At 66.2% G+C, this 46,962-nt stretch carries 45 protein-coding genes (1 of these 45 cut by a window edge); 10 read left to right on the top strand and 35 right to left on the bottom strand.

The genetic code is table 11. From position 1 onward, the window contains the following. Positions 1-7: 7 nt before the first annotated feature. From F3J14_RS00690 to F3J14_RS00665, 6 genes are all read right to left on the bottom strand, one after another. The gene (locus F3J14_RS00690; RefSeq protein ID WP_166721322.1) at positions 8-1,099 is read right to left on the bottom strand and encodes a ChuX/HutX family heme-like substrate-binding protein; all 1,092 of its coding nucleotides are present in this window, start codon (positions 1,097-1,099) and stop codon (positions 8-10) included. Between the two features lie 49 nt (positions 1,100-1,148). Continuing rightward, the gene (locus F3J14_RS00685; RefSeq protein WP_166721321.1) at positions 1,149-3,422 is read right to left on the bottom strand and encodes a TonB-dependent hemoglobin/transferrin/lactoferrin family receptor; all 2,274 of its coding nucleotides are present in this window, start codon (positions 3,420-3,422) and stop codon (positions 1,149-1,151) included. Between the two features lie 234 nt (positions 3,423-3,656). Next, entirely contained in the window at positions 3,657-3,884 is a 228-nt protein-coding gene (locus tag F3J14_RS00680; RefSeq protein WP_006754285.1) for a hypothetical protein, read from the bottom strand. Positions 3,885-3,955: 71 nt separating this feature from the next. Further along, positions 3,956-4,339: a DUF6232 family protein gene (locus F3J14_RS00675; RefSeq protein ID WP_166721320.1), complete on the bottom strand. Its 384-nt coding sequence runs from the start codon at positions 4,337-4,339 to the stop codon at positions 3,956-3,958. 112 nt (positions 4,340-4,451) lie between these two features. Continuing rightward, positions 4,452-4,712, bottom strand: coding sequence for a DUF2866 domain-containing protein (locus tag F3J14_RS00670; RefSeq protein ID WP_006754283.1), 261 nt, complete (start codon positions 4,710-4,712; stop codon positions 4,452-4,454). 208 nt (positions 4,713-4,920) lie between these two features. Next, on the bottom strand, positions 4,921-6,081 hold the full coding sequence (locus F3J14_RS00665; RefSeq protein ID WP_166721319.1) for a porin: 1,161 nt from the start codon (positions 6,079-6,081) through the stop codon (positions 4,921-4,923). Positions 6,082-6,388: 307 nt separating this feature from the next. On the opposite strand from F3J14_RS00665, the gene F3J14_RS00660 reads away from it, so the two are divergent. Next, positions 6,389-7,195 (top strand): MetQ/NlpA family lipoprotein, encoded by an 807-nt coding sequence (locus F3J14_RS00660; protein ID WP_011659720.1) that lies wholly within the window; start codon positions 6,389-6,391, stop codon positions 7,193-7,195. Positions 7,196-7,343: 148 nt separating this feature from the next. Here F3J14_RS00660 and F3J14_RS00655 read toward each other — a convergent pair whose 3' ends face one another. The 4 genes from F3J14_RS00655 to F3J14_RS00640 form a co-directional block, all read right to left on the bottom strand. Continuing rightward, entirely contained in the window at positions 7,344-8,459 is a 1,116-nt protein-coding gene (locus tag F3J14_RS00655) for a succinylglutamate desuccinylase/aspartoacylase family protein (RefSeq protein WP_006754280.1), read from the bottom strand. Between the two features lie 258 nt (positions 8,460-8,717). Then, positions 8,718-9,500, bottom strand: a complete 783-nt coding sequence (locus F3J14_RS00650; RefSeq protein WP_138849625.1) for an ABC transporter substrate-binding protein — start codon at positions 9,498-9,500, stop codon at positions 8,718-8,720. Positions 9,501-9,726: 226 nt separating this feature from the next. Beyond that, positions 9,727-10,647, bottom strand: coding sequence for a LysR substrate-binding domain-containing protein (locus tag F3J14_RS00645; protein WP_166721318.1), 921 nt, complete (start codon positions 10,645-10,647; stop codon positions 9,727-9,729). A gap of 57 nt (positions 10,648-10,704) precedes the next feature. After that, positions 10,705-11,652: a helix-turn-helix domain-containing protein gene (locus F3J14_RS00640; RefSeq protein WP_166721317.1), complete on the bottom strand. Its 948-nt coding sequence runs from the start codon at positions 11,650-11,652 to the stop codon at positions 10,705-10,707. Between the two features lie 108 nt (positions 11,653-11,760). Here F3J14_RS00640 and F3J14_RS00635 point away from each other — a divergent pair, with 108 nt between their 5' ends. Both F3J14_RS00635 and F3J14_RS00630 read left to right on the top strand, forming a co-directional pair. Beyond that, entirely contained in the window at positions 11,761-12,069 is a 309-nt protein-coding gene (locus F3J14_RS00635) for a DUF3817 domain-containing protein (protein ID WP_166721316.1), read from the top strand. Beyond that, complete coding sequence (locus tag F3J14_RS00630) at positions 12,066-12,467, top strand: CopD family protein (protein WP_166721315.1); 402 nt, start codon at positions 12,066-12,068, stop codon at positions 12,465-12,467. The genes F3J14_RS00635 and F3J14_RS00630 overlap by 4 nt, the downstream gene beginning before the upstream one ends. Positions 12,468-12,477: 10 nt before the next feature. Here the strand turns inward: F3J14_RS00630 and F3J14_RS00625 are convergent, their stop codons facing one another. Continuing rightward, the gene (locus tag F3J14_RS00625) at positions 12,478-13,071 is read right to left on the bottom strand and encodes a hypothetical protein (RefSeq protein WP_166721327.1); all 594 of its coding nucleotides are present in this window, start codon (positions 13,069-13,071) and stop codon (positions 12,478-12,480) included. A gap of 119 nt (positions 13,072-13,190) precedes the next feature. On the opposite strand from F3J14_RS00625, the gene F3J14_RS00620 reads away from it, so the two are divergent. Then, the gene (locus tag F3J14_RS00620; protein ID WP_166721314.1) at positions 13,191-14,243 is read left to right on the top strand and encodes an RNA-guided endonuclease TnpB family protein; all 1,053 of its coding nucleotides are present in this window, start codon (positions 13,191-13,193) and stop codon (positions 14,241-14,243) included. A 255-nt stretch (positions 14,244-14,498) separates the two neighbouring features. Here the strand turns inward: F3J14_RS00620 and F3J14_RS00615 are convergent, their stop codons facing one another. After that, complete coding sequence (locus tag F3J14_RS00615; RefSeq protein WP_166721313.1) at positions 14,499-15,887, bottom strand: NCS2 family permease; 1,389 nt, start codon at positions 15,885-15,887, stop codon at positions 14,499-14,501. Between the two features lie 539 nt (positions 15,888-16,426). Further along, the gene (locus tag F3J14_RS00610; RefSeq protein ID WP_166721312.1) at positions 16,427-17,104 is read right to left on the bottom strand and encodes a TetR family transcriptional regulator; all 678 of its coding nucleotides are present in this window, start codon (positions 17,102-17,104) and stop codon (positions 16,427-16,429) included. A 48-nt stretch (positions 17,105-17,152) separates the two neighbouring features. Here F3J14_RS00610 and F3J14_RS00605 point away from each other — a divergent pair, with 48 nt between their 5' ends. Then, positions 17,153-17,818 carry an O-methyltransferase gene (locus F3J14_RS00605; RefSeq protein ID WP_166721311.1) on the top strand — a complete coding sequence of 222 codons (666 nt, stop codon included), beginning with the start codon at positions 17,153-17,155 and terminating at the stop codon, positions 17,816-17,818. Positions 17,819-17,924: 106 nt separating this feature from the next. Here F3J14_RS00605 and F3J14_RS00600 read toward each other — a convergent pair whose 3' ends face one another. From F3J14_RS00600 to F3J14_RS00570, 7 genes are all read right to left on the bottom strand, one after another. After that, the gene (locus F3J14_RS00600) at positions 17,925-18,461 is read right to left on the bottom strand and encodes a DUF3455 domain-containing protein (protein WP_166721310.1); all 537 of its coding nucleotides are present in this window, start codon (positions 18,459-18,461) and stop codon (positions 17,925-17,927) included. A 169-nt stretch (positions 18,462-18,630) separates the two neighbouring features. Continuing rightward, positions 18,631-19,635, bottom strand: coding sequence for an aldo/keto reductase (locus F3J14_RS00595; protein ID WP_166721309.1), 1,005 nt, complete (start codon positions 19,633-19,635; stop codon positions 18,631-18,633). A 31-nt stretch (positions 19,636-19,666) separates the two neighbouring features. Further along, complete coding sequence (locus F3J14_RS00590; protein ID WP_166721308.1) at positions 19,667-20,782, bottom strand: alkene reductase; 1,116 nt, start codon at positions 20,780-20,782, stop codon at positions 19,667-19,669. A gap of 64 nt (positions 20,783-20,846) precedes the next feature. After that, positions 20,847-21,653 carry a 2,5-didehydrogluconate reductase DkgB gene (gene dkgB / locus F3J14_RS00585; RefSeq protein WP_166721307.1) on the bottom strand — a complete coding sequence of 269 codons (807 nt, stop codon included), beginning with the start codon at positions 21,651-21,653 and terminating at the stop codon, positions 20,847-20,849. Positions 21,654-21,805: 152 nt separating this feature from the next. Continuing rightward, positions 21,806-22,756 carry a TIGR03571 family LLM class oxidoreductase gene (locus tag F3J14_RS00580; RefSeq protein ID WP_166721306.1) on the bottom strand — a complete coding sequence of 317 codons (951 nt, stop codon included), beginning with the start codon at positions 22,754-22,756 and terminating at the stop codon, positions 21,806-21,808. A gap of 16 nt (positions 22,757-22,772) precedes the next feature. After that, positions 22,773-23,096: an adenylate cyclase gene (locus F3J14_RS00575; RefSeq protein ID WP_166721305.1), complete on the bottom strand. Its 324-nt coding sequence runs from the start codon at positions 23,094-23,096 to the stop codon at positions 22,773-22,775. A gap of 29 nt (positions 23,097-23,125) precedes the next feature. After that, positions 23,126-24,328 (bottom strand): MFS transporter, encoded by a 1,203-nt coding sequence (locus F3J14_RS00570; protein ID WP_166721304.1) that lies wholly within the window; start codon positions 24,326-24,328, stop codon positions 23,126-23,128. Positions 24,329-24,438: 110 nt separating this feature from the next. Between F3J14_RS00570 and F3J14_RS00565 the strand changes: the two genes are divergently transcribed. Beyond that, complete coding sequence (locus F3J14_RS00565; protein ID WP_166721303.1) at positions 24,439-25,383, top strand: LysR family transcriptional regulator; 945 nt, start codon at positions 24,439-24,441, stop codon at positions 25,381-25,383. Positions 25,384-25,505: 122 nt separating this feature from the next. On the opposite strand, the gene zwf is transcribed toward F3J14_RS00565, so the two are convergent. Next, a complete protein-coding gene (zwf, locus tag F3J14_RS00560) occupies positions 25,506-26,981 on the bottom strand; it encodes a glucose-6-phosphate dehydrogenase (RefSeq protein WP_166721302.1) in 1,476 nt (491 codons plus the stop codon). 204 nt (positions 26,982-27,185) lie between these two features. On the opposite strand from zwf, the gene F3J14_RS00555 reads away from it, so the two are divergent. Further along, positions 27,186-27,764, top strand: a complete 579-nt coding sequence (locus tag F3J14_RS00555) for a TetR/AcrR family transcriptional regulator (protein WP_128845598.1) — start codon at positions 27,186-27,188, stop codon at positions 27,762-27,764. 174 nt (positions 27,765-27,938) lie between these two features. Continuing rightward, a complete protein-coding gene (locus F3J14_RS00550; protein ID WP_166721301.1) occupies positions 27,939-28,820 on the top strand; it encodes an SDR family NAD(P)-dependent oxidoreductase in 882 nt (293 codons plus the stop codon). A gap of 124 nt (positions 28,821-28,944) precedes the next feature. Here the strand turns inward: F3J14_RS00550 and F3J14_RS00545 are convergent, their stop codons facing one another. The 6 genes from F3J14_RS00545 to F3J14_RS00520 form a co-directional block, all read right to left on the bottom strand. Beyond that, positions 28,945-29,523 (bottom strand): peroxidase-related enzyme, encoded by a 579-nt coding sequence (locus F3J14_RS00545; RefSeq protein ID WP_166721300.1) that lies wholly within the window; start codon positions 29,521-29,523, stop codon positions 28,945-28,947. Between the two features lie 85 nt (positions 29,524-29,608). After that, entirely contained in the window at positions 29,609-30,592 is a 984-nt protein-coding gene (locus F3J14_RS00540; RefSeq protein ID WP_166721299.1) for an MDR family oxidoreductase, read from the bottom strand. 45 nt (positions 30,593-30,637) lie between these two features. Further along, a complete protein-coding gene (locus tag F3J14_RS00535) occupies positions 30,638-31,276 on the bottom strand; it encodes a TetR/AcrR family transcriptional regulator (protein ID WP_166721298.1) in 639 nt (212 codons plus the stop codon). Between the two features lie 238 nt (positions 31,277-31,514). After that, entirely contained in the window at positions 31,515-32,351 is an 837-nt protein-coding gene (locus tag F3J14_RS00530) for an alpha/beta hydrolase (RefSeq protein WP_166721297.1), read from the bottom strand. A gap of 362 nt (positions 32,352-32,713) precedes the next feature. Further along, positions 32,714-33,796 (bottom strand): alkene reductase, encoded by a 1,083-nt coding sequence (locus F3J14_RS00525; protein ID WP_166721296.1) that lies wholly within the window; start codon positions 33,794-33,796, stop codon positions 32,714-32,716. A gap of 57 nt (positions 33,797-33,853) precedes the next feature. Then, entirely contained in the window at positions 33,854-34,591 is a 738-nt protein-coding gene (locus F3J14_RS00520) for an SDR family oxidoreductase (RefSeq protein ID WP_166721295.1), read from the bottom strand. 110 nt (positions 34,592-34,701) lie between these two features. Here F3J14_RS00520 and F3J14_RS00515 point away from each other — a divergent pair, with 110 nt between their 5' ends. Next, positions 34,702-35,622 carry a LysR family transcriptional regulator gene (locus F3J14_RS00515; protein WP_166721294.1) on the top strand — a complete coding sequence of 307 codons (921 nt, stop codon included), beginning with the start codon at positions 34,702-34,704 and terminating at the stop codon, positions 35,620-35,622. Between the two features lie 90 nt (positions 35,623-35,712). On the opposite strand, the gene F3J14_RS00510 is transcribed toward F3J14_RS00515, so the two are convergent. From F3J14_RS00510 to F3J14_RS00480, 7 genes are all read right to left on the bottom strand, one after another. After that, complete coding sequence (locus tag F3J14_RS00510; protein ID WP_166721293.1) at positions 35,713-36,582, bottom strand: 4Fe-4S dicluster domain-containing protein; 870 nt, start codon at positions 36,580-36,582, stop codon at positions 35,713-35,715. A gap of 10 nt (positions 36,583-36,592) precedes the next feature. After that, on the bottom strand, positions 36,593-39,571 hold the full coding sequence (locus F3J14_RS00505; protein ID WP_166721292.1) for a molybdopterin-dependent oxidoreductase: 2,979 nt from the start codon (positions 39,569-39,571) through the stop codon (positions 36,593-36,595). Positions 39,572-39,625: 54 nt separating this feature from the next. Beyond that, on the bottom strand, positions 39,626-40,363 hold the full coding sequence (locus F3J14_RS00500; RefSeq protein WP_166721291.1) for an OmpW family outer membrane protein: 738 nt from the start codon (positions 40,361-40,363) through the stop codon (positions 39,626-39,628). Between the two features lie 140 nt (positions 40,364-40,503). Then, positions 40,504-42,474, bottom strand: coding sequence for an acyl-CoA synthetase (locus F3J14_RS00495; protein WP_166721290.1), 1,971 nt, complete (start codon positions 42,472-42,474; stop codon positions 40,504-40,506). Continuing rightward, positions 42,471-43,427 (bottom strand): fumarylacetoacetate hydrolase family protein, encoded by a 957-nt coding sequence (locus F3J14_RS00490; protein ID WP_166721289.1) that lies wholly within the window; start codon positions 43,425-43,427, stop codon positions 42,471-42,473. Before F3J14_RS00490 ends, F3J14_RS00495 begins: the two co-directional genes overlap by 4 nt. Positions 43,428-43,463: 36 nt before the next feature. Continuing rightward, on the bottom strand, positions 43,464-44,534 hold the full coding sequence (locus F3J14_RS00485) for a VOC family protein (RefSeq protein ID WP_166721288.1): 1,071 nt from the start codon (positions 44,532-44,534) through the stop codon (positions 43,464-43,466). Between the two features lie 12 nt (positions 44,535-44,546). Then, positions 44,547-44,867 (bottom strand): hypothetical protein, encoded by a 321-nt coding sequence (locus F3J14_RS00480; RefSeq protein ID WP_348771927.1) that lies wholly within the window; start codon positions 44,865-44,867, stop codon positions 44,547-44,549. 137 nt (positions 44,868-45,004) lie between these two features. Between F3J14_RS00480 and F3J14_RS00475 the strand changes: the two genes are divergently transcribed. Next, positions 45,005-45,778 (top strand): TetR/AcrR family transcriptional regulator, encoded by a 774-nt coding sequence (locus tag F3J14_RS00475; protein ID WP_166721287.1) that lies wholly within the window; start codon positions 45,005-45,007, stop codon positions 45,776-45,778. A gap of 212 nt (positions 45,779-45,990) precedes the next feature. On the opposite strand, the gene F3J14_RS00470 is transcribed toward F3J14_RS00475, so the two are convergent. After that, on the bottom strand, positions 45,991-46,962 hold the final stretch of the coding sequence (locus tag F3J14_RS00470) for an FUSC family protein (protein WP_166721286.1). Its footprint extends 1,059 nt past the window's final position; only the last 972 of its 2,031 coding nucleotides appear in the window; the start codon falls outside the window, past its right edge; it ends in the stop codon at positions 45,991-45,993.

The raw sequence follows: 46,962 nt of genomic DNA, 5'->3' as shown, positions 1-46,962 counted from the left end.
CGCGCGCTCACCGCGCGTCTCCGCGTGCCGCCGACGGCAGCGTCGCGACGAGCGTGCGCCAGTCGTCGCGTTCGACCTTGCCCGGCTTGCGCTCGCCGAACAGCAGCGCGACGTGGTCGCCCTGCCGGTCGAACAGTTCGAGCGACGTGACGATGCCGTCGCTCGTCGGCTTCTTCACGACCCATGCGGCGGCGATCAGGCGCTCGCGCACGTGCAGGTTGAAGCCCGGGTCGAGCACGTTGATCCATGCCCCGACCTCGCGCACGTTCGCGACGGGGCCCGTGTGGATCTGGATCATTCCCGCGTTGCCGACGAACACCATGATCGGCTGACCGCTCAGCGCGGCCCGTTCGAGCACGTGACGCAGCGCGCGCTCCGTTTCGACCGGATACGCGTAGTGCGGATCGGCGAGGCGCAGCGCTTGCATGCGGCTCACACCGAAGCGCTGCGTGATGCCGAAGAACTGATGCGTGTCGGTCATCGCGTCCCACGCGGCGCGAAAACCCGCGACGTCGATCTCGGTGTCGGCGCGCTCGGGCGTTTTCGGCGCGGCGGGCACGACGTCGAGCCCCGGCTCCTGCGTCGCCGCGCGCCAGCGTTCGACGAACGCGTCGTACGCCGCGTGATCGCTGTGCGCGCGCAGGTAGACCTTGTGAATCGCGTGACCTTGCGCGTCGAAGAACTGCAGGCTCTTCAGCGGACCGTGCGCGGTCTGGTCGCGCACCGCGAACGCCGACGCCCAGTGACGGTAGAAGATGCGCAGGTCGATGTCGCCGAGCGCGAGGCCGACCGGGCCGTCGTGGCTCATCTGCGCATATTCGCCATCCTTCTCGTGGACGGCCGTGTCGTTGCGCGTGAGCGCCATCACGCGGCCGAGGCGCGGCATTTCCTCGAACATCGCCGGAAAACGCGCGTCGAGCCGCACCACGTGCTCGCCGACGAACGCGGCGAGCGCCTCGCCTTCGCTGACGCCGAGCGCCTGTGCGACGTCGCGGTTGCGCAGCTGGCGCTCGGTCTTGAGCTTGACGAACGCGTCGCGCAATGCGGCGACCGCGCGGGCCGGCGCGGCCGGCTGACCGGGAAGGGCGGAATGCATCATGTCGGACTCCTTCAAGTAACGGTTGGGCAGGAACGCGCGGTGGCGCGCTTCAGAAATCCACCTTCATGCTGACGGCGACGGTGCGCCCGGACGACGTGTACGCGTCGAGCACCTGCGCATCGGACGCGAGGCCGCGCACGTCCGACCAGTTCCAGTACTTGCGGTCGAACAGGTTGCGAATGCCGATGGTGGCGCTCACGTGCTTGTTGAAGCGGTAGCCGCCGCGCAGGTCGACGACGAACGACGACGGCGGCGCGAAGCACGAGGTTCTGGCCCCCGGGCACGCGCCTGCCGGGATGTCCTTGTCGCGCTTCGCGGCCTGGAACAGCAGGTCGGTCTGCACGAACCAGCGCTCGCCCGGTTCGTAGCGCACACCGAACACGGCCGAGAACGGGGTGACCGTATCGAGCGGCTGACTGGCCGCGCCGTTGTCCTGCGTCGAGCCCTTCGTGAACGCCATCGCCGTCTTCAGCGTGATGCCGTTGGGCATGACCCATTCGGCGCGGCCTTCGAGGCCGTGGATGCGCGCGTCGGCGAAGTTCACGTACTGGAACACGAACGGGTCGGCCGGCCGGCCGCTGCCCGCGATCGTCGTGCGCGAGATGAAGTTGCGGTAGCGGCCGGTGAACGCGGCCGCGCTGTAGCGCACGACGCCGTAGCCGGTGCCGGCCTTGCCGCGCAGGCCCGCTTCGAACGTGTCGCTGGTTTCGGGCTTCAGTTTCGGGTTGCCGATCGATGTGTAGCCGTACACCGGGTTCGAGAAGCTGCTGTTCACCTGGTCGGGTGTCGGTGCGCGGAAGCCGTGCGCGTATTGCGCATACGGAATCAGCGCGGGCGTGATCTCGTAGAGCACCGCGACACGCGGCGACACTTCGTTCGCGCTCGTCGACACGGCCTTGCCGGTGAACAGCGGATCGTTTTCGGTCGGGCTCAGCCGGTACGTGTCGAAGCGCAGGCCCGGCGTGACGAGCAGGCGGCCGTAACCGATCCGGTCCTGCACGAACGCGCCGAACAGCGTGTAGTCGGTGTCGGGAAATGCCTTGTTCGGGAATGCTTCGCCGACGCCCGGCACCGTGCCGTCGCGCAGGTTCGTCACGCGCGACAGGCTGCCGTCGACGCCATACAGCAGCTTGTGCGCGAACGGGCCGGTCGCGAAGCCGCTTTCGGCGAACGCGGAGCCGCCGAACGTGCGCTCCTTGTACTGGTTGTCCCGCGAACGCGAAGGCGTCCCGCCACGCGTCTCGAACGCGTACTGGTCCTGCTTCGCGTCCTGGTAGTAGAACTGCACGTGCGCGGTCTGGAACCAGCGGAACGCATCGTCGCGGAAGTCGTAGTCGACGCTGAAGCGGTTGCGCTCGAGCCGGTCGTTCGTCGTGAGGCCGAGCGTGGTCGGCGGGTTGATCGCGGACAGCACGTCGGTGCTCACGCGCCGCTGCACCGTCTCGGCGGTGAACTTGATCGTGTCGCGCGTGGTGGGCGTCAGCGTCAGCTTGCCGAGCAGCGATTCCGAATAGACGTCCTGCGGGTTCGACGTCGTGCGCAGCGTGCTCGCCGAATTGTTGCTGCCGCGCGTGTCGACTTCGTGGCCGCGCCGGCCGTCGGCGATGATCATCCCCTGCACGCGGTCGTTGCCGCCCGCGGCCGACACCGTCGCGCCGATGCTGCGGTCGGCCGAGTCGTAGCTCGGCCGGAACGAGAAGTAGGTGGGCTTGCCGTAGATCGACAGGAGGTCGCGCGGATCCTTCGTGATGAAGTTCACCGCGCCGGTCAGCCCGTCGCTGCCGTATAGCGCCGATGCCGGCCCGCGCAGGATCTCGATGCGCTTGAGCGTGTCGAGATCCGCGTAGTCGCCTCGCCCGGCTTCGAGCGGCCCGAACGAGAACGCGTTCGGCAGGCGGATGCCGTCTTCCATCAGCAGCACGCGATTGCCTTCGAGGCCGCGGATGTTGATGCTCGAATCGCCGTCGCGGCCGCCGCCGAGCGCGGCGCTGCCGGGGCGATACGCGGTGCGGCGCACCGTGACGCCCGGCTCGTAGCGCAGCGCGTCCTTGATGTTGGTGGCCTGCTGTTCCTCGAGATCGTCGTCGGTGATCACCGACACGGACGCGGCCGTGCGGCTTGCGGCGGTGGCGGTACGGGTGGCCGTGACGGTGACGGGGTCGAGCAGCGCCGCATCGCCGCGCGTGGATGCGGCGACGCGGGCGGCAGGTGGCGGGTTGGCGCCTTGCGGCGACGAATCGGCGGAAGCGGCGTAAGCGGGGGCGGCGGACAGGCCGAACAGCGCGGCACAGATCGGCCGCCGCGCCAGCGGATAGCAATGCACAGGTGGTCTCCCATTGACGATAACGAGCCCGAAGGCTGGCTGGGTGACGCGTTCACCTGGCTGGCCCGTTCGCGCGCGACAGGCGGCGAACGGAGAATTGAACGGAACGAATGATTCTGTCAGTGTAAATGAGAATCATTATCAATACAAGAACGGAAAAACGGCGGATGCGGACACGCGCCGTCGGCGCGGCTCGGGCGAGCCGCGCGGGGATAAATTCGGGAAAGACGGACGCTAGGCCAGCGCTTCGATGCGAATCAGCAGGTTGCGCGCATGCGCAATGAACGCATCGTGCGTCGCGCGATCGCCGTGGCCTTCGAAGCCGGTTTGTTCGGCGAACGCCAACTGTTCGGCGTAGAGGTCGACGAGTGCGCGGCGTGTGTCGGGCGGTAGCGTGCGAATCATCGAGACGAGCAACAACTCTTGCGCGCGCAGCATGCCGGACAGCGATTGGGGGTTCATGCCCACCTCCTCGAACGATGCGGCGGCGTGCCGCTCATTTCATAGTAGGTGGTGGGCGCGCGCAGCGGAAATCAGCCGGCGGCCGTCGCGGCGCGTGCATCGCGCACGATCTGCGCGACGCGCTCGACAAACTCGGCGTCGACGCTCGACAGCGCTTCGCGCTTGCCGTCGGGCATCTCGACCATCAACCGGTACGTGATGTCCTGCGTGGTCCAGGCGAGATAGCCGACGACGGCGAGCATCACGCCGACGACCAGCGCGCCGCTCGATCCGCCAATGCCGCCGGCGATGGCGGCGGCCACGCCGATCAGCGAGATCAGCCACGGCACGAGGCGATTCTTCGGGATCTTGACGACGTCGACGTTGCGGATGTCACGCAGCGGAAAGACTTGCCCGGCGGCCGACAGGCCGTTGCGCGTGATCGTCACGCCGCGTTCGTTGAATGCGTTTTCCATCGTGTGTTGCGTGGACGAAAACGCGCAGCGTAGCAGACTTCGTTGCCGCGTCAAACGAGACCGAGTGCCGCACGATGCGTGCGGGCCGGTTGCGCCGCGGGTTGAGGGGGAATCAGAACTGCAGCCGGCCGTCGCCGTACAGGCGGCCCGGCACGTGCGACGCGACGACCTCGGCGATCTCTTCGTCGGTCGATTCGGCTGGCACGATCTGGCGCCGCGCGGGCGCGTCGAGATGCATCGTCCATTCGACGAGCCGGTACGGGCGGCCCCACGGGCGCTGCATTTCCACCGACACGCGGCAGCTCTGGACCGGTAGCGAATGCTGGCGCGTCAGAAGCGCGTGCAGATGGCTGTAAACGGTATCTTCGATCATCTTGGCCTCCGATCCTGTCTTGTGGGCAGTTGATGGCGGTGCCGTAGCGGTTCTCAAAAAAAAAGCCGCCGATGCTCAGGCGGCCAACAGGGGGGGTGGAAGCATCCTCTCAGCCCAGAATTAAGCGAAACTTAAAAGCCCATAAAAAAGCGCCCCGCTTGGAGCGGGGCGCTTCTTGCCGTCGTGATCCGCGAGTTAAGCGGATGCTTTAGAACTTGTGACGGATACCGACGCGAGCGGCCAGCTGGTTCGACGAACCCGTGCCCGACGTGTTGAAGTAGCTCGTGCTCGAGCCGATCTGCGCTTGCACGTTGTTGCCCGACGCCTTCTGGTAGACGACCAGGCCGTACACGTCCGTACGCTTGCTGAGCGCGTAGTCCAGGCCCAGGTTGCCCTGGTTCCAGTGTGCCGAGCCGCCGTTTTGCGTGGCGTTCGTGTACGTGTAGCCCGCTGCTGCCGACAGGGCCGGCGTGAACGCATACTTCAGGCCAGCTTCGTATGCGTTGTAGAACGTGCCCGATGCGCCGGCTGCGACCGGGGTGAACTGCGTGCGCGTCCACAGGGCCCATGCCGTTGCCGGGCCGAAGATGTAGCGGCCGCCGACGCCGTACGTGCGCAGGTCGCGGATGTTACCCGTGCTGATGTTCGCGATCGTCGTCGAGAATGCCGGCGACGACTGGCTCGGGAAGCGGATGTCCGTGTAAGCCGCGCCGAGTGCGAACGGGCCGTTCGCGTAGTTCACGCCGAAGCTGTATGCACGCGACGAGCCGGCCGTCGTCGTGGTGCCCGTCGTCGTCGCCGGTGCGCCGGCGAAGTCGGTCGAGTTCGAGAAGCCGTACAACGCGCCGAACGTGAAGCCGGCGTAGTTCGCGCTCTGGAACTTCACTGCGTTGTTGATGCGGCTCGACGTGAGCTGGTCGACGTCGTTCACGTGGTACGCGTAGTTGCCCGCGACCGTGTTGCCGCCCGTCGAGTAGTTCGAACCGAGGATGTCGGTCGAGAACGAGTACTGACGGCCGAGCGTCACCGTGCCGAATTGCGACTGGCTCAGGCCAACGTAAGCCTGGCGGCCGAAGATCGCGCCACCCTGGCCGATCGTGCCGTTACCGCTGTTGAAGCCGTTTTCGAGCACGAAGATCGCCTTCAGGCCGCCACCGAGGTCTTCGGTGCCGCGCAGGCCCCAACGGCTGCCCTGGGCCACGCCGTCGTCATACTTGAACAGCTTGCCGCTGCCACCGTTTGCGGTCTTGCTGTGGTTCACATAGCTGATACCGGCGTCGATCACGCCGTACAGGGTCACGCTGCTTTGCGCGTGTGCCGTGCCGGCCGTTGCTGCGAGGATGGCGATGGTCAACAGTTTCTTGTTCAAAGGATTCTCCGAGCGAATGAATGGCGTGTCCAGTTGCGGTTCCGGCGCTCTCTGCGGGCGCTTTCACGGACCGGCGGCAACTTTATCGGCGGGCCACGTAATGAATATGACAGCGACTGTCATATGACCAATGTGTGGTGCCGATGCGACACTGGATTCTGCCCGGTTGTACAGCAGGGAGTTATACCGATTCCGCCTGAGATTCCATCGGGATCCGGAATATGCACATGAAATAAGCTTGGTTGGTGCTGTTCCGGCCCCGTGCCACGATGCGCGCTTCAACAACCACACGGGACAAGAGGACACCATGCGACGTTCGATCCTGACCGGCCTCGGCGCGCTTGCCGCGGCGCTGGCCTTTGCCGCGCCCGGCGCGCACGCCGATCCGCAGACGCTGAAGATCGGCACGATGAGCGGCCCCGACGCGCAGATCTGGACCGAGGTGACGAAAGTCGCCGCACGCGAAGGCCTTGCGATCAAGGTCATCGAATTCAACGATTACGTGCAGCCGAACGCGGCGCTCGACGCGGGCGATCTCGACGCGAACGGCTTCCAGCACCAGCCGTTTCTCGACAGCCAGATCAAGCAGCGCGGCTACCGGATCGTCAATGTCGGGCTGACCTACACGGCGCCGATGGGCTTCTATTCGAAGAAGCTCAAGTCGCTGAAGGATTTGCCGGCCGGCGCGAAGGTCGGGATCCAGAACGATCCGTCGAACGGCAACCGCGCGCTGCTGCTGCTGCAGAAATACGGGGTGATCAAGCTGAAGGCGGGCGCCGGCACGAACGGCGTGAACGCGACGCCGCTCGACGTCGCGGAGAATCCGAAGAAGATCAGGATCGTCGAGCTCGACGCCGCGCAACTGCCGCGCGCGCTGCCCGACCTCGACGCCGCGTCGATCAACACCGACTACGCGGTGAAGGCCGGGCTCACGCCGGCGAAGGATGCGATCGCGATCGAGGATCTGCGCGGGCCGTACGCGAACCTGATCGCGGTGCGCGCGCAGGACAAGGACAAGCCGTGGGTGAAGAAGCTCGTCGCGGCCTATGAGTCGGACGACGTGCGCAAGTTCATCGACCAGAAGTTCGGCGGCGCGATCGTGCCGGCCTTCTGAACGCCGACGCGAGCAAGCCGCCGCCCTGCCGCTGCGCCGGGCATCCCGCCAGGCCTCCCGCCGGGCCGAAAAGCACATCGCCCGCGCAAGCGGGCGATGTCGTTGGCGCGCGCTGTGAGGCAGCGCGCGGGCTCGCGGCCCAGGCCGTTCAGGCCGACAGCAGCGAGCCGGTGCGGATCGGCGTTGCGCCGGCGATGCGCGCGACTTCCATTCCGGCCGTCGCGAAGCGCACGATCTGGCGCGCGTACAGCACGCCCGACACGCTGCTCTTCAGCGTGATCACGCGATCGGTGAGCGGATCGACGATGTCGGCCACTTCCTGGCCGGCCTCGATCCACGCGCCGACCGGCGTGCGGAACACGATCACGCCCGACACCGGTGCCACGAGCGGATCGGTGCCCGCGAGCGGCGTGGCCGGATGCGAGAGCGGCGGCAGCGGCGCGGGCGTGCCGTCGATGACGCCGCGTTCCGTCAGGTATTCGACGATCCCCTGCGCGTCCTTCTCGGCGAACTCGTACGATACGTCGCGCTCGCTGCGCAGTTCGACAGTGACGGAAATCGCGCCGTTCGGGATCGGGAAACGATCGCCGAAACGGTTGCGCAGATCCGACCAGCAGAAGCTGTGGATCTCGTCGAACGGATTGCCGACCGAATTCAGCGCGAGCAGCGACGCCTGCGCATCCAGATAGCGCGCCAGCGGCTCGACGTCTTCCCACAGATCGGGGTTCGTGTAGAGGTGCAGCACCGCGTCGCTGTCGCAATGCAGGTCGAGCACGATGTCGGCGTCGAACGACAGCTTCTGCAGCGCGAGGCGCTGCGAGTCCAGCTCGGTGCGCGGCTTCTGCTCGTCGAGCGCCTCGCGCATCGCGGCGCGTACCGCGGCGAGGTTGCGCTGCGCGTCGTTCGTCAGGCGGCCTTCGATGCGCGGCAGCACGAGCGCCGCGAGATCGTAGAAATTGCGGTTGAAGTTCTGCATCGAGCCGAGCTCGAAGCGGCCGAGGTGATCGCCGAACACGTGCTGCGACAGGCCGATCGGGTTCGGCACCGGGACGATGACCACTTCGCCGCGCAGCTTGCCGGCCGTCTCGAGCGCGGCAATCTTGCGGCGCAGCAGCGCGGCGACCAGCATGCCGGGCAGTTCGTCCGCGTGCAGCGACGACTGGATGTAGACCTTCTTGCCGCCGCGCGGGCCGTAGTGGAAGCTCGTGATCTGGCGCTCGGTGCCGACGGCGGGGGAAATCAGCGGATGGGTCTGCGTTTGCATGATGAGGGGAGGGCGGCGCAGCCGCGAGTGATCCGTATGCGTGGAAGATCGATTGTACGTTGCCTTCCGCGAACCTATCAAACCACGCGCCCGGCGCGTCGTTTCCCTTTGCGAATCAGCGGGTTGGCGCGTAAAAAATAACGGTCCGGCGGCCCTGCGCGCACGCGTTGTCCGCAGCGTTTGGTCGCACGCGCGCAAAAAAAACGGGCTCCTTGCGGAGCCCGTCTGCGCGGATGAGAAGCGCGCTTTTACGCGGTATTACTTGCCGTACACGTCGAAATCGAAGTACTTCTTCGCGATCTTCTGGTACGTGCCGTCCTTGCGCATGCCGGTGATCGCGCTGTCGATCTTCGCCTTCAGGTCGGTGTCTTCCTTGCGCAGGCCGATGCCCGCGCCGTTGCCGAGCGTCTTCGGATCGTCGATGTCCTTGCCGGCGAAATCGAAGTTCGCGCCGCGCGGCGTCTTCAGGAAGCCGATCTCGGCCTGCACCGCATCCTGCAGCGCGCCGTCCAGACGGCCCGCGATCAGGTCGGCGTAGACCTGGTCCTGGTTCTGGTAAGGCACGACCTTCACGCCCTTCGCGGCCCAGTACGTCTTCGCATAGGTTTCCTGGATCGTGCCCTGCTCGACACCGACCGACTTGCCCTTCAGCGATTCGGCGGTCGGCATCAGGCCCGAGCCCTTCTTCGCGACGAGGCGCGTCGGCGTGTTGAACAGCTTCTCGGAGAACGCGATCTGTTCCTGGCGCGCCGGCGTCATCGACATCGACGACAGGACGCCGTCGAACTTGCGTGCCTTCAGTGCCGGGATCATCCCGTCGAAGTCGTTTTCGATCCACACGCACTTCGCGTTCATGCGGCGGCAGATCTCGTTGCCGAGATCGACGTCGAAACCGACCACCTTGCCGCTCGCGTCTTTCGATTCGAAAGGCGGGTAGCTTGCGTCGACGCCGAAGCGCACGGTCGTCCAGTCCTTCGCGTACGCGGTGCCGGCCGAAACGGCGAGCACGGCCACGGTCACAGCCGCAAGAATCTTTTTCACTCGGTCACTCCTCGTTTTGTTCGATGGGTGCGCGGTTGTGCCGCGCCGTAAGCCTTCGGTCCGGCGCGGTTTCGCATCGGACTGTCCGTTTCGCCTGCCCGATGCGGGCGCGCGACGTGCGCAAGATTATCAAGACAAAATACCCGGAGGGCGCCTAGGACAAGCCCCGATACCGGACCCGACGCCCGCGCATGCGGCGCGCGACCGTTTCAGACCTAGGAACGGTTCAACCGAGCGTTTCGTTGACCGCGCGCTGCAGGCAACTGACGAATTCCGAGACGGCGGGCGTCGGCAGCAGGTCGCGGCGGGCGATGATCGACAGGTCGAAGCGCGGCATGCTTTCGTCGAGTTCGGCCGTGCGGATGCCGAGCGGCGCCACCATCGCGGCCAGCGGGCGTGTGAAACAGCCGATCACGTCGGAGCGCGCGACGAGCCCGAGCGTCACCGCGAACGACATCGGCGAGCGCAGCAGGCGCTTGGGCAGCGGCAGCCCGCGCGCGTCGAACATCGCGCTCATCACGCTGTGCGGGAACTGCTCGGCGCCGACCGTGACGATCCACTCGGCGTCGAGCAATTCCTCTAACCGGCGCGCCCGCGCGAGCGGGTGGCCTTCGCGCATCACGACGGTGAATTCGGTCGACAGCAGCGGCACCTGCGTGAAATCGCGGTCGAGCGCGGGCACATGGTGCATTGCAGCGATATCGAGCGTGCCGTTGCGCAGCTGCGCGAGCGCGTCGGGCACCGTCACTTCCTCGAGATGCAGGCTGACGTTCGGCATCGAGCGGCGGAAGGCGGTGACCGCGTGCGGCAGCGCGGTCAGCGCGATCGACGGCATCGTGCCGACCGCGACGCGCCCGGACATTTCCCCTTTCACCTGCTCGACGGCCTCGACGGTGCGGCGCATGTCGCCGAGCAATTGCTCGGCGCGCGGCAGCAGCGCATGGCCGCACGCGGTCAGCTCGACGCCGCGCACGCTGCGCACGAGCAGTTCCGCGTTCAGCGCCGTTTCGAGTTCGCGGATCGTATGCGTGATCGCGGGCTGCGTGACGCCGAGTTCGCGCGCGGCGGCGCGCAGGCTCTTGTGATGCGCGGCGGAGACGAACGCGTGGAGCTGCGCGATGTTCAGGTGGTTTCGGATGCGGGTCATCGATCGGGTCCGGTTGGCGCGAAAGGGGGCGGCGTCAGGTCGCGCTCCTGATGAACGTCACGCGCCGGCGCGCGCGCGGAACGCCTGCCGATAGCGCTGCGGCGACGTGCCGACGATGCGGGCGAACCGCTCGCGAAACGCGGTGACCGAACCGAACCCGGCTTCCGTCGCCACATGCTCGATCGACAGCTCCGTCATCTCCAACAACTGCTGCGCATGCCTGACGCGTGCGGTCTGCAGCCATTGCCGCGGCGACGTGCCCGTGTGCGCCTGAAAGCGCCGCGTCAGCGTGCGCACGCTCGTCGATGCCTGGCGAGCCATCGCGTCGAGCGTCAGCGGCTTGCGCAGGTTCGCCTGCAGCCAGTCCATCAGGCCCTGCAGCCCGTCGCTGCCGGCCGGCCATTCGGGCGCGATGAACTGCGCCTGCCCGCCTTCGCGCACGCGCGGCGCCACCGCGCAGCGCGCGGCATCGACGGCGACCGCCGCGCCGTAGTCGGCCTGGATCATGTGCAGGCACAGATCGAGGCCGGCCGCGGCGCCTGCCGACGTCAGGATCTGCCCGTTGTCGACGAAGAGCACGTTCGGGTCGACCTCGACGCTCGGGTAGCGGCGCGCGAGTTCGGCGGCCGCGAGCCAGTGCGTCGTCGCGCGCAGGCCGTCGAGCAGCCCGGCTTCCGCGAGCACGAACGCGCCGCTGCAGATCGACGCGATCCGGCAACCGCGCGCGGCGGCCGCGCGCAGTGCCGCGATCGCGCGGCGCGACGTGGGCGCGAGCGGCACGGACGTGCCGGGGACGACGATCGTGTCGGCATCGGCAAGCGCGTCGAGACGAAACGGCGGGCGCAGTTCGAACAGATCGCCCGCGACGCGCGGATGCTCGCTGCACACGCGCACGCGGTATGCATGCGCGACGTCGGGCGAGCGCACGCGCGCGAACGTGTCGCACGCCACGCCCAGATCGAACGGGACGACATCGGGCAAAGCGAGAACGGCGAGCGTATGCATGGCGTTCGCGGCCCGTGGCCAGAATCCGTTGAAAGATGTCATTCTAGCCAATGGCTCGAACCCGCGCCACGCGCGACAATCGCGGCGGACCAACCTGGAGGCCTGTCGATGAAACAAGACGATCGCAACGCGTTGCGCAACCTGCAATACCTGTCGTTGCTGGAAGCGACCACGCTCGTCGTGCTGGTGTGCGTGGCCGTGCCGCTCAAGCATCTGGCCGGGTATCAGGCCGCGGTATCGGTCATGGGCCCGGTTCACGGCATCGCGTTCGCGATGTACGTGTGGGCGGTCGTCGGCACCGCGTCGAGCGGGCTGTGGAGCAAGGGCGAGGTCGCGCGGCTCGTGCTGTCGGCCGTCGTGCCGTTTGCGGGGCTGGCGAGCGCCGGATGGATCGCGCGCAGGAGGCATGCGCAATGATCTACCTGGTGCTGAAGGCCGTGCATGTCGCCGCCGTCGTCACGTTCGTCGGCGGGCTGCTGATGCTGTCCGTCGGCGTTCGTATCGCCAACCTGGCCGTGCATCGTGCGGTGCGGCGCTGGGATCGGACGGTGACGGCGCCCGCGCTCGCGCTCGTCTGGATCACGGGGATCGCGATCGCGCTGAACGGTCACTGGTTCGGCGCCGCATGGCTGTCGGTGAAACTGATCGTCGTCACCGCGCTGTCGGCGCTGCACGGGATTCTGGCCGGCACGCTGCGGCGCATGGAGCGCGACGATCTCGTCGTCGTGCCCGCGCCATGGCTCGGGCAGGCGGCGGGCGCGGTCGTGGTCGCCGCGGGGATCGTCGTCGGGCTGGTCGTGATCAAGCCGTTCTGACGCGTCGGGTCTACGCCAGCGCCGTCTCGACCGCCGCCAGCGTGCGCCGGCGGATCCAGCCGCTCCCCAGCCGGATCGCGAGCCAGTACGGCAGGAACAGCAGCCGCGTGCGCGTGCTCGGACAATGCACGAAGGTTTCGGTGCGCAGCAGGCGCATGCCGGAGCGCAGTCCGATCACCTCGAAGCGCAGCACCAGCTTGGCGTCGTGCGGACCGTCGTGCCGCACGAAGGCCGCGGCGTCTGCGATCGTCCGCACGTCGGGGGTCGGGTGCCAGAAGCGCCCGACGAGGCCGAGCGACAGCGACGTGTCGTCGCGATGCAGCAGCGTGAAGGTGTCGAAGCCGAAGCGCTCGCGCGCGGCTTGGGGCTGGCGATTGCGCAGCGTGCGGGCGAGGGCCGCCGGGGTTTCGCGCACGGTGAGCAGCGCGTCGATCACCGGATCGGCACGCATGTCGAGCGTGGCCACGGCGTCGATGATGCGCGACGGCGGCGCGTCGATCGGCCGCGATTCATGAACCTCGACGAAGCCGAACGACGGGATGAACGGCGGCTTGTGCGTCGCGGTCCGCGTGTCTGATTCGGAGACGATGCCGAACGGATTCATCAGAATTTGCTCCGAGAAACCCCGCCATTTCCCCCAAGGGGACTTCCTTCGGGGCGGATGGCGGGAAGGAAAGGCGTGCGGTTGACAGGCAGCTTCTTCCACGGGTTAGGATCACCTGCATGATTCTTGTCTACCGCTACCGGGTGAAGTCGCTCAACGGACTGCTCAACAAGCAGAGCCGTGCGGTGAACTACGTCTGGAACTTCTGCAATGACACGCAGAAGCACGCGCTCAAGTGGAGCAAGAAGTGGCCGACGGGATTCGATCTGAACGTGCTGACGACGGGGAGCAGCAAGGCGCTCGGCATCCACTCCGGCACGATCAACGCGACGTGCGAGCAATATGCGAAGTCGCGCAGTCAGCACCGTCGGCCCTACCTGCGCTATCGCGGCAGGAAATCGCTGGGCTGGGTGCCGCTGAAGGGGCGTGACCTGAAGCGCGAGGGTGACGCGTTCCGTTTCGCCGGCAACACGTTTCGCGTGTTCAACAGCCGGGCGCTTCCCGAAGGCAAGATCAAGGATGGGACCAACTTTGCGCAGGATGCACGTGGCAACTGGTTTCTCAACATCGTGATCGAGATGCCCGATGTGCAGGCCCGCCCGGTCCGTTCCGGTGTTGGCATCGATCTCGGCCTGAAAGACTTCGCCACACTTTCGACGGGCGAGAAGCTGCCCAATGACCGATTCGGCCGACGCGCGGCGGAGAAACTGGCGAAAGCGCAACGGGCGCGCAAGCACAAGCGGCATATCGCGAAGTTGCACGCCAAGGTCGCGAATGCCCGAGCCGATTTCCAGCACAAGCTCGCGCTCGCTCTGGTGCGGCGCTTCGATTACATCGCGATTGGCAACGTGTCGGCCGCGAAGCTCGCCAGAACCAGGATGGCGAAGAGTGTCTACGACGCATCCTGGTCGTCCTTTCGGGACAAGCTCCGTTACAAGGCGATGGCGCACGGGGCCACGTTCGAGGAAGTCGACGAAAGCGGTTCTACCCAGTCCTGTTCGGCGTGCGGGTCGAAAGACAGCACGACGCGGCCGAAAGGTATCGCGGGACTGCGAATAAGAGAATGGGCCTGCAGTGACTGTGGTGTCGAGCATGATCGTGATATCAACGCTGGGCTGAACATTCTCCGATGCGGACGTGCATCGCCAGGTGTGGGAATCACCTGCCTTTAGGCGGGTGAGGACGTCAAGACGGTTCCGGAGGACAAAGCGCGATCGTAGCACCGCGTGCGGATTCGTGAAGGGACACGACGCACGCCGCCCCGTGCCGGCTGGCCGGCGCGGCGGAACCCCGTGGCGCACCCGCAAAAAAAGCCCGGAAACTTGCGCTTCCAGGCCGGGAGACCATCAACGACGACGGTGGGAGGAGACGGTGTCGTCCCGCTGCGCGCCGCCCTTTTCGCAAGCGACGTCGCGCATGAGCCGCGCTCAGATCGCCCAGCCGCCGAGATAGAACGTGACGAGCACGGCCGCGATCAACACGGTGCCGACGTTGAGCTTGCGGAATTCGCCGCTGGCGATGCGGCCGATCACGAGCGTCGAGAAGCCGAGCATGATGCCCGTCACGATGTTCGCGGTCAGCACGATGAACACCGCGCATACGAGGCCCGACATCGCGTCGACCATGTCGTCCATGTGCAGCTTGCTCACGCTGCCGAGCATCAGCAGGCCGACGTACATCAGCGCGGGTGCGGTGGCGTATGACGGCACGAGGCCCGCGAGCGGGGAGAAGAACATCACGACCAGGAACAGCAGGCCGACCACCGCGGCCGCGAGGCCCGTCTTCGCGCCGGCGGCCACGCCCACGCTCGACTCGATGTAGGCCGCGGCCGGCGCACCGCCGAGGAAGCCCGAGAAGATCGAGCTGAGCGAATCCGCGGTCAGCGCGCGGCCGCCGTTGATGATGCGGCCGTTCTCGTCGAGCTGGCCTGCCTGGCCGGCGACCGCGCGGATCGTGCCGGTCGCGTCGAACACGGCGGTCATCACCAGCGCCAGCACGCTCGGCAGCACGGCCATCGACAGCGCGCCCTTGATGTCCATCGCGCCGATCAGCGATGAATGGCCGGGCGCGCTCAGCGACGGCAGCGCGAAGATGCCGCGGTATTTTACGGCCGGGTCGAATACGAGGCCGATCAGCGAGATCGCGACCACGACGAGCAGGATGCCGCCCGGCACGCGGCGTTTCTCGAGCCCGAAGATCGCGGCGAGGCCGACGACCGACATGATGACCGGGAACGCGGTGATCTGGCCGAGCGAGACCGGCAGGCCGGCGCCCGGGTTCTTGATCACGAGGCCGACGTCGTTCGACGCGATCAGCAGCAGGAACAGGCCGATGCCGATCCCGGTGCCATGCGCGACGCCCGCGGGCAGGTTGCGCAGGATCCACGAGCGCACGCCGGTGACCGAGATGCCCGTGAACACGAGGCCCATCAGGAACACGGCGCCGAGCGCGACGGTGGGGGGCAGGCCCTTGCCGAGCACGAGACCGAACGCGGTGAACGCCGTCAGCGAAATCGCGCAGCCGATCGCGATCGGCAGCTTCGCCCACAGGCCCATCAGCAGCGAACCGAAGGCGGTGGTGAGACAGACCGCGACGAATACCGCGCTGGTGTCGAAGCCGGCCTTGCCAAACATCCCGGGCACGACAAACACGGAATAGACCATCGCGAGGAAGGTGGTCAGGCCCGCGACGATTTCGCGACGCTGCGTGCTGCCGCGCGACGAAATGTCGAAGTACCGGTCGATGACTCCCTTGGTGCCGAAGTCCGTTTCTTCCGCACCGACGCCGACCGTCGGCTGCACCGGGGTATCACTCATGAGCTTGCTCCTTTATCAGCATGCTGAAACGGCCTGTAGCGGGCCGTCGTCAGGGTGTCTCGTATCTGGTTGAAATTGTCGGCAACGTCGTGGGGACGCATGACGCGTGAGCCGTGTCGTCGTACGCGCTTCGAAGCGAGCGCGAGTGTGTCGCGTCGTACGACGCGTGGTGTGGTCGACCCCGTCACGTGTGCTTTGCCGTAGCGAAGGTTAGGCGAACGGCCCATCACGTCCCATTGGGGGAAGAGCATGCAGCGCATGTCGCAACGCTTATATCGGCGTGCAACGGGGCTTCGTCGTCGCGGAACGCGTGTATACGCCTAGTTCGAATCCGTTAAGGCGATTATTTGAATGCGGGGGCGGCGGGCCGGGCGGGGGCGGGCGATGCATCGAGGCTTACGAGTGTCTTTCATCGAGGCTGCGCCGGTACGTGAAAACGGCCGCGAGTGACGCGCCGCGCCGCCGCGCGCAATCTGCGTCCGGATGAGACCGGGGCTGGACAGGTGCTGCGCTCGCGCCCGTCGCCGCATCAATTCACATCAAACGCGCGCGAGATATGCGAGGTACGAGCAGAACATGTCGGCCATCGCGGTCGCGTACGCATGGATTTCATCCGGCGTGCGTTCGGTTTCCGAAAACGCCTTGCCGCCCGACGTGAGCGTGGTCGTGATCAGCTCGCACGCGAGCGCACGCGCGGCGTCCGGCACATCGGGCAGTGCCTCCCGCATGAACGCGCTGAAGATCCGGTTGCCGGCCGCCTTTGCCTCCTGCGCCTCGGGCGCGTCGCGATAGAGCGGTGCGGCGTCGTCGAGCGCGATGCGCATCCGCGCCTCGTCGCATTCCGAGCGGATGAACGCATGGACGGCCGTGCGCAGCCGCTCGGGCGGCGTCTTTTGCGGATCTTCCAGCATCCGTCGCAGCATCTCGGAGGTCTGCCGCCATTCGTCGTGCTGGAGTCGGAACAGCACGGCCGCCTTGTTCGGGAAGTACTGATACAGCGAGCCGACACTCACGCCGGCGCGCTCGGCCACGCGCGCCATCGTGAAGCGCTGCGCGCCTTCGGTCGCCAAAACCTGAATAGCGGCCTGCAGCACGTCGTCGACGAGATGGGCCGAGCGAGCCTGCTTAGGCTGCTTGCGCGAGGCGATCGGGGCGTTGCGGCGGTCGGTCATGACGGGTCTGCCAATGCGAATAGTAAAACCTGAATGATTCGTCATATTCTAGTCGGGCGTACTGACGCACTCAACCTGACACCGGAGATTCGCATGACCACCCTGATTCACGACCCGTTGGCGTCGCTGCTCGCGCGCCTGTTCGACGAAGCCGACGCGTCGTCGCCCGCATCGAACCCGGATTTCGCCGACGTGTCGCACGACGAGCAAATGCGGCTGATGCGCAGCAAGACCGATTACGCCGACTTCTATGCACGCCTGAAGGACTATCCGCTCGCGGTGTCGCGCGAGACGGGCACGCTGCTGTACATGCTCGCGCGCGGCTGCGGTGCACGTTCGATCGTCGAGTTCGGCACGTCGTTCGGCATCTCGACGCTGCACCTCGCGGCCGCGCTGCGCGACAACGGCGGCGGCCGGGTGATCACGAGCGAATTCGAAGCGTCGAAGGTCGTGCGGGCGCGCGCCAATCTGGCGGCGGCCGGGCTGGCCGATCTGGTGGAGATTCGGGAGGGCGATGCGTTGCGCACGCTCGCCAGCGATCTGCCGGATACGGTCGATTTGCTGCTGCTCGACGGCGCGAAGGCGTTGTATCCGGAGATTCTCGAACGGGTCGAGCCGCGGCTGCGGGCCGGCGCGTTCGTCGTCGCGGACAATGCCGAATACAGCCCCGACTACCTCGCCTACGTGCGTGCGCCGCGGAACGGCTATCTGTCGGTGCCGTTCGGCGGCGATGTCGAACTGTCGATGCGGATTCGCTGAGGCCGAGTCATCGCGTGGCAGCCGGAGCGATATCGTAAAAATGCAGGATAACTGATCAAGTTGATGTGGCGGCGGTGCCCTGGGTTCGGGCAGCCGCCGTCGTGCGTTACTTCAGGAACACGTAGCGAGCGAAATATGGAAAGCGGCCGACCGCATGCTCGGTCGAACACGCGGGCTCCGGCGGCGTGCCGCCCGCGGTGTCGAGCCGTTGCACGAAGCGCACGCCGGCGAGCGTGCCGGTCGTGGCCATCGTGCCCGTTGCGGCCGGCGTCGCGGCGAGCAGCAATTGAGGAACGCTACCGGCGCGCGCGCTCGGCGCTTCCGCGAGCTTCTTGCCGGTAATGCGGCTGCCATCGAGCGCTTCCCACGACGGCCCCGCGCCGTGCCGCACCACGAGCGTGCCGCCGGCATCGAACAGCATCGCTTCCGGGCGCTGGAATGCCCACGCGAGCCGGCGTTCGGCATCGTATTCGCATGCATAGATCTGCACGCCGGTCGCGGTCGTCGACAGCACGGGTGTCGCGGGGCCGGGCGGTGCGAGGCCGGCTGCATCGTCGGCGTAGGCCGGCGCGGCGCAGGCCGCGAATGAAAGACCGGCCGCGAAGGCCAGCAACATGTCGCGTGTCGGGGAGGGGCTTGGCATGGCGGCGCGTCCTTTCAGGTCGGGTGACGATCGTGCGGAGTCGAACCCGTAAACGCTAGACGCCGATTGCGCAGGCTGCAAATCGGAAATGGCAATCGCGACGATAACCGCCGCGATTGCCGGCGCGCGAACGCCACGGCTGCGCGCCGCAGCGGCCGCGTCCGCCGCTTCAATCCGCGCCGGCCGGCGTCGGTGCGTGCTCGGCGATCAGGCGCTCGGCCTTCAGCGCCGCCCACAGTGCCGCCGGGATCGGCGCCGCCGCGAGACGCAGGTTCTCGTCGATGCGCTCGGGCCGGCTCGCGCCGGGGATCGCGGCCGCGACGGCCGGATGCGCGAGCGAGAACTGCAAGGCCACCGCGCGAACGTCGACACCGAACCGTTCACAGAGCCCGCGGATGCGCGCGACGCGCTCGAGCATCGCCTGCGTGGCCGGCTGGTACTCGAAATGCGTGCCGCCCGCCAGCACGCCCGAGTTGTACGGGCCGCCGACGATGATCCCGAGCCCGCGCGCGGCGCTTTCCGGCATCAGCCGTTCGAGCGCGCCCGCGTGATCGAGCAGCGTATAGCGCCCGGCGAGCAGGAAGCCGTCCGGATCCGAACGCTCGAGTGCGAGTTCGCACGGCTCGACGCGGTTCACGCCGAGCCCCCAGCCCTTGATGACCTTCTCGTCGCGCAGCCGCGTGAGCGCCTTCGCCGCGCCCGACATCGCGACGTCGAACACGTCGCGCCATGCGTCGCCGTGAAAATCGACGGCCGGGTCGTGAATCCACACGGTGTCGAGCCGGTCGGTGCGCAGCCGTGCGAGGCTGGCTTCGATCGATCGCAGCGTGCCGTCCGCGGTGTAGTCGTAGACGATCCGGTTCGGCAGGCCGTGACGGAACAGCCCGCCTTTTTCGCCGAGATCGCGTTGCGACGCGTTCTCGTGTTCGTCGAGGACGAGCCGGCCGACCTTGGTGCCGAGCGAATATTCGTCGCGCGGACGTCCGGCGAGCGCTTCACCGAGACGCAGCTCGGCGAGGCCGGCGCCATACAGCGGTGCGGCGTCGAAGTAGCGGATGCCGCCACGCCACGCGGCATCGACGGTGGCCAGCGCTTCGTCGTGCGGGATGTCCCGGTACATGTTGCCCAGCGGCGCGGTGCCGAAACCCAGGCGGGAAGGGAGCGTGATTCTCATGAGCAGTCTCGGAGTCGTTGCGGCCACCCGCTCAGGCCGCGGCCTGCGCGAGCGTCGGATAGTCGGTCAGGCCTTTCGCACCGCCGCCGAACAGCGTGTTGCGATCGTGCGGCGCGAGCGCGGCGCCGGTGCGCACGCGCTCGGGCAGGTCGGGGTTCGCGACGAACGGGCGGCCGAATGCGATCAGGTCGGCCCAGCCGGCGGCGATCGCTTCGCGGGCGCGTTCGGCCGTGTATGCGCCGGCGTAGATCAGCACGCCCGGGAACACGGCGCGCAATTGCCGCTTGAATTCGACCGGCATCAGCGGCGCGTCGTCCCAGTCAGCTTCCGCGATGTGCAGGTAGCCGATGCCGAGTTCGCCGAGCAGCTTCGCGGCGGCGAGGTAGGTCGTTTCCGGATCGTCGTCGACGCAGCCGTTGAGCGTGGTCAGCGGGGCGAGGCGGATGCCGACGCGCGACGCGTCGCCGGTGCCTTCGATCAGCGCCTGCGCGACTTCGCGCAGGAAGCGCAGCCGGTTTTCCAGCGAGCCGCCGTAGGCGTCGGTGCGCGTGTTCGCGTTCGAATCGATGAACTGGTTCACGAGATAGCCGTTCGCGCCGTGCAGCTCGACGCCGTCGAAGCCGGCCTCGATCGCGTGGCGGGCGGCGGCGCGGTATTGATCGACGATCTCGCGGATCTCGTCGACGGACAGCGCGCGCGGCTCGGACGCCTGCACGAAGCCCGGCGTGCTGCCGTCCTCGCCGGCGATGAACACGTTCACGCCTTTCGCCTGGATCGGCGACGACGACACCGGTTGCGCGCCGCCGAGCAGGCTCGTATGGCTGAGCCGGCCGACGTGCCAGAGCTGCGCGAAGATGCGGCCGTGCGCGGCGTGCACGGCGTCCGTCACCCGGCGCCAGCCGGCGACCTGCGACGGCGTGTGGATGCCGGGCGTCCACGCGTAGCCCTTGCCGAGCGGCGCGATGTAGGTGCCTTCGCTGACGATCAGGCCGGCGCTCGCGCGCTGCGCGTAATACGCGGCCATCAGTTCGTTGGCTTCGTCGCCGGGCTGGCTGGCGCGCGAACGCGTCATCGGCGGCATCACGATACGGTTCGGCAGCGTCAGCGCGCCGAATCGCAGCGGTTGAAAAAGCGGGTCGTGGGTCATGGTGAGGTCCTGTCGGTGCCGCGGCCGGCTGGCCGCGGACGAATCGATTACGGGTGCGGCGCGTTCAGTCCCACTTCGGCGCGAGGCCGGCCGGGTCGACTTCGCGGCCATTGCGCTCGAGCGCGGCGATCTGCGCCATGTCTTCGTCGGTCAGGCGCAGCGTCTGCGCGAGCAGGTTGCTCGCGAGGTTCTCGCGCTTCGTCGACGACGGGATCACCGAGTAGCCGAGCTGCAGCGCCCACGCGAGCGCGACTTGCGCCGGCGTCGCGTCGTGACGTTGCGCGATCGCGCCGATCACCGGGTCGCCGAGCACCTTTCCGTAGGCGAGCGTCATGTACGACGTCACGTGGATGCCTTCGCCGTTCAGGAACTCGACCAGCTTGCGGTTCTGCAGGTACGGGCTCAGTTCGATCTGGTTCGTCGCGATCGCATCCTTGCCGACGGCCGCGATCGCTTCCTTCGTCAGTTCGATGTTGAAGTTCGAGATGCCGATCTGGCGCGTGAGGCCCTTCGCCTTCGCGTCGGCGAGCGCGGTCATGAATGCCTGGATCGACACGCCGTTGTCCGGCGCCGGCCAGTGGATCAGCGTCAGGTCGACGGTGTCGGTGCGCAGCTTGCGCAGGCTTTCCTCGAGGCTCGCTGCCAGTTTTTCCGGCGCGTAATTGTCGACCCAGATCTTGGTCGTGAGGAACAGGTCTTCGCGGCGCACGCCCGAGGCGGCGATCGCTTCGCCGACTTCGGCTTCGTTGCCGTAGATCTGCGCGGTGTCGATCGCGCGGTAGCCGACGTCGAGGCCATTGCGGACCGAGTCGATGACGACTTGGCCCTGCAGGCGGAAGGTGCCGAGGCCGAATGCGGGAACGTTGCTCATCGTGGGCTCCTGGGAAAGTGGAACGGGTTCGGTATGGAAGTCATTCTGGCGTTCGGGACTGATGAGATAAACGCCTTCAGAGGTCAAAAATATTTGATTCAAATTCAAGGATCGGGCGCCGGCGCGGGGCGCGCGGCGGGCCGTGGCCGGCCTCATGCGGCACGCGTGTGCGCGTCGGCATCCGGATGGAACGCCGGCAGCACGTCTGCGGCAATCTCGGCCATCGTCTCGTCGAGCGGCCGGCAATTGCGGCGCAAATGCAGGCCGATGTGCCGCACGCCCGCGTCGCGCATCGCCGCGAGCTCTTCCGTCAGCGCGATGCGCCCGGCGCGCGCGCCGAAGCGGTGCCGTTGAAGCGGTTCGTGCGGATCGTCCGCGAGGTCGAGGTGGATGAAGCTCACGTACGGCTTGTCGCCGGCCACCGCGCGCCAGTTCGCGGCGCGTTGCAGGTGATCGGCCGGCGTGCCCGGATAGGCGAGGCAACCGTCCATGTGTTGGCCGATCCATGCGGGCGTCTGCTGCGCGAGACCCGCGACGAGCAGCGGCACCGGCGAACGCGCGGCCGGCAGCACATCCAGGCCCGGCGGCAGGTGCCCGCGCGCGCCGTCGCGCAGCAGCGCGATCTGGTCGCGGAAATTCGCGCCGCGGGACGCGAAGTCGCGGCCGAACAGCGGATATTCGACCGGCCGGTCGCCGCTCGCGACGCCGAGCAGCAGGCGTCCGTCGCTCAGCTCCTGGATCGTCGCGGCCGATTTCAGCGTCAGCAGCGGTTCGCGCAGCGGCAGCACGACGGCCGCCGTGCCGAGCAGGATGTCGCGGGTGATGCCGGCGAGGTAGCCGAGATACGAGAAGGTCTCGAACACTTGCGCGGCATCGCCGAACGACGGGTCGTACACCGGCACGTCGCGCACCCAGAGCGCGCGGAAGCCGAGCGTGTCGGCCAGTCGCGCGAGCGTTGCATGAAGTTCGAGGTCGGGCACGCCGGGACGGCGGCCGTCGCGCTGGCGCTTCGCGGCGCCGGCCAGCGACCAGTCGTTGTCGAGCGGCAGTTCGATGCCGATGCTGAAGCCGCCGCTGGCGAGCTTGTCGAGTGAAGTGGACATGGTCGGGTTGCTCCGTTCAGCGCGCGCGCAGGCTGCCTTCGGGCCGGTAGAAATCGAGCGAAGCCGCAGTGAAGAACGCGTGCGACGTGCCGGCGGCGAAATCGTCGAGGTGCACGACGGTTGCGCGGTCGGCTTCCTGCCACGAGATCGCATAGGTCTCGCCGGCGACGTGCCGCCACGTGTACGCGACTTCGCCCTTCGCGCCGGCGTACGCGCCTTCGGTGATCTCGTAGCGCATGTGGAGGCCGTCCTCGTCATACGCGTTCAGGGCGGTGAGGCCGTCGTAACGGACTTCGAAAGTCCTGCCGGCGAACGGCGGACGTTGGGTCGATGCGTTCATGCTGATGCGCTCCTGCGGGAAAGTGACGTTCAATGGGCGAGTTCGACGGGGTCGGCCGTGCGTTCGGGCAGGCCCTGGCCGCGGTCGAGGCGGCCGCTCAACGCGGTCAGCGCGAATGCGCCGAGCGTGACGGCGGCGCCGATCCACGGCGTATGGCCGAGGCCGACGTTCGCGACGATCAGGCCGCCGAGCGATGAGCCGCCCGCGACGCCGAGGTTGAACGCGGCGATGTTGAAGCCCGACGCGACGTCGGTGGCGTTCGGCGCGAAGTGGCGCGCCTGCTTGACGACGTACACCTGCAGGCCCGGCACGTTGCCGAATGCGACGGCGCCCCAAGCGAGCATCGTCAGCACCGCGAGCCACTTCACGTGCACCGTGAAGGTCAGCGCGAGCAGCACGATCGCGAGCAACAGGAAGATCCGCTTGAGCGCCTTGACCGGGCCGACGCGGTCCGCGAGCTTGCCGCCCCACACGTTGCCGAACGCGACCGACACGCCGTAGCCGACCAGCACCAGACTGACCTGCGACGGCGTGAAGCCGGCGATCTGTTCGAGCAGCGGCGCCATGTAGGTGAACGCGATCAGCGAGCCGCCGTAGCCGACCGCCGTCATCGCATAGACGAGCAGCAGGCGCGGCTGGGCGAGCACGCGGAACTGGCGGGCGAGCGGCGCCGGCGGCGTCCGCGGGAGGCCGCGCGGCACGAACGCGACCGCGCCGATGAACGCGACGAGGCCGAACAGCGCGACGATCAGGAACGTCGCGCGCCAGCCGAAGTGCTGACCGATGAAGGTGCCGAGCGGAATGCCGGCGACGAACGCGACGGTCATCCCGCTGAACATCGTGGCGATCGCGCTGGCAGCCTTGTCCTTCGGCACGAGCGTGGTGGCGATGATCGATCCGACCGAGAAGAACACGCCGTGGGCGAGGCCGGTGAGTACGCGCGCGACGATCAGCGATTCGTAGCCCGGCGCCTGCCAGGCCACGAGGTTGCCGACGGTGAACAGCGCCATCAGCGCGGCGAGCAGCGTCTTGCGCGGCACGCGGCCGGTGAGCGCGGTGAGGAGCGGCGCGCCGATCGCGACGCTCAGCGCATAGAGGCTGACGAGCAGCCCGGCCGACGGCAGGCTGACGCCGAGGTCGGCGCCGATCGTCGGGATCAGCCCGACGATCACGAATTCGGTGGTGCCGATGGCAAATGCGCTGATGGTCAGCGCAAGCAGGGCAAGTGGCATGACGGTGCTCCAGGGTCCGGTGACGATGGAGCGCAGTGTGCCGTCTTTACTTTTGCGGAAAAATGGGTCTATAAACCAAATTGTTTTGATTTTGGATCAATAATCCAGCAATGAAGATCACGCTCGACGAACTCCAGGCCTTTGCTGCCGTGGTCGACTCCGGTTCGATCACCGCTGCCGCGCAGCAGCTCGACCTCACCGTGTCGGCCACGAGCCGCACGCTCGCGCGGCTCGAGGAGAAGCTGAAGACCACGCTGCTGCGCCGGACCACGCGCCGGCTCGAATTGACCGAGGAAGGACGTGCGTTCCTGCAGGATGCGCGCGCAATCATCGAATCGGTCGAGAACGCCGAGGAGCAGATGCTCGCGCGGCGCGAGATGCCGTCGGGGCGCTTGCGCGTCGATGCGGCGACGCCGTTCATGCTGCACGTGATCGTGCCGCTCGTGCGTGGCTACCGCGAACGGTTCCCGAAGGTCGAACTGGAGTTGAACAGCAACGAGGGGATCATCGACCTGCTGGAGCGGCGCACCGACGTCGCGATCCGCATCGGCCGGCTCAAGGATTCGACGCTGCACAGCCGGCGCATCGGCAACAGCCGCCTGCGCATCCTCGCGAGCCCCGCGTACCTCGAAGCGCACGGCCAGCCGCGCAAGGTCGAGGATCTCGCCAGGCACACACTGCTCGGCTTCACGCAACCTGAATCGCTGAACGTCTGGCCGATCCTCGGCGCGGACGGCGAGCCGTGCCGCATCGAGCCCGGCATCTGGTCGTCGAGCGGCGAGACGCTGCGGCAGCTCGCGCTGGAGGGCGCGGGCGTCGTGTGCCTGTCGGATTTCATGACCGCGCAGGATCGCGAGGCCGGCCGGCTCGTGCAGGTGCTCGCGCGGCAGACGCTCGACGTCGAACAGCCGATCAACGCGGTGTATTACCGGAACACCGCGATTTCGTCGCGGATCGCGTCGTTCGTCGATTACATGATCGAGGTGCTGGGCGGCGATAGCGGCGGCAGCGGGGCGCCGGCGCGGCGCAAGGCTGCGTGGCTGGAGCCGCTGTAACGGCGCAGCGCTGGAAGGGTGGCAGGCGACGGGGGGCTGGGGGCGGGGCACCCGATCGGGCGCCCGGAGTGATCCGGCATGCCGCACGGCGCTTGCGCCGCGGGCCTGCCGTCATGCCGTGGTCAGGCTTCCTCGGACCACGACATGTTGTCGCGCGCCAGCAGCGCCGACGAGGCCGCCGGCCCGAACGTGCCGGCCGTGTAGAGGCGCGGACGGTCGCCGAGCTGCTTCCAGCCGTTGAGGATCGGCTCGACCCACGACCACGCGGCCTCGAGCTCGTCGCGGCGCATGAAGTGCGTGAGACGCCCGCGGATCACGTCGATCAGCAGCCGCTCGTAGGCTTCCGCGCGCCGTTCCGGAATCGCCTGCTGCAGGTCGAGGTTCAGGCTCACGGGCACCATCTTCATCCCGCTGCCCGGCTCCTTCGCGAGCATCTGCAACTGGATCGATTCTTCCGGCTGCAGCTGGATCACGAGGCGGTTGCTGTAGTGGCGCGGGCCGGTCGGGATGATCGAGAACGGCATGTCCGCGAACTCGATCACGATTTCCGACTGGCGGCGCTGCAGCCGCTTGCCGGTGCGCAGGAAGAACGGCACGTTCGCCCAGCGCCAGTTGTTGATGTGCGCGCGCAGCGCGACGAAGGTTTCCGCGTGGCTGTCCGCCGGTACGTTGTCTTCCTCGAGATAGCCCTTGACCGGCTGGCCGTCGACCGCGCCGGCCGTGTACTGGCCGCGCACGGTATCGCGCGCGACGTCCGACAGCGCCATCGGCCGCAGCGAGCGCAGCACCTTCAGCTTCTCGTCGCGCACCGCGTCCGGGTCGAGCGACACCGGCGGCTCCATCGCGACGATGCACAGCAGTTGCAGCAGGTGGTTCTGCACCATGTCGCGCAGCGCGCCGGTATGGTCGTAGAAGCCCGCGCGGCTGCCGACGCCGACCGTCTCCGCCACCGTGATCTGCACGCTGCGGATGCTCGGCGCCTGCCACAACGGCCCGAAGATCGGGTTGCCGAAGCGCAGCACCATCAGGTTCTGCACGGTTTCCTTGCCGAGGTAATGGTCGATCCGGTAGATCTGCGATTCCGCGAAATGCCTGCCGACCGCATTGTTGATCGCCTGCGCCGACGCGAGATCGTGGCCGAGCGGTTTTTCGAGCACGACGCGCGAGCGCGCATCGACGAGGTGCGCGGCCGACAGGTTGTCGCAGATCGTCGTGAACAGCTCCGGCGACGTCGACAGGTAGAACACGTGGATCGCGTCGGGGCGCGCCGCTTCGGCGAGCCGCGCATAGTCTTCCGGCGCGTTCACGTCGATCAGCACGTACTTGAACAGGTCGAGGAAACGGGCCCACGCGTCGGCGTCGAACGCCTTCGCGTCGATGAACGGGCGCGACTGCTCGTCCATGAACTTGCGGTAGCCGTCGATGCCCCAGTCGCGCCGGCCGACCGCGATGATGCGCGTCTGCGGCGGCAGGTTGCAGTGCAGGTGCGCCATGTACAGCGCGGGCAACAGCTTGCGGGCGGCCAGGTCGCCGCCGCCGCCGAAGATGATCATGTCGACGGGCTGGTCGGCTTCGGTCTGGTTGGGCTGATTCGTCATGAGTGGTTCGCGGTCTGAAACGGGTGAGCGTGGAACGAACATCAAAGCGCCGGCCGCCGGTGCGTTGGCGTGCCAGTACGTGGAAACGCTAATAGTGCACGCTTTTGACCGATTGCGGATGGGTTCCCCCCATATGTAACAGGGCTTGCGGCCCGGTCGTCGTCGCGATTATGATTGAGCGCTCACTCATTAAAGGAATCGAACGTGGCCCGACCGCGCAGTCCCGACAAGCACGACGCCATCCTCGCCGCGGCCGCCCGGGCGCTCGCGGAGGACGGCGCGAGTGCGACCACCGCACGCATCGCGCGGCTCGCCGGCGTCGCGGAAGGCACGGTGTTCACGTATTTCGAGACCAAGGATGCGCTGCTGAACGCGCTGTACCTGAGCCTGAAGGCCGACCTGCGCGACGCGATGATCACCGGGTTTCCGGAGCACGCGCCGGCCGAGCAGGCCATGCGGCATGTGTGGAACAGCTATGTGTCGTGGGGCATCGCGGATCCGCACGGGCAGCGCGCGCTGCGGCAGCTCGAAGTGAGCGGCCGCATCGACGACGCGCATCGTGCGGCCGGCACCGAAGGCTTCGGTGCGATCACCGCGCTGCTGCGCGCGCAGAGTGCCGCCGCGGGCGGGCTCGACGCCGACGACGCGCATGCGTTCTGCACGGCGCTGTTCACGTCGATCGCGGAAACGGCGATGGAGTCGATCGCACGCGATCCGGCGCGGGCCGATGCGTACCGGGAAGCCGGGTTTCGCGCGCTGTGGGCCGTGCTGCACGCGGTGTGATAGCGGGCAAGTTGTAGAGGGATGAGCGGCGACGCGTTGGGTTCGGGCGTCGCCGCGACGATGGAAGGCGGTTTCAGGCAGGGCGACGCACGGTGAAAACGACCGGTTCAGCGCCCATATTAATGAGTGAGTAATCATTCATTTTGGTGGTTTCAACTTTGTCGAGGAATGGAAATGTCGAAAGTCTGGTTGGTGACAGGGGCCGCACGCGGCCTGGGGCGTGCAATCTCGGAAGCGGTGCTGGCGGCGGGCGACCGGCTGGTGGCCGGGGCGCGCGATCCGGCGCGGCTCGCCGATCTGGAAGCGCGGTACGGCGACCGGCTGCTGCCGATCGAGCTCGACGTGACCGACGCAGCGGCGGCCGCGCATGCCGTGGCCGCCGCCCGCGACGCGTTCGGACGCATCGACGTGCTGGTCAACAACGCGGGCTACGGTCATACGGCGCCGTTCGAGCAGATGGGCGCCGACGACTTCCGCGACCAGATCGAAACGAACCTGTTCGGCGTGGTCAACCTGACGCGTGCGGTGCTGCCGACGATGCGAGCGCAACGCGCGGGCCACATCTTCCAGGTGTCGTCGGTCGGCGGGCGCACGGCGACGGTCGGCCTGTCCGCGTATCAGGCCGCGAAGTGGGCGGTCGGCGGGTTCAGCGACGTGCTGTCGAAGGAAGTCGCGCCGTTCGGCGTGCGCGTGTGCACGCTCGAGCCGGGCGGGATGCGCACCGAATGGGCCGCGCAGGCGAAGCGCCACGTCGACGGCCTGCTGCCCGACTATCAGCCGTCGGTCGGGAAGATTCTCGAACTGCTCGGTGCGTACGGCGGCCACGAGGTCGGCGATCCCGCACGGATCGCGGGGCTGATCGTCGAGCTGTCGCGTCGCGACGACGTGCCGATGCGCCTGCTGCTCGGCAGCGATGCGCTGTTCGTGTGCGAGCAGGCGGAAACGCAGCGTGCGGAGGAGGCGGCACAGTGGCGGGACGCGACGCTGTCGACGATGTTCCCGGACGCGACGCTGCCGGACGGGTTGGAGGCGTTGAAGGAGTGGACCGAGCGCTGACCCGTTCCTGCTCCTGCTCCTGCTTGCCGTGAACCGGCACGTCGGAACCGCGACATATCTCTCCGGTGTCGCGCGGTTCCAGCGTCCGGCTCGGCGAATCGCGCCGACCGAGGCCGGCACGCGCTCAGCGCCCCAGCGCGTAGAACTCCGCGTTGGGCCGCATGTTCGTCACGTTCGCGATGCGATTCGACATCCCGAAGAACGCCGAGATCGCCGCGATGTCCCAGACGTCCTCTTCGGTGAAGCCATGCGACTTCAGCGTGTCGAAGTCCGCTTCGCCCACCAGGTGCGCGGTTTGCGAAACCTTCATCGCGAAGTCGAGCATCGCCTTCTGCCGGACGGTGATGTCGGCCTTGCGGTAGTTGGTCGCGACCTGGTCGGCGATCAGCGGATCCTTCGCGCGAATGCGCAGGATCGCGCCGTGCGCGATCACGCAGTACTGGCACTGGTTCACGGCGCTGGTGGCCACGACGATCATTTCCCGTTCGGCCTTGGTGAGGTTGCCCGGCTTGTCCATCAGCGCGTCGTGGTACGCCATGAACGCGCGAAACTCGTCCGGGCGATGCGCGAGCGTGAGGAATACGTTCGGGATGAAGCCCGACTTTTCCTGGACGGCAGCGATCCGTGCGCGAATATCGTCGGGCAGGTCATCGAGCGCCGGCACCGGAAAGCGGCTGACGGGCGCGTGGTTGGCAGCGGTCATGAGGTCTCCTGGATAAAGTGGCACGGGCGAACGCGACGCGCGAGCCGCCGGCCGGACATGAAACGACGGGTTGCCGGTGCTGGCGTCATGCGTTGACGTCCACGACGATGCGGCCGCGTATCTTGCCGGCGATCAGTTCCTCGGCAAGCGGTATGGCGTTGCCCAGGCCGACCTGATGACTGATCGCGCCCAGCTTTTCGACGTCGAGATCGGACGCGAGCCGGCGCCATGCCTCCAGCCGCTCGGCGCGCGGGCACATCACGCTGTCGATGCCGACGAGCGTCACGCCGCGCAGGATGAACGGCGCGACGGTGGCGGGAAAGTCCATGCCGGCGGCCAGGCCGCAGGCCGTCACCGCGCCACGATAGCGCGTGGTCGCGCACACGTTGGCGAGCACGTGACTGCCTGCGACGTCGACCGCGCCGGCCCAGCGTTCCTTGCCGAGCGGCTTGCCCGGTGCGCCGAATTGCGACCGGTCGAGGATCTCCGCCGCGCCGAGCTGCCGCAGGTAGTCCGCATCGGCCGGGCGGCCGGTCACGGCAACGACGCGATAGCCGAGCCGCGCGAGCAGGGCGATGGCGACGCTGCCGACGCCACCTGCCGCGCCGGTCACCACGATCTCGCCATCGTCCGGGCGCACGCCATGCCGTTCCAGCGCCATCACGCACAGCATCGCAGTGTAGCCCGCGGTGCCGATGGCCATCGCCTGTTGCGGCGAAAACGCGGACGGCAGCGGCACCAGCCAGTCGCCGTCGACGCGTGCCTTCTGGGCCAGGCCGCCCCAGTGCGTTTCGCCGACGCCCCAGCCGTTGAGCACGACGCGATCGCCCGCGCGGTAATCCGGATGCGTGCTGTGCTCGACCTCGCCGACCAGATCGATGCCCGGCACCATCGGGAACTTGCGGACCACCGGGCTCTTGCCGGTGATCGCCAGCCCGTCCTTGTAGTTCAACGTCGAATAGCCGACCCGGATCGTCACGTTGCCCGCGGGCAACTGCGCGTCGTCCAGCGTCTGCAGCCGCGCGTGCTGGCCGGTTTCGTCCTTGTCGATCACGATGCCCTGGAACATGCGTCCTCCTTTTTAGACCGATCGTCTAGTTAATGGCAAAAAAATTCAGCGGCGAGGCAATCCATTGAAGAAAAACTGCGCGAACAGCGCAAGCGGCACGTCGCTGCGTTCGAGCTTCGCGCGCAGCACGGCGCCTTCCCAGCCGATCCAGAAGCAAGCGGCCAGCTCGGCCGGGTTTGCCGACTCGGCGAGCTCGCCGGCTTGCTGGGCCGCGGCCAGGCAGGCGGCCAGCCGGCGTTGCCAGTCCTCGAACGTCACGCGCAGACGCGCACGGAAACTCTCGGGCAGTGCGCCCATTTCCTGGCCGAGGTTGCCGATCAGGCAGCCGCGGCTGTATTCATGGCGCGCCATGCCGTCGCGTGCATCGTCGACGAACGCGCGCACGCGTGCCAGCGGCGACGGCTCGGGCTGGCTGAAATGACGGTCCAGCTTGCGGGCGAAGAAGTCCGCGTAGCGATCGATCAGTTCGAGGCCGAACGCCTCCTTGCTGTCGAAGTAGTGATAGAACGAGCCCTTGGGCACGCCGGCGCGCCCGAGGATCTCGTCGAGCCCGGTGGCCGAAAAGCCCTTCTCGGTGAGCACTTCCAGCCCGGTGCGCAACAGCATGTCGCGCGTCGCGACGAGGTCTTCGTGCTGCTTCGGTGGCCTGCCGCGGCGGCGAGGCGGATCAGTTCGAACGTCCATGGGCGAATAATAGACCGTTCGTCTCAAAAATCAATAGCAGTTCGCTCGACGACATGGCCGACGACGTGCCGGATCGTCGACCGGATGTCACCAGGCCGCGGGTCGGCCCGCTAGCCGGCCGCTTTCCCGAAGACGAGGCTGTCAGTCATCGTTGACCGGGAAGCGACCCGTCATCCGGAATGCGCTTCCCCGGCCTGGTCACGCTGAAACATCGGATGACGAATCGATATGAGAATCTTCAAGCCTTCACGAAGGTGAGGAGATCCGCATTGAGCACATCGGCATTGACCGTCAGCATGCCGTGGCCGTAGCCCGGATAGGTCTTCAATGTGCCGTTCTCGAGCAGTTTGATCGCCTTCAGCGCGGCATTCTCATAGGGGACAATCTGGTCGTCTTCGCCATGCAGCACAAGCGTCGGCACGCTGATCGCCTTGAGATCGTCGGTCTGGTCCGTCTCGGAGAATGCCTTGATGCCCTCGTAATGCGCGTTGGCGCTGCCCATCATGGCTTGGCGCCACCAGTTCCGAATCACGCCTTGATCGATCTTTGCGCCGGTTCGATTGAATCCGTAAAACGGGCCGCTCGGCACATCGAGAAAGAACTGGGCGCGATTGGCCGCGGTGCCGGCACGCAACCCGTCGAATACCTCGATCGGCACTCCGTCGGGGTTGGCCTCCGTCTTCAGCATCAGCGGTGTCACCGCGCTGACCAGTATCGCTTTGGCGACACGCCCGGCCGGCTCGCCGTGCCTTGCGACATAGCGGGCGACTTCGCCGCCGCCGGTGGAGTGACCGATATGCACTGCATGCCGGAGATCCAGCGCTTCGACCACGGCGAATGCATCCGCCGCGTAACGGTCCATGTCGTGACCTTCGGCGACTTGCGCCGAGCGCCCATGTCCGCGCCGGTCGTGGGCAATGACGCGATATCCCTTCGACAGGAAAAACAACATTTGGGCATCCCAGTCATCCGACGAGAGCGGCCAGCCGTGATGGAAGACGATCGGCTGAGCGTCCTTCGGGCCCCAGTCCTTATAAAAAATCTGGACGCCGTCTTGCGTGGTAACGAATGACATGATGTTTTTCCTTTCGTACGGTTGCAGGGAAGTAACGGTTGCTGCGAATGTAGCCATGGCGGCGAGGGCGGTAGTTGTTTGGGCAATGCGGGATGCAGGCGAAAAGAAACCCGCGTGATGGGCACGCTCGGCAGTTGGGCTTCGCGATTGGTGGCGTCAAAAAAAATGCGACCAAGGCCACGGCTTTCGCACGGTGATACCGACGAGGTGAATGTCGACATGCGCGGCACGATTGCCGCGGATATCACCGCGAGAGTGAGATTCCGCGTCCGCGAGTGACCATCAACGAACGCGACCGGATCGGCAAGCGCGTCATTTCCGATGGCGCCGTTCAACCTCGAGCCCCGTCACGCAGGGTGTCGTCAAGCCGACGCCGCGCCCGGGTAATCGACATAACCCTCCGCGCCTTGCGTGAACCACGTGGTCGGATCGTCCGACGCAAGCGGAATCGCGTCGGCCAGACGGCGCGGGTAATCCGGATTCGCGATGAAAGGGCGCCCGAACGCAACGGCATCGCCAATACCGGTGTCGAGTTCCGCCTGGGCTCGGGCCGCGTCGAAATCCGAGTTGAGCACCAGCGGTCCTTTGAAAGCCGGGCGGATCCGCGCCGCGAGCGGATCGAGATAGCCGACGCCGAAACTGCCGTTCAGTGGCGGCTCGCGCAGTTCCAGGAACGCGATCCCGACCGTGGATAGCGACTCGGCGGCCGCGATAAACAGCGGCAACGGATCGCTATCACGCACGCCCAGGGTTTCGCCGTTGGGAGACAGGCGAACGCTGGTGCGATCGGCTCCCACGACCTCCGCGACAGCCTCGGTTACCTCGATGAGAAGCCGGAGCCGATTGGAGATCGAGCCGCCATACGCGTCGCCGCGGAAGTTGGCGCTGTCTCGCAGGAATTGGTCGATCAGATAGCCGTTCGAAGCATGCAACTGCACGCCGTCGAAGCCGGCCTGCAGTGCGTTACGTGCAGCGGCGGCGAACTGTTCGATCACGGAGGGAATTTCGTGTGTCCCCAGTGCGCGTGCCGGCGTGTAGGACTGCTTTCCTTCATAGGTATGGGCATGGCCCGGTGCCGTCGTGATGGACGACGAGACAGGCTGCGCGCCATCGAGAAAGCTCGGATGCACCACGCGGCCCATATGCCAGAGCTGGGCCACGATGCGACCGCCCGCTTCATGCACGGCGTCGGTCACTTTTCGCCAGCCGGCAACCTGGGCCGGCGTCCACAGTCCGGTGGCGTAGGGCCAACCCAGCCCCTGCCGGGAAATGCCAATGGCCTCCGAGATGATGAGACCTGCGGATGCGCGCTGACTGTAATAGTCGGCCATCATTGCGGTGGGTACGTGCTCGCGGGTTCCCCGCGCACGTGTCATGGGCGCCATCAGGATACGGTTGGGCGCTTCGATCGCGCCCAGTCGAATGGGATCAAACAGCGTAGGCACCAAACCTCCTTCTTGTTCGTTGTCAGCGTGGCAATACCGCGAGCCCTTCAGGCCACATCACACGAGACGGGCGCCACCGTCGATGTGGATCGTCTCGCCGTTCATGAAACCGTTGCTCATGAGGAACACCACCGCGGCGCCCACTTCGTCAGCGGTACCCAAACGATGCAGCGGCAATTTTTCTTTCAATGCGTTCACGTACGCGTCGCGACCGTCGCCGAGCGTGCGAGCAAGCAGCGGCGTGTCGGTGGTGCCGGGCGAAACGGTGTTGACGCGGCGCGGCGCCAGTTCAAGCACCAAACCCCGGGCCAGGGCTTCCATCGCGGCGGACGCCGACGCAAGAATGGCCGTGCCGTAGGCATTGGGTCGGTCGGCCAGCACGCCCGAAATGAAGGTGATGGAGCCATCGGCGGCCAGGCGATCACCGAGCGTGCGCAACGTGTGCACGGCTGCCCAGACACGTTCGTCGAACGCCCGACGCAGATAGTCGACATCCGCTTCCAGCACCTTGCCTGCCACGAAGGTCCCTGCGAGGAGTACGAGATGGTCGACGTGTGCGATGTCGGCCAGCGCCGCGGTGAGGGTTTCCGGCTTGGTCACGTCGGCGGCGCGCCAACCCGCAAAACCATGCTCGGCGGCGACGCGTTCAGCGCCCTCCGCGTTGAACCCGATCACGGTGACGTTCGCCCCGGCGGCCTTGGCTTGTTTGGCTGCGGAAAGGCCAATGCCGGAGGTTCCGCCGATGATGAGGACGGACTTGTTATCGAGTGAACGGGCGGCGAAATCGGTAGTCATGAAAGTAGGTCCTGTCGGCTGACGCAACCCAATGCGGCGTCTTGGACAGCACTCTATACTTGCCAATTGATATTGATAATCAGCGCCAAACTCGCTTTAATCATTCCGCCATGGAACAAATCAGCCTGGACCGCCTGACGGGTCTCATTGCATTCAGCCGTGCGGCCTCGTTAGGGAGTTATTCGGCCGCCGCTCGGGCGCTTGGCGTCACACCGTCCGCCGTGAGCAAGAGCATCCAGCGTCTCGAGCAGCACTTCGAGCTCAAACTGTTCAACCGGACCACCCGATCATTGACCCTGACCCAGGAGGGGCGCGAACTGCATGAACGCACGCTGCGCCTGCTTGCGGAAATGGAGGCCATCGAGCAGGCCGCGGTCTCGGCGCGATCCGAGCCGGCCGGCATCCTGAAAGTGACCGCGCCGCTCCCGATCGGGATTCATCTGATCGCGCCTGCGCTACCTGCGTTTCGAAAGCGGTTTCCCAAGCTGTCCATCGACCTGCGCCTGGGCGACCATTTCGTCGATCTGGTCGGTGAAGGAGTCGATGTAGCCATTCGCGTAGGAGATCTAGCCGGTTCTCGCCTGATCTCGCGCCAGCTGTCGCCCCACCATATCGGAGCGTACGCATCCCCGGACTATCTGGCCCGGCGCGGTGTCCCCAAACACCCCGACGACCTCGTGGATCACGATTGTGTGAATTTCCGCTTTCAGAGTTCGGGACAGGTCTTCCGCTGGAATTTTGTCACCGCTGAAGGATCGCTCGACCTGATACCGGACGCCGGCATCGTTGTCGATACCAGCGATGCCGTCGCCGCCGTGATGGCCGCCGGCGGAGGCGTCGGCATTACACCCGCCTATGTGGCCGATTCCTACGTCAAGCGCGGGGAGCTTGTGCCGCTCCTCACCGAGTTCGTCGAACCGCGCTCCACGATCACGGCGCTGTGGCCGGAGAGCCGGCGCAGCAGCCCGAATGTCAAAGCATTCGTTGCACACCTGACGAAGGTGTTTGCTTCGTATGCGGCCGACAAGTGACGCCGGTCCGATGATGTTCAGGTAGTGCGCCGCGGTAAGGCGGCGCCCCCGAAATCGGTGCGAGTACCGCAGCGTTCAGCCTTCCCCGGATCATGAGCACTCGATCGCCACGGCGTTTTTCGAGCGACTGAGCCTGATTTCTCCCAGGTAGACGCTGTCGCCCAATTCGCACTCGCGCCAGGCGTTGCCGAGGGCGTGTCGGATTTTGACTCGGTAGGCGCCGCTGCCCTTGGCCAGGCCATCGAAGCGGAAATCACCGAAACCGTCCGAGACCGTTTCGGCTACCTGCATATTACCGACGTACAAGGCGACGACCGCATCCGTGACGCACTCGACCACGTCCCCTGCCTGGACACTGACACTTCCGCCGACGAAGCACGTTTCCCAGCGCTCGAGGCCGCTGTACCACACGCGGGGCTTTGTGCTCAGGTCGGGTCGCAATACCTTGAGTCCCTCCCGTCGGGCCTTCTCGGCCATCGCCGTGTCATCGAGCTTGACCGTCTCGAAGACATCGGTGGGGCACGACTGCTGACAACGCGGGCGAGGCCAACCGTGGTCGAGCAAATGCGCATCGAAGATCCAGACCTGGGGCAGTTGCAGCTCTTCGTTCCAGACGATTGCCTTGTAAGGGCAGGCCTTGACGATGTCCTTGCGGCCTCGTGCCTTGTCCGGATCGATGATGACGATGCCGTCGGCACGCTTGCGAATGGCGCCGCCGCCGACACGCATGCAGGGCGCGTCGTCACAATGATTGCACATGACCGGCAAATAAGTGGTCTGGACCATATGCGCGGCACCCTGTACGCGACGCAGGATGCGGATGGGGCTCTCGGCGTTGGCCGAGGCGGGCGCGGCGTAACCGGGAAAGTCGTTGCCGACGTGTTCGTCCCGCGCGGCGATCACGCAGTTCTGGCAGTTCTCGCAACGCCCGACCTTGATAATCAGGTTCCACTTGTTCATTTGACATTCCTCACGCTGCGCGACCGAGCATGAACGCTTCGGCACCGCGCCATTTCTCGACCTGCACCAGGCAGGAATTCGGGCTCATGCTGCTGGTGCCGGCGGTCTGCGGCCGGTCAGGGGTGAGCATGTTCATGCAACCGCCAATCTCGACTTGCTCGCCGTCGATTTCGATCAACTGAAATTCGGCGCTCGCCTCGTAGGACTTCACCACGCCGGCGTTCACGAGCGGCGAGACATCGGCCGCACAGATCACGGCGCCGCGATCGTTGTGCACCTTGACGAGATCGCGATGGGCAATGCGTCGAGCGGCGGCATCGGCCGGATTGAGTCTCAGCAGCCAGAAGCGGTGCCCCGCGATCAGCGCGCGATGATCGTCGATGCCGTTCACCGCGGAGTTCTTGCCGTCACAATGGGTATGAAAGCTGTAGCGGCTGTGGGTGGCGATCAATTGCAGCGGATAGCGCCGAGCCAGGTCCGAGCGCAGACCTTCCCAGGAGGGGATATATCGGTTGAGCGGCGGCCGCTCGGGGTTGTCCGCCGTGTGCCGCTTCAGCAACTCGGGCACGAACTCCAGCTTGCCGCTTGGCGTCTGCAGGCCCTTGCCGAACGTTTCCGAGAACTGCGACGGCAGCGGATGAGGTTCCGGCAGGTCCTTCCTCCTGTCTTCCGCATACCAACGCATGTCCGCGGGATGACGAAGCTCGGGCTTTTCGGGCGGCACGACGAAGTAGCCCTTGCGGCAGAATTCGCGCCACGAAATGTGATCGGGCAGATCCGACGAGTCGAAGACGCGCTTGACCCAGTCAAGATCGCCGCAGCCTTCGGTGAAGATGCCACCCAGGCCCAACCGGATCAGGATGGCGGTGAAGATGTCGTAGTCGGAGCGGGACTCGCCCAAAGGCTCGATGCACTTGTGCTGCATGGTCAGCACGCGATGGTTGACCGTGCCATACCCGTGGTGCGCGTAGCCGCCCGAATTCGCCCATTCCCCGATGTCCCAACGCTCCAGCGACGTGCACGCGGGCAGGATGATGTCGGCGAACTGTGCCTCGCCTTCCATCCAGATCGACTGATTGACCACGAACTCGATGCTCGAGTGCCGGTAGGCCTCCGTCCAGCGTCCGGAATTCGTCACGGTACTGAACGACGATCCGCCATAGCGATAGATCATGTGGATCGGCGAATAGCCGGGCATCGGGTAGGTGAATGGCGCGAACTGGGCTTCCTGGGACATGCCGTCCCACAGATAACCGGTGGCGTGACCGTTGAGAATCGCATCGGGCATCTGCTGGCGCGGCACCATCTGCTTGACCGGATTCATGGTGAGGATGTGCGGCATGCGCTGGTAGTTGTCCACCGCATTGGCGGTCCACGCCAGGTCGCCTGAAATGCCGCCGTCCGCGTAGCCGGGGAAGTAGAACTGCAGATCGTGCGGGACGCCGATTTCGAGGCAGCCGAAATTCACACCCGGCTTGCCCCAGCCCTGCATGGCCATCATCATGATCATGCAGCGCGCCCATTGCGCCCCGGTCGCCCCGCGGCCCGCGCCACCGAATCCCGCGCCGGTCATCCCGACGGCGAGATGAACCTTCTTGTTTCCCCACAGGCGCGCCAGCGCGCGGACGTCCTTGGCCGGCACGCCGGTCTCGCTCTCCTGCCATTCGGGCGTCTTGGGCGTACCGTCGGCTTCGCCCAGCAGGTAGGCTTTCCAATCGTCGAAACCGGTCGTGCGCGCCGCGACGTAATCCTTGTCGTACAAGCCCTCCACGGCCCATACGTACATGATCGCGGTCGCCAGGGCAGCATCGGTTTGCGGCCGGACCGGGATCCAGCGGCCGCCCAGCAGCTGTGCGGTCGGATTGCAGTGCGGGTCGATGTGAACGAACTCGATGCCGAGCTCCTTGGCCCACAGACGGCGTGGCGTTCCCTCGAATCCCGCGTAGGCCCCGTTGGTACTTTCGGGGTCGCAGGACCAGAAGACGATCATTTCGGCCTCCTTTAGAGCGTCCTCCAGGCCGCCATAGCCGGAGGGCACGCCGACGCGCATCGAGTTGCCGAAATGGTGCATGGCGCCCCAGTACCAGCCTTCCCAGCTGTCCGGATTCGCGGCGACCCGGGTGAAGCCGATCAGGTTGGCGAAGCGCGTCAGCGCGCTGAGGTAGTAGCCCACGTTGCCCCACTGATGGTGAGACGACATCGGGAACGTGATGGAACCGGGGCCGTGAACGCGCTTCTGCCGGTTGATCTCCTTGGCGACGATGTCCAGGGCCTCGTCCCAGCTGATACGCACATAGCCGGACTTGCCGCGGTTCTGCGGATTGCGCTCGCCGTCGGGGTCGAAGTCGACCCGTTTCATCGGGTGAAGGACGCGCTTGTCGGAGTAGACCAACGACTTGAGGGTCAACGCGTGCGGCGCGACCAAGCCACGCCGTGGCGGGCTGAAGCGGCGTCCGCGTGCCTCGATCACCCAGCTCGACGCATCCGTATCGTCCAGCTCGATGGGGGTCACGCGGACGATGCGGCCATCCTTGACGTAGACGAACAGCGGGCCGCCATTGGTACAGGTGGTGTAGCGTCGGGTGCCGTCGCGCATGGGCGTGCCCATCGGCAGACCGACGGTGCGCATCATGCTCAGGGTTTGCATGAGCCAGACCAGCAGTTCGTCCTCGCCCTCCGTGACGACCTTGAAGTTCTTGGCGGCGTGGATGATTTCGCCCTGGTCCGGGCTGGGGGAAAGAAACTTCAGGGCAGTGGCGACATCCTTGAAGGCCATGCGCACATCGGGCCGCGGGTGCTTGCCGGCGCGCGACCGAATGCGGCCATTCCTGAACTCGATGACGCGACCCATGCTTTGATCCATGAGCCCGATCCACGCGACGAGATTGCGCTCTTTGAGACGTTCTCGGTAGGCGGGAAAGCGGCGCGCCGTCAGGTCCAGAACCTTGGGCAATGCAAACAGAATGGTCTTGAGAACCTGTCGTTTCATCGTTCGATCCTATGTGTTGCTTTGATGCGGGGGGCTGGCATCCGGGCGTGCTCGTCAGAACGTATAGGCGACGTTCAGGAAAACGCTGACGGGATTGAGCCGGAGCGTCGATTTGGAAACGATCTGCGTCCCCGTCGCGGTCTGTCCGTATAACGTGAGGTGGGTCTTCACCGGCATGTAGCCGACGGAGGTTCCGACAGACCAGTGTCTGGTCACCGCGTAATTCGCCCCGATCTCGAACACGGGGTTCCACGAAGCGCTGAGTGTCGCGCGCGCCGAGCCGCCCGGCCCGAAGCTGTCGGAGACGAACTGGCTATTGGTGGCTCGAACCTGGGTGAACCACGTATAGTTCGCGCCAATGCCCAGGTACGGCCGGAATTTCGATGTGGCTGAGAACAGGTGGTATCGCAGTTCGATGGCGGGCGGCATCGGCCTTGTCGTGCCGAGCGTGCCGTACTTCTGCAACGTCCCGTCGCCAATCAGATTGACTTTCAGCGGCATTCCAAAAAGCATCGCGACGCCGAAGTTGTCGGTGACGTAGTACTCGTTGGTAATGCCGAGCGTATCCGTCGAACTGGCATGTGCGCTGCTACCGGTCAGTTCCTGATTCACCGTTACGCCGCCCGCACTTTGCACGATCAGGGGCGTTGCATTGCCCTGAGGGGAAATGTGTAGCCATCCTACTGATGTCGTGATGCTTCCGGCTGTCTGTGCCTGCGCATCGTCGGCAAGCAGAGCCGAGCAGATACAAATCGCCACGCCTGCGAAACGCGTCGTTCGCCTGAAATTCATCTTGTGTCTCCTCTGTCTCGATCCGTCTCTATGAATAACAACTAATTTGGATAACTTATTGAGTGCGGCGATCTGCTTCCGATGTTGGTGCCATCCAGACTAGCCGCGCGCCTCCATCGCCGCGGATCTGTTGCTGTCAGTCAGGATGACCGTGTCGGCTGCGCGGCGATCGAGATCGAGAACGCAAACGGAAAACGTCCCAGCACGACGCGCGCCACAGGTTCGAGCCCGGGGTCGCTCAGCTCGACCGAGACAGACAATCCGCCCGATTGATCGGTCGTGACGTCGATCGATGCACCGGGGGCGCCGCCCTGGGCCAATGCCGCGCGCAGCGCGTCACGCGTCTCGCGGCGCTTGAGTTCCGGTTTGAAGATCTTGCCGACGCCCGTGAGCGGGATCGCTTCCACGATTCGGACGTGCTTGGGCTGTGCGGCGCGTTCGGCGATCTGCTGTTGCATGAACGCCGTCAGATCGTGCTCGGTCGCGCTCATCCCCGGCTTGAGCTGAACATATGCGACCGGCAGCTCACCGGCATGCGCATCGGGACGCCCGATTGCCGCGGCGAGCTGGACCGCCGGATGTCGATGCAGCGGCTCCTCGATCGCCGCAGGGTCGATGTTGTGCCCGCCCCGAATGATCAGTTCCTTCTTGCGGCCGGTCAGCCAGAAGTAACCGTCGACGTCGCAGCGGCCGAGGTCGCCCGTGTTGAGCCAGCGCGTGCCGTCGCCGAGATCCAGCCACAGCGCCTTGTTCTGATCGGCACGCAGGTAGCCGGTGAAAACGTTCGGCCCGGAGATGACGAGCAGCCCCTCTTCGTTCTCCGCGCAATCGCGCAGATACCGTCCCGCGTCGTCCACGACGACAGCTTTCATCGCCTGGAAGGGGATGCGAAGCCCGATCGATCCCAGCCGGCGCTCGCCCGTCGGCGGATTGACGCTGCTCACGCAGGTTCCCTCGGTCAGACCGTAGCCTTCGAGAATCCGGATGCCGGTTTTTTCCTGGAAGGCCCTGAAGACGCCGACCGGCATCGGCGCCGCACCGCACAGGCCGTATTCGAGCGAGTCGATAACATGACCGTCGGCAGGAATGTCGAGCAGCGACGCGTAAAGTGTCGGGACGCCACTGAAGAAATTGATATGGTGATGTTCGACGATTTCCCAGAAACGTTTGACGACACCGTCACCTCGATAACCTTGCGGTGTGCCGAGCACGACATGGGCGCCGCGGGAAAAAGGCAGCAGGCCGGTCACCATCGCGGCATTGACGTGAAAGAGCGGCAATCCGCAGAAAGTCGTTTTGCCGGGGCCGATGCTGTCGCCGAAGAACCGGCCGGCGCTCCATGCGTTCGCCACTTCGTTGCCATGGCTGCGCATCGCGATTTTCGGCAACCCCGTTGTTCCCCCCGTACAGAAGAACGACGACATGTCGCCCGGTTGAATGCGGCGCACGTTGTCGAGCGCCGTACCGGATTCCCGGGCCATTTCCGTACCGAAGTCGTGGATCTGGATATGCGCGGGCACGGCGCCGCGCAAACCAGCCTCGCCGTGCAGCTTATGGCACGCGTCACGCTGGAGCATGCGGGCCGCTGCTTGCGCGGTGCCCCGCACACGATCGGCCGGATCGACCAGCACGAGATGCTGCAGCGACTCGACCTGGTGAAGGATAGCCGCGACTTTCTGCCAGAGATCGGTGCCGGGAAATGGCGCGAGCGTCACGAGTACGCTGGCGCCTGCCGATTTGAGCAGATTGCCGATCGCTTCGCCTTCGAGCAACGGATTGATCGCACATACGATGCCGGCCGCCTGCCCGCCCCAGATCACGAAATGCGTTTCGGGAAGATTGGGCAGCACATAAGCGATCACCGAACGCGAGTTCACGCCGAGCCGCGTGAACAGGTTGGCCGTGCGCGTGATGTCACGAACCAGCTCGCGATAGGTCCAGCGCTCGGCGTCGCGGTGCGCGTCGGCGGTCAGGAAAAAGGAGAGCGCGGGGGCGGACGGGTCGATGGCCGCGCCGGCGCAAATCATCTCGTAGGTGCTGGCAGGGAGATCCGGCGGAAGGCCCTGCGCTTCGATCGCCAGCACGTCGTACCGGGTCGCGATGCCGTTCATGCTGCTTCGTCCACGATCTTGTTACGCTGCACGCCCAGATCGATCGTTCCGTCGCGGCTCGCGATCCGGGCTTCGACGATGTCTCCGGCCTTCAGGTACTGCGCGCGTCCCGCCTGCACCTTCATGAACATCTTCCACTTGAAGGATTCGGGAAATAGCGCCACGGCCCGCTGCTTGAGCGGCGACGGAATGCTGAGTGCGCAGCCGGCCGGCGTGCCGGTCGCGAGCAGGTCGCCGGCGCGAAGGTCGTGCACGCCCGACAACTCGGTCAACGTTTCGGCTGGACCATAGACGAGGTTCGACGTCGAGTCCCGCTGACGCACCGCGCCGTTGACGGTCAACGTCAGGTCGAGCGCCTTCAGCTTCGGGAAGTCACGCCGCTCGAGCAGGCACAGGTAGGGGCCGACCGGGCCAAACGTCCGGAAACTCTTGCCCTTGTAGAACTGCATCTGCGGGATCTGAACATCGCGTGCGGAATAGTCGTTGACGATCACGGTGCCGGCGACGTAGTCGTGCAGGTTCTCGTCCGTGATCTGCCTGTGGGATGTGATGTCGCGTTTGAGGATGAGGCCGAGCTCGATTTCGTAGTCGAGAAACCGGACGTGTCGCGGTTTCACCACCGGTGAGTCGGCGGCGACGATGCAACTCGTCGCCTTCGTGAAGATCATGTTGAACTTTTTCGCGTCCGGATCCATGCCCGATTCGATCATGTGCTGACGATAATTCGCGCCCTGGCAAACGAATTGCTGGTTGGCTGTCACCGGGGGCAGCCACTCCACCTCTGTCTCGGGAATCGTCGATCCGTCGAGCGCGGCGAGTTGTTCAACCGGATTCGCCGCGAGAAAGCTCGCGGTGGTTTCGAAGTCGCCGGGAATCGGCGTGACGGCGCCGTTGGCGGCCACCCCCCATTGGGCGCGGCCGTTGTGCCGGAAGTGCAGGACAAGCAGTGACATGGATGGATCTCTCGTGAGTCGAATAGGCGGTTGGGGTCAGGCGAACAGCTTCGCCAGGGTCAGCAGCTTGCTGAGCGTCAGATCGGGGCTGCGGCGCAGGTTGCGAAACAGCGCCGCGAGGCTCGACGGCGTGAACCGGGGCTTCGTGAAGCTGCGCGGCATCGTCGGGCCCCACTGCGCCATCGCTTCGCGGCTGACCGGGTGCACGCCCGTCGGCTCGTTAGCCGTGAACAAGTCGCCGTCGCAATAGTGTTCGTGCTTGTCGCCCCAAGGGTCCTGCCAGTAGTCGAAGATCTGGCTGCCGAGAATGTGTCGGCCGATGCCCCACGCATGTGTCCACCCGCTGTCGCGGAGCATGCGCTGGCCCATGCCGACGGCATCGGCGTCGACCAGTTCGTACGCGCTATGGCTATACGTCGGCAGGAACCCCTGGGCGAGCGCGAGCGTATGGTGATCGGCCGGCTTGTCGCCCAGATCGAGCCGCATGAATGCCACCGCGGGGGAGCCGTCCGGCAGCACCTGGACATCGCTGGGGATGAACCCGAAATGCTGCGTGTACCACGCGCAGGTTGCCTGGAAGTCGGCAAGTTCGAGCACGACGTGCCCGAGCCGAATGACTTCCGGGGTGCTCGCCGGCGGCCGCTGCGTCTCGTTGATTCGGACGGGCGCGTCGACCGAGTTGAACGGGAGCGGCGCGCGATGCGGCAGCGTGTCGGCCCGTGTCTGGCCCGCAATCGCGTCGACCCGGAAACCGGACGGATCGGTGAGGCGCACCCGCTGGCCGCCACCGGGCCAATCCGATGCCTCGACCTTCGACGCGCCAGGGACGCTGGCGAGCGCCTCCAGATCGGCCCGACTGTCGACCCGCAAGCCGAAGCCGACGAAGCGAGCCTTCGGCGCGTGGCGAACGACATAACAGAAGTGTGCGGTGCCCGTTCCGCGCAGCAGCAATTGCGTGTCGTCCCGCCGCACCGTTTGAAGACCGAAGTCATTGAGAAAGTGCTCGGCCTCGTCGAGGTCCGGACGATCGAAGATCAGATAGGCGAGCGCCGATGCCTTCGTCGTGGGGCGGGGGTGTCGAGCCGGCTGGGTGGTGGTCAGTTTCATGGCGGATGGCAGTCAGGCAGGTCGAACGGCAATCGCGAAGGCGGGCGCCGTCGCATCGAGGAGCTGTCCGCGCAACGGCAGGCACGCAATCGCACCGTCGCACGACACGTCTGGCCGACGCATGAATGTCGCGAGGTCGATCGTCGATTTCGCAGGGGAGCGATGCGCGTCGTCGCGGCTACCGTAACTGGCCGGCACAGGGGCCGTTGCGGCGCCGACTGGCCCGAATTCTTCGATCAGTCCATCGTGCGTCGCCGGCAACCCGCCCACCGGCGAGGAGCGCGAATTGATGTGGATGGACGCGCTGGCGCCCGTGTGCAGATGTGTCTCCACCGTTTCTCCATTCGTTTGTCGATCGGTTCCCGGGGCTTCGTTCAGCCGCCTTTTGTGACATTAAAGTCATGAATGATAACTTTGTCAATGTAGACATTTGAATCTATACTTGGGCACGAACAAGGATCGGAAACGTCATGCCGAATACACCGAATCGCCGGACACCGAAGCGCTCCGCTCCGGAAGCCGCCAACGCGCCGGAAGCAGCCAATCCCGCGGTCGCGGTCGCCGAAGAGCGCGAGCCGCGCGGCGCGCGCCGCAAGCGCGAGACCCGTGCCCGCCTGCTGGACGCCGCGCTCAGGCTGATGGCGGAAAAGGGCATGGAAGGCGTCGCCATCAACGAAATCACCGAGGCCGCGGACGTCGGCTTCGGCTCGTTCTACAACCACTTCGAATCGAAGGAGGCGATCTACGCGACGCTCGTGGAATCGGTATTCGAGGAATTCGCGGATTCGCTCGATCGCGTGGCCAGCGGCTTGTCCGACCCGGCGGAAATCATTTCCGTGTCGGTGCGGCATACGCTGATGCGCGCGCGGCGCGAGCCGGTGTGGGGACACTTCCTGATACGCGAGGGTTTTTCGGCGCGCGTCCTGACGCTTGGCCTGGGCCAGCGCCTGCTGCGGGACATCGAGCGCGGCATCGCCGAAAAACGCTTCGTGGTCGCCGACCCGTTCATCGGCTTCCTTTCGGTAGGCGGTACGGTGCTGACCTCAATTGCGGCCGAGCTCAACTTCGTCGCGCCGGGCGCGCCGGCGGCCGATGTGCTGAAGGAGCTCGGCTTCAGCGGAGAGCATTTCCCGGAACGCACGGCGGCAACGCTGCTGCATACGCTGGGGCTCAAGCGCGCGGAAGCCGAGAAGATCGCAAGCCGGCCGCTGCCGGTCGTGGAAACGGCCGAGACGGCGCAGTGAAGCCGTGCCGTCGCTCGCTGCCAGGCCCGGGTGGGTCAATTGCGGATGAGCGGCGACACGGCAGCTTGGGCCGAGATGTGGCGGATGTTTGGCGAATCCCGGCCGGGTGGCCCTTTCTTACGCGTCGCTGAACGGCCGGTTGGCCGGTGATTGCGTCGATGCGGCGCCGGTCGCAACCGCGACCCGCTCGACGCGGATCAAGATCGATCCGATCACCACGTTCGTTTCGGTGGGTGATCGGTTCTGAACGGAATAAAACGACGCGCGCGCGAATCGCGAACGGTCACGGCGCGCGCGGTCGCATCGGCTGGCATCTCGACGCCCGATAGATCGACCGTGGCGAGCCGTTCGCGGCGCGCCTCGCTCATGCTCGCGGCGAGACATTCGAGCGGCGCGGCGCCGCCGACCGCATCGCGCAGCTGACGGACCAGCTCGCAAGCGTCGTCGATACGCGATCGCTTCGTGCCCGTTTCCAGGCGCATGGCCGCCGACAGCGCGTCGAGTTCGTCGGTCGCGCCGCACGCCCGCCGCCTCGCGGCAATCAGATCGTCTGCTTCGACGCCGCGCTTCGACACGAATGCACGGACGAGCTCGATGTATTCGGCCACCGCGGCGATCGCCCGGTTCGATACGGCGTCGAGCTTGCCCCGCTCCCACTCGGGCCATGCGAGCACGCTCACGCCGAGCGCAACGAGCGCGCCCGCGACGCTGTTCGCGACCCGTATGCCGGCGAGCAGCCAGGGCGATGCGACGGGCGCGCCGAGATACGCTACGAGAATGAAATGCGGCGTGAGGAACAGGATGTACGACACGTAGCTGACCGGCCGCGCGGAAAAGGTCCCGGTTGCGAGCGGGACGATCGCCAGCGCGAGAAGCGCCATGTTGTGAGACGCGAGCGCGACGCCCGATGCGACGATCGCGCCCAGGATCGTTCCGAATACCCGCAGGCCGGAAATTCTGACCGTGTGCGGCACGGTGGGCTGCACGACGAACAACGTGGTCAGCACGATCCAGTAACCTTGCTGAACGCCAAGCGCGCGGGCGAGTACGGCGGAGAGCATGGCCGCAACCGCCAGCCGCAGCGCATATCGCGCGATGCGTCCGCTTGCGCGAATTTCCGTCAGCGCCGCCCTCATTGCGAAGCCGATCGCCTGGAATAGGCGCGGCCGTTCGCGCGCGGCGGG

Source organism: Burkholderia sp. Tr-862 (assembly GCF_011753085.1).
GTDB lineage: Bacteria > Pseudomonadota > Gammaproteobacteria > Burkholderiales > Burkholderiaceae > Burkholderia > Burkholderia ambifaria.
The sequence above is the reverse complement of the archived record's forward strand: the minus strand, read 5'-3'. Positions and strand labels throughout refer to the sequence as shown.

Bases quoted from the DNA above. Each gene is read 5' to 3' on its own strand.
- F3J14_RS00690 (WP_166721322.1), bottom strand. From the start codon at position 1,099: ATGATGCATTCCGCCCTTCCCGGTCAGCCGGCCGCGCCGGCCCGCGCG.
- F3J14_RS00680 (WP_006754285.1), bottom strand. From the start codon at position 3,884: ATGAACCCCCAATCGCTGTCCGGCATGCTGCGCGCGCAAGAGTTGTTG.
- F3J14_RS00675 (WP_166721320.1), bottom strand. From the start codon at position 4,339: ATGGAAAACGCATTCAACGAACGCGGCGTGACGATCACGCGCAACGGC.
- F3J14_RS00670 (WP_006754283.1), bottom strand. From the start codon at position 4,712: ATGATCGAAGATACCGTTTACAGCCATCTGCACGCGCTTCTGACGCGC.
- F3J14_RS00660 (WP_011659720.1), top strand. From the start codon at position 6,389: ATGCGACGTTCGATCCTGACCGGCCTCGGCGCGCTTGCCGCGGCGCTG.
- F3J14_RS00655 (WP_006754280.1), bottom strand. From the start codon at position 8,459: ATGCAAACGCAGACCCATCCGCTGATTTCCCCCGCCGTCGGCACCGAG.
- F3J14_RS00645 (WP_166721318.1), bottom strand. From the start codon at position 10,647: ATGACCCGCATCCGAAACCACCTGAACATCGCGCAGCTCCACGCGTTC.
- F3J14_RS00640 (WP_166721317.1), bottom strand. From the start codon at position 11,652: ATGCATACGCTCGCCGTTCTCGCTTTGCCCGATGTCGTCCCGTTCGAT.
- F3J14_RS00635 (WP_166721316.1), top strand. From the start codon at position 11,761: ATGAAACAAGACGATCGCAACGCGTTGCGCAACCTGCAATACCTGTCG.
- F3J14_RS00630 (WP_166721315.1), top strand. From the start codon at position 12,066: ATGATCTACCTGGTGCTGAAGGCCGTGCATGTCGCCGCCGTCGTCACG.
- F3J14_RS00625 (WP_166721327.1), bottom strand. From the start codon at position 13,071: ATGAATCCGTTCGGCATCGTCTCCGAATCAGACACGCGGACCGCGACG.
- F3J14_RS00620 (WP_166721314.1), top strand. From the start codon at position 13,191: ATGATTCTTGTCTACCGCTACCGGGTGAAGTCGCTCAACGGACTGCTC.
- F3J14_RS00615 (WP_166721313.1), bottom strand. From the start codon at position 15,887: ATGAGTGATACCCCGGTGCAGCCGACGGTCGGCGTCGGTGCGGAAGAA.
- F3J14_RS00610 (WP_166721312.1), bottom strand. From the start codon at position 17,104: ATGACGAATCATTCAGGTTTTACTATTCGCATTGGCAGACCCGTCATG.
- F3J14_RS00605 (WP_166721311.1), top strand. From the start codon at position 17,153: ATGACCACCCTGATTCACGACCCGTTGGCGTCGCTGCTCGCGCGCCTG.
- F3J14_RS00600 (WP_166721310.1), bottom strand. From the start codon at position 18,461: ATGCCAAGCCCCTCCCCGACACGCGACATGTTGCTGGCCTTCGCGGCC.
- F3J14_RS00595 (WP_166721309.1), bottom strand. From the start codon at position 19,635: ATGAGAATCACGCTCCCTTCCCGCCTGGGTTTCGGCACCGCGCCGCTG.
- F3J14_RS00590 (WP_166721308.1), bottom strand. From the start codon at position 20,782: ATGACCCACGACCCGCTTTTTCAACCGCTGCGATTCGGCGCGCTGACG.
- dkgB (WP_166721307.1), bottom strand. From the start codon at position 21,653: ATGAGCAACGTTCCCGCATTCGGCCTCGGCACCTTCCGCCTGCAGGGC.
- F3J14_RS00580 (WP_166721306.1), bottom strand. From the start codon at position 22,756: ATGTCCACTTCACTCGACAAGCTCGCCAGCGGCGGCTTCAGCATCGGC.
- F3J14_RS00575 (WP_166721305.1), bottom strand. From the start codon at position 23,096: ATGAACGCATCGACCCAACGTCCGCCGTTCGCCGGCAGGACTTTCGAA.
- F3J14_RS00570 (WP_166721304.1), bottom strand. From the start codon at position 24,328: ATGCCACTTGCCCTGCTTGCGCTGACCATCAGCGCATTTGCCATCGGC.
- F3J14_RS00565 (WP_166721303.1), top strand. From the start codon at position 24,439: ATGAAGATCACGCTCGACGAACTCCAGGCCTTTGCTGCCGTGGTCGAC.
- zwf (WP_166721302.1), bottom strand. From the start codon at position 26,981: ATGACGAATCAGCCCAACCAGACCGAAGCCGACCAGCCCGTCGACATG.
- F3J14_RS00550 (WP_166721301.1), top strand. From the start codon at position 27,939: ATGTCGAAAGTCTGGTTGGTGACAGGGGCCGCACGCGGCCTGGGGCGT.
- F3J14_RS00545 (WP_166721300.1), bottom strand. From the start codon at position 29,523: ATGACCGCTGCCAACCACGCGCCCGTCAGCCGCTTTCCGGTGCCGGCG.
- F3J14_RS00540 (WP_166721299.1), bottom strand. From the start codon at position 30,592: ATGTTCCAGGGCATCGTGATCGACAAGGACGAAACCGGCCAGCACGCG.
- F3J14_RS00535 (WP_166721298.1), bottom strand. From the start codon at position 31,276: ATGGACGTTCGAACTGATCCGCCTCGCCGCCGCGGCAGGCCACCGAAG.
- F3J14_RS00530 (WP_166721297.1), bottom strand. From the start codon at position 32,351: ATGTCATTCGTTACCACGCAAGACGGCGTCCAGATTTTTTATAAGGAC.
- F3J14_RS00520 (WP_166721295.1), bottom strand. From the start codon at position 34,591: ATGACTACCGATTTCGCCGCCCGTTCACTCGATAACAAGTCCGTCCTC.
- F3J14_RS00515 (WP_166721294.1), top strand. From the start codon at position 34,702: ATGGAACAAATCAGCCTGGACCGCCTGACGGGTCTCATTGCATTCAGC.
- F3J14_RS00510 (WP_166721293.1), bottom strand. From the start codon at position 36,582: ATGAACAAGTGGAACCTGATTATCAAGGTCGGGCGTTGCGAGAACTGC.
- F3J14_RS00505 (WP_166721292.1), bottom strand. From the start codon at position 39,571: ATGAAACGACAGGTTCTCAAGACCATTCTGTTTGCATTGCCCAAGGTT.
- F3J14_RS00500 (WP_166721291.1), bottom strand. From the start codon at position 40,363: ATGAATTTCAGGCGAACGACGCGTTTCGCAGGCGTGGCGATTTGTATC.
- F3J14_RS00495 (WP_166721290.1), bottom strand. From the start codon at position 42,474: ATGAACGGCATCGCGACCCGGTACGACGTGCTGGCGATCGAAGCGCAG.
- F3J14_RS00490 (WP_166721289.1), bottom strand. From the start codon at position 43,427: ATGTCACTGCTTGTCCTGCACTTCCGGCACAACGGCCGCGCCCAATGG.
- F3J14_RS00485 (WP_166721288.1), bottom strand. From the start codon at position 44,534: ATGAAACTGACCACCACCCAGCCGGCTCGACACCCCCGCCCCACGACG.
- F3J14_RS00475 (WP_166721287.1), top strand. From the start codon at position 45,005: ATGCCGAATACACCGAATCGCCGGACACCGAAGCGCTCCGCTCCGGAA.